The sequence below is a fragment of the Flavobacterium muglaense genome (genome assembly GCF_014305155.1).
Classification (GTDB): Bacteria; Bacteroidota; Bacteroidia; order Flavobacteriales; family Flavobacteriaceae; genus Flavobacterium; species Flavobacterium muglaense.
In genome coordinates this window covers 1-43,614 of sequence record NZ_JACRUK010000033.1, presented here as the reverse complement: position 1 = coordinate 43,614, position 43,614 = coordinate 1, and the positions used below count along the sequence as shown (strand labels likewise).

The window sequence follows — 43,614 nt, the reverse complement described above, 5'->3', positions numbered from 1 at the left end:
AAATCCTATTATAAGCGCTTTTTTAATCTCTAGAAAACGACGTTAATCAAAATATGCGTAGTTTTTCAGTGCCCTCAAGTAGATAGCCCCTTTTTTTTATCCGCGACGGGAGCGTCCGACACTTATTATTGTGACAATATGGTAGGGATTTTTCTTCCCTGCCATATTGTTGCAATAATTGCCTGTGGCGGAACATAAACGAATAGCGGGGGGCTCAGGTGCAACCGCTGGCGACGGGGCTAAGCGGTATATACTTTTAGCCCCGTTGCTAGTGGTTTTTTTGCACCGTGGTAGGGCAGGCCCCCCGCTATACCTATTGTGCCACTAATGGTAAAATCGGATTTTGTTTTTAACAAAAAGTGCAATGGAAAAAGAATGTTGGGGGGTTCGGGGGAGCCACCCCCGACACACGCATATCGACAAAGATTGGTAAGCGGTTCGGGAATTCTGATGCGAAGCGAAGGCGACGGAGCGAAGCGGAGTTTTTAAGGCGTTAGCCGTAAATATTTAAAACTCAATGTTATTGTTTTTGGGTTGCTTTTTCTGCAACTGAAAACAATATTATTGAATCCGAATTCTTTTATTTTTTTATGTGTGTGGCAATTTTTCTTTGCCACACTTATAAAAAACACTAAAAATAAATCCTATCTTTTTTTATTTACTTAATGATTTCGATATAAGTGATTTGTCCTGAATAAGTGATGTTTTGAGATTTACAAGTTTTAATTTTTGCTAATTGATTTTTATATTCTGGAATCATCAAATTAGTTTTTATGTGATAATTTGAAATTTTATTTTCGAGTTCAATTATATTTTTCTTGATTTCGTTTAGTTCGTAATTCGATAGTTTAGATTGTAATTTATTTTTTTGCTGTTGTAATTCATCCAGTGATAAATAATAGTTTTTGTTATCGTTTATTAGTTGGTTTTCTTCGCTTTTAAGCTTTAATTCCAATTCCGCAATCCTTTTTTGTTTGTTTGATAAAATTGTATCTTGAATGTGCGATTTAAAAGCCAAATTGTATTTATTCTCAATCTCAAATTTTTTCTTTAATTCTAAAGGATTATTTATCAATGAAGTTGCAAAGCTGGAGTAAATTGTTGCATTTGCTATAAATTTTCTTTTTATCAAATTATTTAGTTGTTCCTCAGTAAAATCAGTTATTTCAATTTTATTTTCGTGGATTTTATGATTTGTTTTTGTGGTTTTCAGCAATTTTATTTTAAGTCCCGGAGTGTCTTTTTTTAACGCTAAAACTTTATCTTGAGATAAAATATAAATTTCACTTTCAGAAGCTTGTATATAAGTTCCTTTTCCTTTGTATTTGGTTTGGTAAATGTTGTAATCGTAATCTATATTTAGAACGTTTGGAGATTTTTTATATTCTTTTATTTGGTGTTTTACATCATTGAAATTATTGTTTATTGTGGACCAAAAACCATTTGCAAATAAATCCTGCATAAAGAAAGTAAGAAAACAAAAAATAAATAAAATGATTCCTTCTTGACGAATATTTCCGCTTCTTATTCTCATTTCGGGATTGGCTGGTAAAACACAAGGATTTTTATAAAACGGATAAAATAAAGGAATTCCTTGAAGTGTAACCATATCAAAAATCAAATGAGAAAGAACAGAAAAAAATAAAATAATCGAAATGCTGTAATCGGCTCTAAAATTCTTTTCTATAAAAACACTCAAAAGACAAATTCCGATTAAAAAAAACACTGAATGTGTAATAGTTCTATGACCATAATTTACAGATAACCATTTAGCAATAGGATAAAAAGCTTTTCCAATCCAACTCTTAGTATGATCTATATCGGGCAATAAAGAACCAAATAACGTAGCTGTAATAAATATAGGATTCGCAAAAATATTCACTGAAAAAAAACTACAAAATAAACCTGTAAATACTATTCCTCCAGTTAAATGATTTGGTGCAGTCATAAGATTATGTATTGAATTTCTATGTTTTTAAATATTATTTTTTTGGTATTATTCTTAAGTTTTATAACTTTTTTATTGTCTAAATCTTCAATTAATTCTACAGTTCCAAAAGCGATTGTTTTACCATTTCTAGTATTTATCAATTTTACGTTTTCATTTATTAAAGATTCTAAATTCATTAGTGATTTTCTTCATATAATTCGTCAAATGCTTCTTGTCTTTTATCATTTTCAGATTCTTGATGTTTATTATTTACAGTTGATTTTTGACTATTACAACTATTTACAATCATTGCTATTATTACGACTATTATATATTTACTTCTCATTATTTATGTACTATTATTATTTGATTATTCTTTGTTAAGTCTTACTATTACTCACTTTGTATTATTTATTGACTATTATTTACTATTTATTTATGAGATACTATTATTTGATTATTATTTATTGAGTTTTATTATTATTTATTCTTACAATTATTTATTATTATTCTTACTTATTTACTTACTATTTACTATGTAATATACTTATATACGGAAAGGCGCGCACCCGACAAAATAAAGATAATGACGGGTTTGGAAATGTGCCAAAACCCGACAAAGTTTTACAAAAACTTCCTTTTGAAGTTCGCCATCAGCGGGCGCACCAAAAAAAGCAAAATCATAGCCATTGAACCGATGAACCGCAGGGCAGGTTCGTCCATTTCCCGCGAGAGGAAACGGAGCGAAGTAAGCAAGCCCAAAGACACCAAAATTATCCAAGTCATATCGATTTCGGGCAATGCGCCAGAATGGCGAATTTCCCTAATTGTTTGAGTATCCAAAAAAGGTTCTTTTTTGTATCGATTGATTAATTCAGAGATTGCCCGTGGGTTTCCCACGGTTTGATCATAAATATGATTCCAAAACAATTCCTTGTTTTGGACATCCAAATTATTAGCCAATTGATTTATCAATAAAAACGATTCGCGACGGTTCAAATTTTTCAATTCGACTTTCTCGAAATTCCAAATAAATGAAGTATTCACGGCTTTTACTTCACGTGCGCCCGCCACGATTATAAAAGTATCTTTTAATCGTTCGATTACTTTTTTAGCCGTAGGCGTGATGTTTGTAATATCATCGATAATCAAACAATATTCCAGCGGTTTAACCGCTGAAATAATGGTTTCACAAAGATTGATTGTATTTTCTCTTTGTATTTTTTTATTGATTTCATCGGTTGTAAAATCTTTCCACAACATAGCTAGAACGGTTTCTTTTTCCTTGAAAAGGAAAAGCAATATTTGCGCTAATGATTTCTTGATATTTTCGGTGTCATCCAAGCGAAGTATTTTTTTATCCGTGGTAATGTTTTTAAGCAAATGCGATTTGCCAACGCCAATATTTCCAATCAAAAGCGTATTTATGTTTTTATTGATATTGGTGTTTAAGTTCATCAATTCGGGATTCCTCCCGATTGTAAAATACGATTCCGTAAAATCAATATTTATGATTTTATCTAGTGGTTTTGGCACAAGAAAATTATATAATTTTTGATACCATTTAAGAGGCGAAGCCGTAACCGCATTAACCCGATTTCTTAATTCTTCCGTGGGAATTTCGGCATAAATCAAAGTAGTATTATAGTTCGTGTGTCCTAACATTTCTTTGATTTCTGCAAGCGAAGTGCCAGCAGATAAATGATGAGTTGCAAACGAATGCCGTAAGGCGTGCGGATGCAAATTTGGAATATTTGTTTTTTTTGCTGATTAGGTTAATCGCTTCCCACATTGTTTTTCTGGACAAATGTTTTCCTGCAAGCGATGGAGAAGGAAATAAATAAGAATCTGATTCAATTGAGATTTTGGCATTTGCCAAATAATCCGCAATAGCTTGGTACAAGCGGTTTGAAATTGGAATAGTGCGCAAATGTTTTGCACCTCTTTTTTTTGCTGATTGTATTGTTAGCGTTCGATTTTTGAAATCAAAATTTTTACATTTTATACTGCAAGCTTCGGAAATTCTCAAACCCGCATCCAGCATTAACAGTACGATAACACGATGTTTGATATATTTTATTGACTCTAGCATTTGCAAAGATTCTTCTTTGCTGATGTAATTAAATTGTTTGACTAACATAGGCGTGTAAATTTGATTATCTACGGTTTTTTATGGAGCGAGCGGTGTGCCAGCGGGTGCCAGCCACCAACCCCGATAGGGGCGCTTGCGTTTGGCTGGTTCCCGATGGTACACCCGAGTGGAATTTTTATTTTTTTTCCGAAATGAAATTAACGTTTTTGTACGGAATATCAGTAGGATTTGTTTTTTTGAGATACAAATAATGTTTGATTGTAGATTTCAAAAGTGGCTCTAATTCATCCATAGTTTTATTCATATCAAAATCACGAAATTCAAATTCATTTGAACTCAAAAAGAAATTAATGATTAAAGAATTGATTGCATTTTTCATAGTTTTCTATTTTTAAATTTCTCAAAAGTGCTAAAACATCTTACCATCTTACCCAGCCCAGTGATAGCTGGGCGGGTAAGATAAAAAAGCATCTTTTTTCATCTTACCCATCTTACCCAAATGTTAAAATTTTAACATTTGTCTTTTGGGTAACTTCGGGTAACTTATGGGTAACTTTTATTTTAAGTATCTTACCCAGTCTAAACCCTTATAAAATATAGTATTTATATAGATTGGGTAAGATGGGTAACTTATTTCACTATATTTCATATTTATTTTTTTACTGGAAATTGATTTAAACCAAAAAAACGCCATTTGCGATGCAAGTTTGACCTTTTGGCCATTGGATTTCTAACGATTCAATTTTGAATGATGGTTTATGATTTCCAAAAACTATAACGCTTCCAATTGGTGGATATGCTTTGATTTCTAAATGACAATCATTTTCCGAATTTGGATTTTGAGTATCAAAACAAAAAAGATTGATAATTTGATTTTCGTGTATTTCTTCGAATTTATCTAAGAAAAAATTCTTTGTTTTTTTCTTCATAATTAGTTTTGTTTTAATTCGATTTCAGTTTGCAAAACTGGTTCTACAGCTGGTTTAATATTTGGAATATGTGGGCTATCGGGTTTGTGAAAACTTCCTTCACGTAATGTATTATAATTACTTTCTTCATAAAGCGGTTTTGGGTGTAACCAATACCCGTAAACGCCTGTTTCTTTTGCCTTTTCATAACCCAAAGAATGCATTGCACGCCCAACGGCTACAGCATTGACATTAACGCCCAAAGGGCGCAAATAAACTAGTATATCAGTACTGGTAAAGTGTTTTCCTTGACCAAATTGGGCTTTTTCAAAATAACGCCCGATTAATTCCTGTTCGATTGAAAGTTGTTTGAATTTGGCGTTGCGTTTTTCGTTGTTTTCAATTTCTTCTTTTGACAAATCCCATTGATTGCGGTTTGTGGTAGATTTCCATAAGGCGTAAGCCTGAGCCCAAACAAAATCAACATTGCAATGTTTTGAGTAATCCCAATTAATGCCTTTAATATTAAAACACAACCAACGAACTGAGCCAGTTTCGTCAGCTAAAAAGCTTTGTTCGTTCGTAGAACCAACGAAAGAACAACGGCGCAATAAATTAGCTTCATTACGACCAAAAGGCACACGAATATTAATATTTTTCATAGAAAACAACGCTTTTAATTGCTTTGTATCTTGTTTATTTAAACTCGCTAATTCGTCAATATTTATCATAAAATTTCGTGCAAGCGAAATAATACCGTCTTTATCGGTTGTAATTCTATCGGTATAATATGCAGAAAGAGGGGCGGGGCTTAACCAGTTCCAAAACGAGGTTTTACCGTCGTTTTGATTAGAAACTAAAACCAAAGCTTGTTTATTAAAAAAGTGGTCATCCATTGCACAAAACACGGAACGAACGAGCCATTTTTTAAAATGGTATTCAAAAGCTGTAGCATCAAAAGCCAAAACATATTTTGCGAGGTTTGCAATGTGATCCGTTTGACCGTCCCATTTTGGGAGATTTTCAAAGTAATTATTTCATATTTATTTTTTTACTGGAAATTGATTTAAACCAAAAAAACGCCATTTGCGATGCAAGTTTGACCTTTTGGCCATTGGATTTCTAACGATTCAATTTTGAATGATGGTTTATGATTTCCAAAAACTATAACGCTTCCAATTGGTGGATATGCTTTGATTTCTAAATGACAATCATTTTCCGAATTTGGATTTTGAGTATCAAAACAAAAAAGATTGATAATTTGATTTTCGTGTATTTCTTCGAATTTATCTAAGAAAAAATTCTTTGTTTTTTTCTTCATAATTAGTTTTGTTTTAATTCGATTTCAGTTTGCAAAACTGGTTCTACAGCTGGTTTAATATTTGGAATATGTGGGCTATCGGGTTTGTGAAAACTTCCTTCACGTAATGTATTATAATTACTTTCTTCATAAAGCGGTTTTGGGTGTAACCAATACCCGTAAACGCCTGTTTCTTTTGCCTTTTCATAACCCAAAGAATGCATTGCACGCCCAACGGCTACAGCATTGACATTAACGCCCAAAGGGCGCAAATAAACTAGTATATCAGTACTGGTAAAGTGTTTTCCTTGACCAAATTGGGCTTTTTCAAAATAACGCCCGATTAATTCCTGTTCGATTGAAAGTTGTTTGAATTTGGCGTTGCGTTTTTCGTTGTTTTCAATTTCTTCTTTTGACAAATCCCATTGATTGCGGTTTGTGGTAGATTTCCATAAGGCGTAAGCCTGAGCCCAAACAAAATCAACATTGCAATGTTTTGAGTAATCCCAATTAATGCCTTTAATATTAAAACACAACCAACGAACTGAGCCAGTTTCGTCAGCTAAAAAGCTTTGTTCGTTCGTAGAACCAACGAAAGAACAACGGCGCAATAAATTAGCTTCATTACGACCAAAAGGCACACGAATATTAATATTTTTCATAGAAAACAACGCTTTTAATTGCTTTGTATCTTGTTTATTTAAACTCGCTAATTCGTCAATATTTATCATAAAATTTCGTGCAAGCGAAATAATACCGTCTTTATCGGTTGTAATTCTATCGGTATAATATGCAGAAAGAGGGGCGGGGCTTAACCAGTTCCAAAACGAGGTTTTACCGTCGTTTTGATTAGAAACTAAAACCAAAGCTTGTTTATTAAAAAAGTGGTCATCCATTGCACAAAACACGGAACGAACGAGCCATTTTTTAAAATGGTATTCAAAAGCTGTAGCATCAAAAGCCAAAACATATTTTGCGAGGTTTGCAATGTGATCCGTTTGACCGTCCCATTTTGGGAGATTTTCAAAGTAATTTTGAATAGGATTGAAGTCTTTGCAAAAGTCAGATTTCAAAATAGCGGAAAGATTTCCAATTGAAATTTTAATCCCGTGTTTTTGCAAATCCAAGTATAAATTATTCTCGTTTAATTCTTTCCAAACATCGGAATTAAGCGGAGCGATTTCGACAAACATTTTAATTTGATTGTAACGGAACTTGTATTTATTACTTATAAAATCTTCGGTTTGATGGAATATAGAATATATTTCCTTTGATTTATCAACGCTGGAAGCGGTGACATTATCAATCAATTTTTGAAAATCAGCTTTGTTATTTGTCTTAAAAAAATCGGCAACATCATTTATATCATCTGGTAAAACAATTTCTTTAACGTCATATTTCGCACCAATTTTTTTACGTGCATTTATGCCAGCTTCGTCATTATCGTAGCAAATAAAAATATTTTTATTGCCCAAAGATTTCATTTGTTCGGGCGTAATATTGTGATTTTCGGAACGAAAAGAAACGGCGTTAAAGCCGTTTGCATTAAGGATTTAACAATCCTTTTTGCCCGCACAAATAATAATAAATTCCGCTTTAGGATTTAATTGCTCAAAGCCGAAAATATCGCCAGAGCGAAATTTATTGAGAAAGAATTTAGTTGCTTTTTCCTGTTGTGGAATATAGATTTCGGCTACAGAATCGTTTAATTTATAGGCGAAGCCTAGAACTCCAGTAAACAATTTAAGCTTTGAAATTTCCTCTTTTTTGGAGTTGTAAAACTCAAATTTATCCAGTGCAAAAACATTGTATTTTTTAAGTATTTCCTGTGATACATTCCAGTTACTTTGCGAAAAATAATCTAAATGAGCCGTTTCAAATTTCTTTGTAGCAAAAGAAAAATGAGTGTCATTTATTTCAGTATTTGGGGCGGGATTTAATTCGGGACCAGGATCCGCAATATTTTTTCTTTTTTGATGTTCCGGAATAGGTTTTGTAAAATCGAAAGCGGGGAATTCCTTTGTGATTTCGCTTAAAACATCGTGAAAATTGCTTTTGCAATCAATGTTTTTGAGATCAGCTACAAACTGGAAGCAATCGCCTTGTTTTCCTGTAGAATTGCATTTAAAAGTATTATTTGCATATAATTTAAAGCTTGCTTTTTTATCCTTTGAAAAAGGCGAGGAAATGTTTCCTTTGGGAACATACGAGAGCTTTAAGAATGCTAAAAATATTTGTTGTTCGGATATTACTGATAATATTGTATTTTTGTCCATATAAAATAAATTTATTGATTAGTCAGATTAATTGATAAATACTCAAGTTCCTGTCGAAAGCAGGAACTTTTTATTTTTACTTCAAATTGTTTCATTTTGGTTATTAAATTTTTGCGCTTCGCAAAAAGCAAAAGATTAATTTTTTGATAATCATTTTGCACATTTAACCACATTTCTAGGGTTATTTTGTTGTTTTCATACTGGCTTTTTTTAAGGTTAAAAATTTCCTTTGCTAGTGTGGTATTTTCTAGCTCTAGACGTAAAATCTCGAATGTATTTAGGATTAATTCGTATTCATTAGAAAGGTTTTCCAAAGTTTTATTTTTCGCATCAAGAAGCTGAAATTTTAGCTTTTCGGCTTCAATTTCATTGCGTTTTTTGGTTTGAAAATAATTTGAAAAATTAGAGAAATTTATGCCGACACCGAAAGAATTATCAATTTGAAATTAATAACGCTGTCAATTTTCTGAATCTCAATTTTCGTGTAGTTTTTGAAAATTGTATCGGAAGTTTGCGCAAAAGAGTGATAATTTAAAATAGCAAATGTGAATGTAAAATATAAAGTAGGAAATCCGCCAACCTTTGAATTACAAATGGATTGCTGTATTTTTGAACTATAATTTATATTATGTAAAATAGAAATAATAAGAAGAACACTATCTATAATCTGTTAGCGATCATTACACTACAACACTGCATTATCTATCCTCACATAAAGATTGTATAACATCTTTAAATCTTAATAGGAATACAGACCAACTTACATTTAAAATTATTAATTTTGCTTCAGTAAAATTTATAACGCTATGAACACAATTGCCAATCATATTGCTGATTTTTTAAGAGAATATGTACCATTCAACAACTTGACTTTTGAGGAGTTGTCTACAATTGCTACGAACATTAGAGTTATAAATTTAGAAATTAATAAAACACTGTTTCAAATTGACGATTCATTGCATGATAGCTTTTATGTTGTCGCTTCTGGTTTGATTAATTTAACTGTTATTACAGATGCCGAAGAACGAATTTTAAATAAATGTCACAAAGGTTCCATATTTGGCTTGCGACCTTTTTTTGAAAAAAACAACTATATAATGACGGCTCGTGCACGTGAAGAAAGCGTTATTTACGCCATTCCTATCGCTGTTTTTCGTCCTTTTGTTGCAAATAATACTGAGGTTCTCAATTTTTTATTGGACAATTTTGCAGTAAATACTCGTAATTCAAAGTCGAATAAAAATGTGCATAGCAACCTTATTTCTGATACTGTTGCTTATTCCGGTCAACAATCTGAAATGCAATATTTTCAAAGTTTATCATACAACAATAGTCCTGTAATTGTAACTACAGCAACAATAGTGAAAGATGTTGCCCAACTAATGGCCGAAGCCCGAACGACTAGTGCAATTATTAGTGCAAACAATTTGCCTATCGGAATTGTAACTGATAAAGACATGTCTTCAAAGATTGCAACAGGTCAATTCGCAATTACTGTTCCAGTTAAGAGCGTTATGGTGTCACCCGTTATCACTGTTTTAGAAAATGTTTCATTAGCTGAAGCGCAACTATTAATGCTGAAAAATAATGTTACGCACCTCTGCGTTACAACGGATGGATCTGATAATTCGGAGGTTAAAGGCGTGATTTCAGAACATGATTTGGTTGTTGCTCAAGCTAATAACCCAGGCGTTTTATTAAAAGAAATTAAACATTCACATACTGCTTTAGATTTAAAACTTATTCGAACAAGACTTGCTGATTTGATTCAAATGTCTATTCAAAAAAATATTCCTCTTACACATGTTTCAAATATTGCTAGTGAAATCAATTTTGCTATCATTAAACGTGCTGTCGAAATTACTCTTTTGAAAATTGGCTCCGCTCCTGCTCGATTTGCTTGGTTAAGCATTGGTAGTCAAGGACGTAAAGAGCAATTACTACCTACGGATCAAGATAGTATTCTCATTTTTGAAGATGTTGAACCTGAAAAATACCGTGAAGTCAAAGACTATTTCCTTAATCTAGGTGAAAAAACAACTTTGATATTACAAGAGGTAGGTTATGAACTTTGCCCAAATGGACATATGGCTAGCAACAGACTTTGGTGTAAGTCACTGACAGATTGGACCAAACAATATAATAATTGGATCAATACTCCTGGTGAAAACAACAATGATTTGAGTAGCATCTTTTTTGATTATGAAATCGTTTATGGTGAACAAAAAATTGAAGACACCATTAATGAAATTATATTCAAAAATGTCACTAACAACACACTGTTTTTTGATTTCTTGGGTAACGATGCGCTGCGTAAAAATGCTCCATTAACTTTTTTCAAAAAATTTAATGTTGAAGAAGAAGGCCCGTATAAAGATAAGTTCGATATAAAAACCCGTGCCTTGATGCCATTAATAGATGGTGCTCGACTATTTACATTAAGTCATAATATTAAAGGAATTAATAATACCTACATTCGTTTCAAGCAACTGGCCATAACATTACCAAAATATGCTGAAATATTCTTAGAATGTGCTGAAGCTTTTTTAGTACTTTCAAAATTCAGAGCTTTGGAAGGCTTAAAAAATGATAATTCAGGTCAATATATCAATTTAGATGAATTGTCAAAAACAGATAAAGAAAAATTAAAAAATGCACTTGCTCCAATGAAAGAATTGGAAGACTTAATTAAAGACACTTTTCAACTGACTCAATTTTCATAAATATGCTGGACTGGCTTAAAAACATAAATAAAGATTATCCTGAATTTTGGAAAACCTATTTGTCTAAATTTGATAAAAAATCAAAAAGATATGTGGTTCTATCTACTGAAACCTCTGGATTAAACCTTCATCTAGATGTCATTTTTTCAATTAGTGCATTTGCAGTTGTTGATGACAATATCCTGATAGGAGACAATTTTGAAACGATCTTATTGCAGTACAAGTACTTTCACGAAAATAAAATTTTTAATGAATTCATTTTGGAAAGTAAAATGCCTAAACAAGGCGAAACAGAAGCTATTACTAACTTTATAGAATACCTTGGTAATGCAGTAATCGTTGGTCATCACGTAGATTTTGATGTCGAAATGATCAACATTGCTTTGGAAAAAATGGGATGTGGCCGTTTGAAAAATGAAGCACTAGATATTGATATTATGTATCGAAAGTTAAACGACATCACCGATAAGGATTTTTCATTGGATGAATTATCGGATGCTTTTAAAATTCCGGTAAGTGATAGAAACTCCTCTGCTCATGAGGCATATCGTATCGCATTACTTTTTCTTAAATTAAAATCGAGATTAGGTCTAAAATAAAACCAACGCAATACAGGCACTAAACCTGCCGTGATGACTTTTAGACACGATGTTTTCATCGGTAGTTGTACTGTTTTGTACATAAGGAAAACCATCTCTTTTATATATTAAATAGTCGTCTTTTATAAAATTAATTTTATCAAAATACAATGCCTCAACGGTTGCTATGGTATGAATTTTATCATTATCAATAGTTGTTTTTGTATAGTAGATTTCGTTCTTATACTGTACTTGTCCACAATTTTCATTGGTATAAATGCATTCAAACTGTGTAGGATTGAAAGCTCTAATTCGTGTCTGTCTATTGAATATCTTGTAAGCAGCTTCCTTCCTACTCCATAAATTCCAGATTATAACATCTTGATTTTCTGCTAAATGAATTAAATTTTGTTCGTGAATTGTAAAAAGTTTACCTAAATAACGAGCCCGTTTCCAATTGCTTTCTTTTTTGGCTAAAGCCAAATCCACAATATCATTCCCTATCATTTCTCTGCTAATTTAGCTTCGATAATATCTAATGTTGCTTTAACGGTTAGCATTTTTTCCATTGATTCATTATCAATATGAATTTCAAAAGCATCTTCGACATCTAAAATTATATCCACAAGATTGGCTGAATTGATGTTTAAATCTACTATAAAATCAGTGTTTTCATTCAATGATTCAAACGCTTCTTGATTATTGACAAATGGTTTAATGATGCTTTTTAGCTTTGTAATCGTTTCTTCTTTATTCATTATAATTATTTTATGTGGTATATTTTTTAAAAATTATACAGCCATTAACATCTCCAAAACCAAAGCTTGCTTTGGCAATTATGTTAATATCCGTTGAAATTAATTTTTGAGGTATTCTTGATGCATCAATTAAGGCTGTAATCTCAGGATGCAAGTCCGTACAGTTTATATTTGGAAAAATAAATCCCTGTTGCAATTGCAATATGGTAGCTACAGCTTCAATACTTCCCGCAGCTGACAAACAATGCCCTACCATTGATTTTAAGGAATTGATATACGGAAAATCCGTACCTGTTCGGCCTAATGCCGCTGTCCAATTTTGGATTTCTAAACTGTCTTTTGAAGTTGCTGTTAAGTGCCCGTTAATTGCATCTATATCATGTGCATCAATTCTTGCATTTTGAATGGCATTAGTAATACATTTTTTAACTGCTACTGGGTTTGGAGCGGTCATTGTTCCTTCACCACGTTGTCCTCCAGAGTTGATATTTCCACCGAGAATTTCTGCATAAATTTTAGCTCCACGATTCAAAGCTGTTTCTAGATCTTCAATCACCAATGCCCCTGCTCCACTTCCTGGTACAAAACCTGAGGCCGTTGCACTCATGGGGCGTGAACCTGACTCTGGATCATTATTGTGCTTAAAAGTACAAACACGCATCGCATCAAATCCTCCCCAAATATAGGGTCCAGAATCACTCGTACTTCCTGCTAAAATTCTTTTGGCCTGCCCTGACTTTATTCGATCAAAAGCCATCATGATACTTTCGGTACCTGTTGTACAAGCAGAAGAATTAGTAGTTACCTGATTTCCTAATCCCAATTTCCCGCCTAAGTAAGCACTTATTCCGCTGTTCATGGTTTGTGCAACTGCTGTACTTCCTAATCTTCGAGTTTGTAGATCATCAATTTTATAGATGCTTTCGCGAAATTTTTCAATTCCAGATGTTCCTGTTCCAAAAATAGTTCCGCTATCCCAATCTGGGTATTCCTTTGTTTCAATTGTTAATCCAGCATCTTGCCAAGCATCTAAACCTGCTATCACACCATATAAAATTCCGGTCGAATTAAAATTTCGCAACTCCAATTCCGTGAAATAATTCAACGATAATTCGGTGGAAATCTCAGGCTTACCGGAAATCTGACAAGAAAATTGCAAGCGTTCTAAGTCGGGATCTTTTTTGATTCCCGAGACACCATTTTTTATAGCATGTGTAAACGCCTCAAGTCCTACTCCATTTGGAGCAACGACGCCTAAACCTGTAATAACAACTCTCCTACTCATTTTCTTCCGTTTTTATTTTCTATCAAAAGCTAAATTACTTGCTTTCTAGTAGTAATCATACCAGCTATTTCACCTTGACAAACTAATTCGTTTAAGCTATTTTTCATACTAACTTTGCATTTCAATTTTCCAAAGCGGAAGTATATTTTTTCTGAAAAAACACGAACCTTTTCATTTGGAAAAACTGGTTTTATAAAATCAATATCAGTTGATGTTAAAGCAATTGAAATATCATAATTAAAGCTATTGTTTAACAAATAGATTCCCAAGCATACCACTCCAATTTGAGCCATTGTTTCGGTTAAAATAACTCCAGGTGTTACAGGATAATCCTTAAAATGACCTTTATAAAATTCTAGATTTTCATCAAAAGTAAAACTACCCTCCACTCTATTTTCATCGATGTTTAAGAGTTCATCAACGAATAAAAAAGGCTTCGAATATGGAAGATGCGCTATTATTTCTTGATGTGTCATTTATATACTTTTAAAATTGTAATAAAATACGCTGTGCTGAAAACCCCGGTCCAAAACTCAACATCAAGCCTTTTTCACCTTTGACAGGTTTCTTATCCATGAACCTTTCTAAAACATACAAAACGGTAACACTAGACATATTGCCATACAAGCGTAAAACTTCTTTTGTGTCATCGATATTTTTACCTAAAGTAGAAAATAATGCTTCTACAGTTTGCACAATTTTCTTACCACCAGGATGAAAAATTAAATGATCAATATCTGTAATATTTAAATTATTTTTCTCTAAAAAAGGATGAATAATTGCTGGGAAATGGGATGCAATAGTATTGGGAACTTCGATATCTAAGACCATTTGCAAACCTGAATTTGTTAGTTTAAACCCCATCATATGTTCATTATCATAAAAATGATACATTTCTTCGGCGAGTATTTCGGGACCTTCGTCCTCCTCATGGGAAGAAAGCAAAACACAAGCAGCACCATCACCAAAAATAGCCGCACTTACAATATTAGCCATAGAAAAGTCATCCAATTGAAAAGTAGCCGTTGGACTCTCTACAGCAATAACAGCAGCTCGTTTTCCTGGATTTGCTTTTAGAAAATTTTTAGCGTAAATAATTCCCGAAACTCCTGCCGCACACCCCATTTCAGTTACAGGCAGACGTACAATATCCTGACGCAATTGTAATTTATTAATTAAATAGGCATCCAGAGAAGGAATCATAATTCCAGTACAGCTCACAGTAATAATGTAATCCAAATCAGTTGGTTTCCAACTTGATTTTAATAAAGCTTTTTCAAGCACTTTCTCACCTAAATCGATTACTTCACGCACATAGATGTCGTTGCGTTCTTCAAATGAAGTCTTGGTAAAAACTTCGATAGGATCCATGATGGAATACCTTTTATCCACTGCAGCTCCTTCAAATATTTTTTTTACTTTTCGAATAAAACGATCCTCTTGCCCAGATAACCAACTATCTAGAAAAGGCATTATTTCCTCGGTAGTTCTTGAATATTTGGGTAATTGTTTTGAAACACTACTTATTTTAGCACTCATATTTTTGAAATTATCCATTCGTATCGAAAAGCCCAACGCCAATGAATGGTGAAATTTTTAAATTTTAGCTCATTCGAAAATCGCATTAGATCGGCTCTTTTAAAACCTCTTAATATTGACGTTAATCCATCTTCTCTTGACATATCATTCAACCTAAAAACCATGCAAACCAACTGAAACAAACGATAAGCAAGGCTACTTCTATGTAAATCATTTATTACTACACCTAGTTTTGCATTAGTATAAAAGGTATTCATTATATTCAATATTTCCTCTTCTTTAAAATGATGTAATGTCAATGTGCACAGGACTATATCATACTTTAGCTCACTAAATTTTTTATCAAAAATATCTTCTGAACGATAACTAATATTGGGATATTTTATTGATAAGTCCATCGCATGATTAATGGTAAATTGATTGGCATCAATTCCAATTAGCTTAAGCTTTAAATTATTTTTCATACCATATTCTGCAAGCGTACGTAGCATATCTCCATTACCACAACCAACATCAACTATTGTTATTTCCTCATGAATTTGTTTTTGTACTAACAAACGCTTGACTCCTTGTAAAGTTAGCTTGTTTCCTCCTAACTGCTGATTAATATTAGAAATTTGTCCCAAAGTTGTTATTAAAACATGTCCTTCGATGGTAAAATCATCCATAACCTCTTCCTTATCTGTTCTATATTTGGTACTTATAAACATTTAGTTCTTTTATATAATGAGCTTGCCATGTGTTTTTTTTATTATAATTGGTAACAAAAAGGGAAATAAGACTAAGGTACGTAAAATAAAAGAAGACAGTTTTTGCTTTCGCAAAATGGCTGATAAAAACCGTCCCGCTTGGAGTCTTGACCTAAAGTTTGTATTCCATTCAATCTTATATATTTTTTCTAATTCGCCTCTAGTTTTGATAGTTCCATTTTGATATTGACACACTAAGTCTGATGCAATTTTTGCACTGTGTATTGCCATCGCCATTCCATTACCACATAAGGGATGTATTAATCCAGCACTATCTCCAATCATAAGAACATGATTTTCGATAGTTTTCTTTTTTCGAAAAGAAATCTGACCTATCGTTAATGGCTTATCAAAAATAGCAGTACTTGATTCAAAAATAGATTTTAAAAACGGATTTTTATATAGAATATCCACCTGATAATCGGCTATGTTTTTATATTTTTTAAACGAATCATAATCACATAAATAACAAATGTTAATTTGATCATTTTCAACTTTTGAAACACCACAATAACCACCTTCAAAATTATGCAATCCTACTACATCATCTGTAAAATCACCATAATAATGTCCTTTTACCGCGAGCCAAGATGACTTCTTTTTGAAAAAACTTCTGTCCATCCTTTGATCCATTGAGGATCGCTTCCCAAAAGCTCCTAATACAATCTTCGATTTAAAATACCCACTGTTTTCCGTACTAACAGTAAATTGTTCATTTTTAAAAATAATATCGGTAACAGTATCTTTAATAACTATGGTTCCGTTAGCAATGGTTTTTTTATAAAGTAATTCATCTAAGGCGTACCTGCTAAGACCAAAACCACCTAAAGGCAATTTACAAGTAATTAGCCTCCCTGTCGATGTAGAAAATTCTAAATTTTTAATAGCCGTTGGATTCAAATCTGAAAGACTTATATCCAGCCATTTATAATATCCCAAAACTTCATTTGATATATATTCTCCGCAAACTTTATGCTTCGGGAAATCATTTTTTTCGATTACAACAACACTAAACCCTAGTTTTGACAAATGAATAGCTGCAGTTAATCCCGCTAGTCCACCTCCCACAATTATAACAGCTGAATCTATTTTCATATAGTATAAAATTAGGTTATTTCTTCGAATGAAGCTGTTTTTTAGTCTAAAAAAAAAAAGCTGCTTCAAGTTTTGAAGCAGCTTTTAACAATCTGTATTAAATAATTATTATTTACTTTCCTTTACAATCTCATCAATAATTTCAGGGTTTAGTAAAGTCGACATATCTCCGAAATTGGCATAATCACCAGCAGCAATTTTTCTTAAAATTCTACGCATGATTTTTCCCGAACGGGTCTTTGGTAAACCGGAAACAAACTGTATTTTATCTAGTTTTGCAATTGGCCCTACGTGATCAGAAATATGTTGATTGATTTCTTTGAATAAATTTTCTTTATTTCTAATTTCACCTGATTCTTTTAAAATCACATATCCATACAATGCATTTCCTTTTACATCGTGTGGGAAGCCAACAATAGCACTCTCTGCAACCGCTGGATGTTCATTTATCGCATCTTCGATCGGAGCAGTTCCTAAGTTATGACCTGAAACAATCACGACATCATCAACACGACCTGTAATTCTATAATACCCCACTTCATCACGTAAAGCGCCGTCACCTGTAAAAAACTTACCTGGATAAGCTGCGAAATAAGTGTCTTTGTACCGTTGATGATCACCCCAAATAGTTCGCGCAATTCCTGGCCATGGAAACTTTATACAGAGACTACCTACCACTTGATTACCTTCGATTTCTATTCGTTTTTCATCCATCAGTACCGGTTGAATCCCGGGTAAAGGCAAGGTTGCATAAGTTGGTTTTGTAGGAGTAACAAATGCAATAGGAGCAATCATAATGCCACCTGTTTCAGTTTGCCACCAAGTATCAACAACAGGACATTTTTTAGCACCAACATGATCGTTGAACCAATGCCAAGCTTCTTCGTTTATAGGCTCTCCTACAGATCCTACTACTTTTAAACTTTTTAACTCGTATTTACTTACGTATTCTAAGTTTTCTTTTGCCAAGGCTCTAATTGCTGTAGGAGCCGTGTAAAACTGTGTAATTTTATGCTTTTCTATGGTTTGCCAAAAACGACTAAAATCAGGATAAGACGGAACACCTTCGAAAATAACAGTAGTAGCTCCATTTAATAAGGGACCATATAAAATATAAGAATGACCTGTTATCCAACCAATATCGGCAGTACACCAGAAAACATCATTCTCTTCGTAGTTAAAAACATTTTTAAAAGTATACGCCGTGTGCACCATATAACCAGCAGTAGTATGAACCATCCCTTTTGGTTTTCCTGTAGAACCAGAAGTGTATAATATAAATAAAGGATCTTCAGCATCCATTATTTCAGCTACACAATTATCCGAGGCTTCATCAAGCAACGGCTGTAACCAGATATCTCTGTCTTCTTTCATTTCGACAGTATTATTTGTTCTTTTAACCACTAAGACCGTTTCGACTGAAGGACATTTCTCTAAAGACTCGTCTATAATCGATTTTAACTCAATTGTTTTATTACCGCGATAACCACCATCAGATGTGATAACCATTTTACATTCGCTATCAATTATTCTATTAGCAACAGCAGAAGCCGAAAATCCAGCAAAAATTACAGAATGTATCGCTCCAATCCTTGCACAAGCAAGTACTGAAATTGCTAATTCAGGAATCATAGGTAAATAAATACAAACGCGATCCCCTTTTTTAATGCCTTGCTCACGCAAAACATTGGCCATCTTACATACTTTTTGATGCAATTGATTATATGAAATATGCAAAGCGCTTTCATCGGGATTATTAGGCTCAAAAATAATAGCCGTTTTCTCTCCTCTTTTATTTAAATGTCTATCGATACAGTTTTTAGTGATATTTAGCTTTGCTTCAGTAAACCATTTAATATCTGCTTCTGCCATATTAAACTCAACCACTTTATCCCACTGTTGGTACCAAGTAAAGTTCTCTTCAGCAATTTTACCCCAAAATTTACGGGGTTCGCGTACTGATTTATTGTAATGTTTGAAGTATTGCTCTAAATTTTCAATCTTATAGTAACTCATGCGATATATATTTTTTATAAATGTATTAAATCTACCTCTATTCTTAAACTTATTTGTTTTATTAATTAACGAAAAAAAATAGTAAATCTATATAAATTTAATGCCTTTTATAAAAATATAACAAAAATGACCTATTTATCAAGTTTTCTTAAAAGCAAAAAAGGCAAACTAACAGAGTTAGCTTGCCTTTTTTACTTAACATTTCTCAACAATTAACATTATACTCCACACACATAAGCATCAAAAAACACCTATAAACATGCTACTTTCTTTCATTTTATTTGAAAAAAGTACAAACTTTATTTTGAATATATAAAAGGAATTACTTCACCTAATTTTAAAAACTAGGTGAATGTAAAAGCTACCTTTTATCATTATATCTTAATAAGTTGTTTACTAATCCAAAATACATGAAAAGAAACAAATGATATGGAGCCTTATCTCAACACACCCTCATGTGCGGTAATTCCTAAATTATACTTTATCCTATCTTTTTCATGGCAGTCATTGACTCTCTTAACCATGCACCTACTTCTTCGATTGGATGTTGTCTAATACTTTTATTAACAGCAATTAAAACGGCATTATCTACTCCTGTTGCAGTTGAAAATGGTTTTCCAATGATATTTGTTTCAACCGTTTTCATAAACTCAGTCAATAATGGTTTACAAGCATGATCAAATAAATAACAACCGTATTCAGCTGTATCCGAAATAATTCTATTCATTTCATACAATTTTTTTCTAGCTACAGTGTTAGCAATCAAAGGCAATTCGTGTAATGACTCGTAATAAGCAGACTCTTCAATAATTCCAGATTCTGTCATAGTTTCAAAAGCTAGCTCTACACCCGCTTTAACCATTGCAATCATCAAAACTCCATTGTCAAAATATTCTTGTTCTGAAATCGTTGCTTCTGTTGGAGCTGTTTTTTCAAAATTTGTTTCAGCAGTTGCTGCTCTCCAAGTCAATAAGTTCACATCATCATTGTTCCAGTCAATCATCATATTTCTTGAGAACTCACCAGAGATGATATCATCCATATGTTTTTGAAACAACGGACGCATAATATCTTTCAACTCATCCGCTAGACGGTATGCTTCGATTTTTGAAGGATTAGAAAGACGATCCATCATATTGGTGATACCACCATGTTTCAAAGCTTCAGTTACCGTTTCCCAACCATATTGAATCAATTTTGAAGCATAACCTGGCTCGATACCTTTTTCCACCATTTTGTCAAAACACAAAATAGAACCTGTTTGCAACATCCCACAAAGGATTGTTTGCTCTCCCATTAAATCCGATTTTACTTCGGCAACAAAAGAAGAGTTCAATACTCCTGCTTTATGACCACCAGTAGCAACAGCATACGCTTTTGCTTGCTCGAAACCTTCATTATTTGGGTCGTTTTCTGGATGTACAGCAATTAATGTTGGTACACCAAAACCTCTTTTATATTCTTCACGTACTTCAGATCCTGGGCATTTAGGCGCACACATAATAACAGTGATGTCCTTACGGATTTGCATTCCTTCTTCAACGATATTAAAACCATGAGAATAAGCAAGAGTCGAACCTTGTTTCATCAACGGCATAATCGCAGTAACAACAGCAGTGTGTTGCTTATCTGGAGTAAGATTACAAACTAAATCAGCAGTTGGAATTAATTCTTCATAAGTTCCCACATTGAAACCATTATCAGCAGCATTCATGAAAGAAGCTCTTTTTTGAGCGATTGCTTCTGCACGTAATGCGTAAGAAATATCTAATCCTGAATCTCTCATGTTCAAACCTTGATTTAAACCTTGAGCTCCACAACCTACTATAACTACTTTTTTTCCTTTTAAAGCTGCTATCCCATTTGCAAATTCTGCTTGATCCATGAATTCGCAAACTCCTAATTGTTCTAATTGTAATCTAAGTGGTAATGAATTGAAATAATTTGCCATTTTTTAATTTTTATTTTTGTTTTAATTCTTCTAATAATGCTGAGATTTCCATTTTTTCTTTAGAAATCGATATTCTTCCTGAACGCACAAACTGCATGATTCCGAAAGGTTTTAATTTTTGATATAACTCTTCAATTTCTGAACGTTGTCCAGATTTTGAAATCACAAAAAAGTCTCTTGATACAGTAACTATTTCCGAGTTACTTTCTTTGATTATATTTTGAATTTGTCTTTCGTCAAATAATAAGCTGGACTCAATTTTAAACAAAGCATTTTCTAAGAAAATAGTTTCATCATCAACGTGATAAAATGCTTTGATCACTTCGATTTGCTTTTCAATTTGACCTACAATATTTTGAACCCATTTTTCAGTAGTATTAACTACGATAATAAAACGAGAAACCGTTTCAATCTCTGATTCCGAAACGTTTAAACTCAATATATTAATGTGACGCTTTAAGAATATACCTGATATTCTATTTAGTAGTCCAACGTTATTTTCTGAATAAACAGAAATTGTGAATGTTTGATTTTCCATACTATTAACTTAATCTGATATCCGAAACCGAAGCTCCAGTAGGTATCATTGGGAATACATTATTTTCTTTTTCTACCATAACTTCAAGGAAGTACGATTCTTTTGACGCTATCATTTCAGCAACAGCAGCATCAAGATCTTCTCTTTTTGTTACTTTCTTTGCTTTGATATAATACCCTTCAGCAATAGCAACAAAATTTGGATTTGTCATCTCTGTTGAAGCATATCTTTTATCAAAAAACAATTGTTGCCATTGGCGTACCATTCCTAGAAATTCATTATTCAAGATCACAATTTTAACAGGAACCTTTGTTTGAAATATGGTTCCTAGTTCTTGAATGGTCATCTGGAAACCTCCGTCACCAATAATAGCAACTACTTCACGTTCTGGCATTCCCATTTTGGCACCAATCGCTGCTGGTAAAGCAAATCCCATGGTTCCTAATCCTCCAGAATTGATAATGCTTTTCGATTTATTGAATTTGGCATAACGACAAGCAAACATTTGATGTTGTCCTACGTCTGGAACAATAATCGCATCTCCCTTAGAATGCTTGTTAATCATTTCGATAGTTTCACCCATAGAAATTCCTTCTTTCGTAGGTGCTAATTCTTCATTGATTACTGTATCTAATTCTATTTCGTATAATTTCTTGAATTCATTGTGCCATGAATCATGTGATTTTTCTTCGATTAAAGGTAACAAAGCAGCTAAAGCTTCCTTAACATCTGCCAAAACAGCAACATCTGCTTTTACATTTTTATTAATCTCAGCTGGATCAATATCAAAGTGAATTACTTTTGCTTGCTTAGCATAAGTTGCTAAATTCCCTGTTACACGATCATCAAAACGCATTCCTAATGCAATTAAAACATCACATTCGTTTGTCAATACATTAGGCGCATAATTACCGTGCATTCCTAGCATTCCTACATTTAAAGGATGATCTGTAGGTAAAGCCGAAAGACCTAGAATAGTCCAAGCAGCAGGAATTCCTGATTTTTCAACAAATGCTTTTAACAACTCCTCGGCTTGACCAAGAATTATTCCTTGACCAAAAACGATGAACGGCTTTTTGGCATTATTAATTAACTCAGCAGCTTCTACTACTTTCTTTTGTTTTAATTTAGGCAAAGCTACATAACTTCTGATTCCAGTACATTTTTCATAGCTGAACTCCATTTCGTCAAATTGCGCATTTTTAGTAATATCTACTAAAACTGGCCCTGGACGACCTGATCTCGCGATGTAAAAAGCCTTTGCCATGATTTCTGGAATCTCCGAAGCCTCAGTAATTTGATAATTCCACTTTGTAACTGGAGTCGAAATTCCGATAATATCTGTTTCCTGAAAAGCATCCGAACCTAATAAATGTTTCCCTACTTGACCTGTAATACAAACCATTGGAGTTGAATCAATCTGAGCATCAGCAATACCTGTAACCAAGTTTGTTGCTCCAGGACCAGAGGTAGCAATAGCGACACCCACTTTTCCAGTTGCTCTTGCAAATCCTTGAGCAGCATGCGTTGCTCCTTGCTCATGACGTACTAATACATGATGCAATTGATCTTTAAACTTATATAATTCGTCGTAAACTGGCATAATTGCACCACCTGGGTAGCCGTAAACCAAATCTACTCCTTCTTCTAATAGACATCTAATAACGGCTTCTGCGCCTGATATTTTATTTGTTTTCATTTTGTTTCTATCTTATGATCCTCCCCCCAACCCCCTCCAAATGAGGGGGAGAGAAAACGCAATGGGAGTGTTTTTTATAACTTCTAACTTTTTTATTCTGACTTCAAACTTCAAAACCTCGTCTGCCCTCCTTCCGAGGGGCTGGGGGAATATTATTTATCAGTTACACATCCTGTTGAGGCACTTGAAACTGATCGTATGTACTTTAATAAAACTCCTTTTTTGATACTTGATTCGGGTTGCACCCAATTAGCTTTTCTTGCTGCAAACTCTTCATCCGAAATCTTTAGATTAATAGTATTATTGACCGCATCAATAGTAATAATATCACCATTTTTAACTAGCGCAATTCCACCACCATCATAAGCTTCAGGCGTAACATGTCCTACAACAAAACCATGTGAACCACCAGAAAATCTACCATCAGTAATTAAAGCTACACTTTTACCTAAACCGGCACCCATAATAGCTGATGTAGGTTTAAGCATTTCAGGCATTCCTGGCCCTCCTTTGGGTCCACAATACCTAATGACGACTACATTACCTGGTTTAACTTCTCCACCACGAACTCCAGTGATAACATCGTGTTCGTTTTCATAAACAATGGCATCTCCTTCAAAATACTCTCCTTCATTACCACTAATCTTAGCCACACAACCTTCTTCGGCAAGATTTCCGTACAAAATTTGGATGTTTCCTGTTGCTTTTAGTGCTTTTTGGATTTCATGAATTACTTCTTGACCGTCATTTAAATCCGGAACTGAAGCTAAATTCTCCGCTAAAGTTTTCCCTGTTACAGTTAAACAATCACCATGTAGCAATCCTTCTTTCAATAAATACTTCATTACTGCAGGAACTCCTCCAGCTTCGTGTAAATCTTCCATTAAGTATTTACCACTTGGTTTCAAGTCGGCAAGTAATGGTGTCTTATCACTAATATCTTGAAAATCTTTCAAAGTAATTTCAATATCAACAGAATGTGCCATTGCAATTAAGTGCATTACCGCATTTGTCGAACCTCCTAGTACAGCCACCATTGTAATTGCATTTTCAAATGCTTTACGAGTCATGATGTCTCTAGGTTTAATATCTTTTTCTAACAAGATTCTGATTGCTTTTCCGGCATCAATACATTCTTGTTTTTTCTCTTCGCTTAAAGCTGGATTTGAAGAACTGTATGGCAAACTCATTCCAAGCGCCTCAATTGCTGATGACATGGTGTTAGCGGTATACATACCACCACAAGCACCTGCACCAGGACAAGCATTTTGAATTACTCCTTTGAAATCATCAGGTGAAATCGTGTTGCTGAATTTTTTTCCTAAAGCTTCAAAAGCAGAAACTATATTCAACGACTCTCCCTTCCATTTTCCAGAATGAATTGAACCTCCGTACACCATAATTGCTGGACGATTTACTCTTCCCATTGCAATTACAGATCCTGGCATGTTTTTATCACAACCTGGAATAGCAATTAAACTATCGTACCATTGTGCTCCCATTACTGTTTCGATAGAATCAGCAATAACATCCCTAGAAACTAATGAAAAACGCATTCCGTCAGTACCATTTGAAATACCATCACTAACTCCGATTGTATTAAAAATTAAACCCACTAAATCTTCTTTCCAAACACCTTCTTTTACTTGCTTTGCTAATCCATTAAGATGCATGTTACAAGTATTCCCCTCATAACCCATACTCACAATCCCTACCTGTGCTTTCTTTAAATCTTGTTCAGTTAAACCAATTCCGTACAACATAGCTTGCGCTGCTGGTTGTGTTTCGTCTTGAGTTATGGTTTTGCTGTATTTATTTAATTCCATTATTTGTTATTTTTGTCGTATTTTAATTTTTAATTTTTTTTCGAAAACTATACAATTGTGGATTGCCCTAGGTTTACGTTGTCTAATTTAAAATATAAATCTCCTTTATTTAATATATAATTTGCAATATAATCACCCACTTCGTTTGTTCCTATTTTCGAATCAACTTTTAAATCGATCGTTACAATTTGATTGATAATTGCTTTTTCTACCGCTTCAATAATAGCTTTTGATTCTATTGAAAGTCCAAAATGCTCTAATAACATTGCTGCTGATAAAATGGAAGCAATTGGATTTGCACAGTTTTTACCTTTTACTTCACTGTAACTTCCGTGTATTGGTTCAAAGAGCGAATATTTTTCACCCACAGAGGCTGATGACATTAAGCCCTTTGATCCTGCAATTACACTAGCTTCATCTGATAAAATATCTCCAAACAAATTATCTGTTAGTAAAACATCAAATTGTCTTGGATTTAAAATAAGCTGCATGGCTGCATTGTCCACATATAAAAATTCTAATGTTACATCTGGATAATCTTTAGCGATTATCTGAACCACTTTTCTCCATAAACGAGAAGTTTCTAATACGTTTGCCTTATCAACTAGTGTAACTTTCTTGCGTCTTTCTTGAGCAGCTTTAAAAGCTAGGTGAGTGATTTTGGCAATTTCATCTTCATTATATTCACACAAATCTGAAGCATACGTTCCAGCTTCATTTAAGTGTTTTTCTCCAAAGTACATTCCGCCATTTAATTCTCTGTAAATAACAAAATCTGTTCCTTGCAGAATCTCCTTTTTAATAGGAGAAGCGTCCATTAATTTAGGATACGCTTTTATAGGTCTAATATTAGCATACAAACCCAATTCTTTTCGAAGCTTTAATAAACCTTGCTCTGGACGAATCTTTGATTCTGGATTATTATCATATATAGGATCTCCAATCGCTCCAAACAAAATAGAATCGGTGTTTTTACACAAATTTAAAGTTTGATCCGGAAGCGGTTTCCCAGTTCGTTCTATTGCTACTGCACCGATTAAGGCGTCTTCAAAAGTAAATTCATGACCAAATACTAAGGCAACAGCAGCTAGTGCTTTTTGCGCTTGTAATATTACCTCTGGTCCTATACCATCACCGGCTAAAACCGCTATTTTTAATTTCTTCATGGAATATGGTATAAAAAATTAACTTCTAACTAAATCACTTTGAATTTTACAAGCTTCAATAATTTGATGAATGTCATCATCTACAACTTCTTTTTTAATATCTGCAAATTTCAAAAATTCAACATAAATAATATCCAGTTGTACTTTTGTCAATTCGTATCCCACTTTTTTAGCTCTATACGCTAATGCTGCTCTACCACTTCTAGCGGTTAAAACAATTGACGACTCATTAACTCCTACGTCCAAAGGATCCATAATTTCGTACGTCGCTCTGTTTTTAATCACACCATCTTGGTGAATTCCTGAACTATGTGCAAATGCATTTGCACCTACAATAGCTTTGTTTGGTTGCACGATCATACCCATGCTTTCTGACACTAAACGACTCATTTCGTTCAATTGCTTAGTATCAATATCTGTATATAAATTTAAGTAAGGATGTTGTTTGAAGATCATCACTACCTCTTCAAGCGCTGTATTTCCAGCTCTTTCCCCTATTCCATTTATAGTACATTCAATTTGCCTAGCTCCGTTAATCGCTCCCGAAATTGAATTGGCTGTAGCCATCCCTAAATCATTATGACAATGACAAGACAGAATCACATTTTCAATCCCTTTTACATTTTCTCTCAGGTACTTTATTTTAGCACCGTATTCTTCTGGTAAACAATACCCTGTAGTATCAGGAATATTAAGAACGGTAGCTCCTGATCTAATTACCTCTTCACAGACTCGCGCCAAGAAATCATTATCCGTTCTACCTGCATCTTCTGCGTAAAACTCAACATCTTCTACATATGATTTAGCATGTGAAACAGCAAATTTGGCTCTTTCGATAATATCTTCTCTTGTTGTATTTAACTTGTGAATGATATGTGAATTTGAAGTTCCAATTCCAGTATGAATACGAGGTTTTTTTGCATGTTTTAATGCAGCCGCAGCAACATCTATATCGTTTTTAACAGCTCTTGTTAATCCACAAACTGTTGCGTTTTTCACAACTTTACTTATTTCAGAAACAGATAAAAAATCTCCAGGACTTGAAACCGGAAACCCAGCTTCAATGATATCAACACCCATTTCGTCTAATCTATTTGCTATAATTAGTTTCTGTTTAGTATCTAATTTACATCCAGGGACCTGTTCGCCATCTCTTAAAGTGGTATCAAAAATTTGAACTTTCTCTCTATTCATTTTCATTTATTTAATGTAATTTCACATCTCGATAACAAAAATAGATTTCATTAGTTTAAAATAAAACTCAAATTAATGAAATATACTGCTCATAAAGCGTATAAATACTTTTCAATTTACTGATAATCAATTAATTAAGCTTCTATATTTTACAATGGCTAACCATCAAAAAGATTTCTTATTTGTGCTAATAAAATCCCTTTCTAAGTCTGAAAAAAGACAATTTAAGATTTTTGCAAGCCGACTTGAGACAAGTTCTAACACAAAGTTTATAGAATTGTTCAATATTTTGGACAAATCTGATGGGTATGATGAAAAACTAATTTTGAAAAATGGTATTATTAAAAAAGTACAATTATCCAATCTGAAGTCCTATTTATACAAGCAAATCTTAGTAAGTATACGTCTAAATATTCCCAGTCAAAATATCCGATACCAATTGCGCGAGCAAATTGATTTTGCTGCCATTCTATACAATAAAGGGCTTTACAAACAAAGTTTAAAAATTTTAGATAAAACAAAAATCATCGCACTAGAAAACGATGAAAAATATATGGCGTTTGAAATTGTGGAATTCGAAAAATTAATCGAATCACAATACATCACTCGAAGTATTCAAGGCCGAGCGGATGAACTTGTCATTCAAGCCAAAGAACTCAATTACAAAAATACAATCTCCAGTAAATTATCCAATTTATCTTTGCAATTGTATGGTATCATGCTTAAGACAGGTTATGTAAAAAGTGATGAGGAATACAAATACATCGATGATTATTTCACAAAACACATTTCCAAATTCGACAAAAGTAAATTTGGTTTCCGTGAAAAATACTGGTTTTACAACGCTAATTTGTGGCGTAGCTTTTTAGTACAAGATTTTGTCGCTAGTTATAAATATGCCTATAAATGGGTTACTTTATTTTATGATAATCCCAATATGATTTTTTTAAATCCTGTTTTTTTCTTAAAAGGAAATCATTATTTATTAGAGTCATTTTTCATGCTAAAATACAAGTCAAAATTCAAAAAATACCTTGACTTACTTGAATCAACTATTGAAGACCCTCGTTTTCCTGTAAATGACAATATTGCATCACTTTCATTTTTATACCTATATAATAACAAATTAAATTACCACATTTTAGAAGGTACTTTCGTTGAAAGTGAGTATTTGATTCCGGAAATTCTAGACAAAATAAAGTTACATAATGAGCATCTAGACGAACACCACGAAATGATGTTTTACTACAAAATTGCTTGTATCTATTTTGGTACTGAAAAACATGCCGAAGCTATTTATTATCTTGAAAAAATTATAAATAATAAAAATCTTGTAATGCGCGAAGATTTGATGTGTTTTGCACGATTGCTGTACTTAATTGTTCATTATGAAATGGGGAAAGACTTTAATTTAGAAACACAATTAAAATCGACTTATAAATTTTTATTAAAAATGAATGATTTACATGAAGTTCAAAAAGAAATCATCCGTTTTATGAAAAACTTAAATTCCTTCTATCCTGGAGATATAAAAAAAGAATTTATAAAAATGAGAGCGCGTTTTATAGAATTAGAAAAAAATACCTATGAAAAAAGAGCGTTCTTGTACTTGGATATTATTTCTTGGCTCGAAAGCAAAATTGAAAATAGAAAAATAGCCGATATCATGAAAGAGAAAGCTAAATTAATTAATAGATAACTTTACTTAAAAAAAAGGTCCGTTTTGAGTTTAATTCAAAACGGACTTCTCTTTTCTATCTAATAAATCCTTATTTTTATAAAAACTCTAAATTCAAAAAATATGAACGGCTTTTTTAAAACAATAATTGCGGGTTACGGTGCTAAAAAATTAGGTGGCGGGTGCTTTGGAACCATATTGATCTTCATTATTCTGTATTGGATATTAGGTAAGTTTTAGTCTTATAAAATTTACCTAATATCATAAATAAAATTACTTTTTAAGATCTTTCATCATTAGTTCTTTGATGTACTTTACAGGAGCACTACCATAACTTAGGAACTTTTCATGGAATTTTTTTAGATTAAAATTCGCACCTTGCTCTTTTTTTAGCATTTCTCTAAATTCATAGATTTCAGTATAACCCGTAAAATAGGAACACAATTGAACCTGTGACAAACTTACTCGATTCCATTTACCATCAGCTTCTGCTTGCTGCTGAAATGCTTCTACAACAAGTAAATGCATGGCCTCTTCTTGAGTCATGTTTTTTACATGAACACTATAATCCAAGATCATATTGCAAGTAGTTCTCAAATTCCATTTGTAATACATCAACCACATTTCATCGGAGTTTTTATAACCGTTTTCTAGCATCATCAGTTCAGTATACACCGCCCAGCCTTCAATCATCGCACCATTTCCAAGAATAGACTTAATCAAACTTGGAGATTGATTGCTATATACTAATTGTGTGTAATGCCCTGGAATAGCTTCGTGAATATTCAAAATTTGCAACACATAGTCATTGTATTCGCGCAAATAACTTTCTGATTTTTGAGCGCTCCAGCCGGATAAACTACCTACATTATAATACGTATTAGCATTTTTATCATAAGGTCCTGGGGCTGATATTGACGCTCCTGCTACTCCTGCCATATAATCAGGTTCTTTGCGAACTACCAATGGCTTTGATGGATCAATATAAAGCAGATCTTTTTCTTTAACAAAAGTGACCAATTCTGGGATTTGTTTTTCAATAGCTAGCTGAAACTTGGTAAGAGTTGTATGCTGCAAAGAGATTTTATCAATTACCGTTTTTATTAAACTAAGACTATCAATAGGTTTTATATCTCCTTTATTATACTTGTCCCATAATTTATCTGCAAGAATAAACATTTTGGCATGTAATTCTTTCTTGTGTGCTACCGCTTTTTTAAAAATTGTATCTGCTTTATAATTAGACTGAATTTCTAATTCAAACTTTTCTTTGTACAATGCCGCACCTAATCTAAAAGAACGTGGGGTTTTATTATCTAATTTCTTCAACCAATCGGTATACGCGACAATCGTACTTACAGCAATTTTCGCTTTTGTTTGTATTTCTTTTTTTTCGGTTGGAGCTAATTTACTTTTGCTTAAAGCGTAATTTAAATCTTTTTGGAATACTGAAACGCCGCCTAAATTTTGACTAATTGCTAAGGCGGTGTGCTCTAGTGTAGGGTTTTGGATATTCTTTTTAGCAGCCTCATAATAAGCTGTAATTCCATTCATTTTTAAATTAAAATTATGCAATCGCGCTTCTGCTGTATCGTATTTTCCGTTTAATATTTCGGCAAATGAACCACAAACATTGTATTCTGAAGGGTTCCATTGGTATGATTTCAATTCATCAACATTAAATACAATACCTTTCAATTGATTTTTTATGATATAATAATCAATGATATTCGCATCTGATAAATTATCTAAAGGATATTTTTGAATGGAATCTAACTGCGAATGAGCAAAATCCAATTGTCGTTTCAAATACATTGAATCCGTAACCACCAATACACTATCTCGTTTATGATATCCTTGATTTGAAGCCCATTCTGGGTAAACTTCCCATAAATGGCTAACAAATTCTTTTTTATAATTATCAAATTTTGCGTCGAAGTTAGTTGCTTCGGCGGCTTTTTCTTTTTTATTGCAAGCAGCTAAAAAAAATAGGATTAATGCCGAGAGTAGTACTTTTTTCATATTAATTCATTTCAAAAAATAAAGATATAAAAAATGCCGTTCATGGAACGGCATTTTCAATTGTAATATTAATAAGCTATTAGCTCGAGTAGTTCTTTTTCGAATCGGCCTTTCGGCAAATATTGATCTTCTAGGGCTTTCGTAAACGGAATAGGCGTATCTAAGCTTGCCACACGTTTTACAGGAGCGTCTAAATATTTGAAGCATTCTTCCATGATAATTGCTGAAATGTCACTGGCAACACCGCCAAATAGAGAATCTTCTTGATAAATAATGACTCTTCCCGTTTTCTTAACCGATTTAAAAATAGCTTCGGTATCTAAGGGTTGTAAAGTTCTTAAATCCAGTACATCTGCGGAGATAGTTGCGTTTTTATCTAAAGTTTCTAATGCCCAATGTACCGCTGCTCCAAACGAAATTACAGTAACATCAGTACCTTCTCGCAATAAAGCTGCTTTCCCAATAGGTAAGGTGTAATAATCCGAAGGAACTTCTTGATAAACTGAACGATACAATTGCTTATGTTCAAAAAATAGCACAGGATTGGGATCGTTGATTGATGCATTCAACAACCCTTTGGCATCGTAAGGAAATGCTGGATATACGACCTTTAGTCCTGGAGTTTTAGTAAACCAAGCTTCATTTGTTTGTGAATGAAAAGGCCCTGCTTGAGTGCCTCCACCGCAAGGCATACGCACCACAACATCGGCTTTTTCTAACCAGCGATAGTGCGATTTAGCCAGTAAATTTACAATTGGATTAAATCCTGTTGAAACAAAATCAGCAAACTGCATCTCAACAATGGCTTTGTAACCGTTGATCGATAATCCCATTCCAGCCGAAACTACAGCACTTTCACAAATGGGCGTATTAATAACGCGTTCTTTGCCAAATTGTGCCACAAATCCATCTGTAATTTTAAACGCACCACCATATTCAGCAATGTCTTGTCCCATAATAACCAAGTTATCATGACGCTCCATTGATTGTTTTAAACTACTTGAAATAGCATCTATAAAACGTATTTTTTCTTTTTCTTTAGTAGATTTAACTTCTTCAAATACATATGGTTTATACACATCATATAATTCTTCACTTAATGAAGGTTCTATCTCTGGCTCAGCATTGGCAATAGCCAAACTTTCATCTATATCTTTCTTGATTTCGGAGCGCAAACTTTCGTCAAATTCGTCTGTTAATATTTTATTTTCTTTTAGAAACTTTCTATAATTTTCAACAGGATCTTTAATTGCCCACTGGTCCATTAATTCTTGTGGGACATATTTAGTTCCGCTCGCCTCTTCATGCCCACGCATTCGAAAGGTTTTAAATTCTAATAAAATAGGACGCGGATTAATCTTCATGGAAGCTTTCAAATCAGATAACAAATTATAAACCTCCAATATGTTGTTTCCATCGACTATGTGACTTTCCATTCCGTATCCTTTTCCTTTATCGGCAAGGTTTTCACAACGGTATTGTTCATTTGTAGGAGTCGAAAGCCCGTAACCATTGTTTTCGATAACAAATAGCACTGGCAATTCCCAAACCGAAGCAATATTCAAAGCTTCATGAAAATCGCCTTCGGATGTAGCGCCTTCACCTGTAAATACAGCGGTTACTTTTCCGTTTTTCTTTAATTTATTGGCTAAGGCTATCCCATCAGCAACACCTAATTGTGGTCCTAGATGCGAAATCATACCAATAATCTTATATTGTTGTGTGCCAAAGTGAAAACTTCGATCTCTACCTTTAGTAAAGCCGTTTGCTTTTCCTTGCCATTGCGAGAATAAGCGGTACAACGGAATATCTCTCCCTGTAAATACCCCTAGGTTACGATGCATTGGTAAAATGTATTCGTCAGTATCTAATACTGCGGTAACTCCAACTGATATCGCTTCTTGACCTATACCGGAAAACCATTTAGACACTTTTCCTTGACGGATAAGAATTAGCATTTTCTCCTCTATAAGCCTTGGTTTTAAGATTCTTTTGTATAAATCTAATAGTGTTTCGTTCGAAAGATTTTGTTTATCAAAATTCATTTTTATAGCTGTGTTAGTCATATCAAAGATATAAAAATATAACACTTTACGGTAAAATTGTTATATTTTTTTAAACTGTTTAAAACTTTTAAAAAATTAATCTAAAAATAATCAATATCTTTGTGTTTGCAGCTGTTTTATAGCCTGCAAATTATTAAAAAATATTTTAAAGTATGCAAAACATTCCTAGTGTTGACTTGCGTGATTTCCTGTCGGATGACCCGGCACGTAAACAAAAATTTGTAAATGAAATCGGAAGTGCATTTGAAGATATTGGCTTCGTAGCACTAAAAGGTCATTTTTTAAATGATCAATTGGTAGAAGAATTGTATGGTGAAATTAGAAATTTTTTCGCTTTACCCCTAGAAACAAAACGCAGTTATGAGATTCCTGGTATTGGAGGTCAACGTGGTTACGTTTCTTTTGGTACTGAACATGCAAAAGGAAGAAAAGAAGGAGATTTGAAAGAATTTTGGCATTTTGGTCAGTATGTGAGCGAAAATTCAAAATACGCTTCAGAATATCCTGAAAATGTAACTGTAAATGAGTTACCTAAATTCAACGCAGTTGGTAAAGAAGCCTACCAAATGTTAGAAAAAACCGGAGTTTATGTTTTAAGAGCTTTGGCATTGCGTTTAGGTCTAGACGAATTCTATTTTGACAATTATGCCAAAGACGGAAATTCAATTCTACGCCCTATTCACTACCCTCCTATTACATCTGAACCTGCTAATGCTATTCGTGCTGCTGCTCATGGTGACATCAACCTGATCACACTATTAATGGGAGCGCAAGGAAAAGGATTACAAGTTCAAAATCACAATGGCGAATGGATTGATGCCATCGCTGAGCCAGATGAATTAGTGATTAATGTAGGAGATATGTTGTCTCGACACACTAACAACAAATTGAAATCGACAATTCACCAAGTGGTAAACCCACCAAGAGAATTATGGGGAACTTCAAGATATTCGGTGCCGTTTTTCATGCACCCAGTGAGTGACATGCCTTTAAACTGTTTAGAAAACTGTATTGATGCAGAAAACCCTAAACAATTTGACGACATTACTGCTGGTGATTATTTGTACGAACGTTTGGTAGATTTAGGATTAATCAAAAAATAATTCCTAATTTTACTTCTAGAAATAAAAGACATTGAGTTTACTTAATGTCTTTTTTCTTTTTTTTAAAATAACACAAAACTAAAGATAAAGGATAATTTTCACCACATAGCAACATAGAAAAAAGAGGGTAACGGAGTCCATAATGTGGATTCTTATAACTATGTTTTACTTAAAAAAAGTAAAACACCTTTTAAACTAAAGAAGAGCTATGCTTCTATGTGGTAAAAAAATAATTTAACGATTTAAAACAATTATGGACTTAGCAGACCAATTAAAAAACCTTTTCCCGGATCACGAACCACTTCCCGAAGAAAAAGCCGAAGAAGTACCACATGAATTATACGTTCAAAAAGAACCTATGATTTGTAAATTCGAAAAAAGAAAAGGCAAAGCAACTACTATTATTGAAGGTTATGAAGGAAGCGACGAAGATTTTAAAATCTTAGCCAAAGAAATCAAAACCAAACTAAGTGTTGGAGGTACTTTTAAAGATGATTCTATTATCATTCAAGGCGATTACCGCGACAAAATAATGGAAATATTGAAACTAAAAGGATTCAAAGTAAAACGTGTAGGAGGATAAAAAAACGCCCTTCAACCAACTTGAAACCTTAAACTTTAAACAAAAAAAACAAATGATACAATCATCAGAATTAATATTAAATCCAGACGGAAGTGTGTATCACTTGAACCTGAAACCAGAAAATATAGCACACGACATCATCTTTGTAGGGGATCAAAACCGTGTCGAGAAAATCACACAATTCTTTGATAGTGTAGAATTTTCGACTCAAAAAAGAGAATTCAAAACGCAAACCGGAATGTTCAAAGGTAAAAGAATCACTGTTATGTCAACCGGAATAGGCCCTGACAACATTGATATCGTAATTAATGAATTAGATGCTTTGGTGAATATCGACTTAGAAACACGTCAACCAAAAGAAAATTTAACAAGCTTAAACATCATCCGTATAGGAACTTCGGGTTCTTTGCATGCAGATATTCCTGTAGATAGTTTTGTGATGTCAAAATTTGGCCTCGGTCTTGACAACATGCTGCGTTCGTATTTAATTGACGAAGTTTCCAATGACAAAATCGAAGACGCTTTTGTGAGTCATACCAATTGGGATATCCGCAAAGGGAAGCCTTATGTGATTGCCTGCTCTGAAAAATTAGAAAAAGTAATCGAAAGCGATAAAATGCATAAAGGAATCACCGCTACGGCTGGAGGTTTTTACGGTCCACAAGGGCGTGTATTGCGCTTGAATATTCAGGATGAAAAACTGAATTCAAAAATGGATAATTTCACTTTCGAAAATAATAGAATCACCAATCTCGAAATGGAAACGGCTGCAATATATGGTCTTTCGGCACTTTTGGGACATCATGCTTTATCGCTAAACGCTATTATTGCTAACCGTGCTACAGGAACTTTTAGCGCTGATCCCTACAAAGCCGTAGACGAATTAATTGCCTACACCTTAGATAAGTTGGCTACAAATTAATTTTAGGAGCCAATTCCTGCTGTCCGCTGTATCTCTTGTGTACGCTATCGCTACCACAAGAGGATGCCGCTCCTATCAGGGCTAAAAAAAACACATTCACTTATGAAACTTAGAGTTGCCAGACATACCAATGATTTAGAGAAAATAAAAGTTTTTTATCTTTCTATTCTACAATTTGAACTGCTCGGCAGCTTTAATAATCATGATTCTTATGATGGGATTTTTATCGGAATACCTAATTTAGATTGGCATTTTGAGTTTACACAATCTTTAGACCATACATTACATCATTTTAGTGAAGATGATATTATTGTTCTTTATCCAGAAACAATTAAAAATTATAATTCTCTAATTGATAATGTTTTAAAAAGCGGTGTTTCAATCATTACTTCTAAGAATCCATATTGGAATACGAACGGAAAAATGTTTATGGACCCGGATGGATATCGCATTGTTATATCACATTTAAAAACTGAGTGAATGGAAAATGAAATTAAAAGATTACAACTATATGTTAAAGAGCTAGAACAATTATTTTCGACTAATTCTATTGCGAATTTTGAAGAGAAATTAGATGTTTTAATTTGGTCCAAAAAAGAAATATTGGGACATTTAATTGACTCTGCCATTAACAATTTACAACGGTTTACTGAAATCCAATTTTATGATAAGCCTTATCCTGTCAGAACTTATAATCAAGAAGCCTTAGTTTTAGCTAATAATTATCAAAACAAAGATAAGAATGACTTGGTTCAGTTTTGGCTTCAGATAAATAATCAAATCCTATTTATTCTTCAAAACTTCCCAGTTGAATTTTTAGACTTTCAATTGTTATTGCCCAATAAGGAGCTAAGAGATTTAAAATTTCTAATCTCAGATTACATTGATCATTTAGCCCATCACTTAACTCAACTTAAATATTCATGAGCATCATCATTGAAACCGAAAGATTACTTTTAAGAGAAATTCTCGATACTGATCTAGAAGGAATGTTTGCATTAGATAATAATCCTAATGTGCATCACTATTTGGGTAAAAACCCTATCCTTACTATTGATAAAAGTCAAGATTACATTAACAACATCCGGAAACAGTACTTAGAAAACGGTATTGGCAGGTATGCCGTTATTCTTAAAGAAACCAATCAGTTTATAGGATGGTGTGGGATAAAATACATCACAGAACCCGAGAATGGCCATGTGAATTTTTACGAAATTGGCTATCGCTTTATTGAAGCGTTTTGGGGAAAAGGATTTGGATACGAATCAGCCAAAGCATGGCTAGATTATGGCTTCAACACCATGAATATTAAAACAATCTATGCTTCGGCACATGTTGATAATAAAGGTTCTCGCCATATTCTGGAAAAACTAGGGATGCAAACAAAAAATGAGTTTGAGTGGAATAAAATTCCGTGCATTTGGTTTGAATTAGAAAATAAGCAACACACAATGACAACAATAAAAATAGCCGGAGTACCTGAGCACTTCAATTTACCTTGGCATTTAGCCTTAGAAAACAACGAATTTAAGCAGCAAAACATCGACTTACAATGGACTGATGTTCCCGAAGGGACTGGTAAAATGTGCCAAATGCTACGCTCTGGAGAAACGGATATCGCTGTCATTCTAACCGAAGGAATTGTCAAAGATATCGTCGCAGGAAATCCTTCAAGGATAGTTCAGGTATATGTTGATTCGCCTTTAATTTGGGGGATTCACGTAGCGGCAAATTCGAGTTACCAGACCATTCCCGACTTAGAATATAAAAAAGCCGCTATTTCAAGACTTGGTTCGGGCTCACAATTAATGGCTTATGTCAATGCTGGAAATGAAAATTGGGACACCGCTAATTTAGAATTTGAAATAGTAAACACCATCGATGGCGCGGTTGAAGCTTTAACAGCTGGAACTGCTGATTATTTTATGTGGGAACGTTTCATGACCAAGCCATTGGTAGACAAAGGTATTTTTAGACGTGTTGGCGACTGCCCTACTCCATGGCCTTGTTTTGTTATTGCTGTACGTGAGGAAGTTTTAGAAAAGCAACCCGAAATTATCAAAACCATTCTAAAAATTATCAATAAGAAAACAGCAAATTTCAAGGAAATCGCTAATATCGACACTATTTTGGCTGAAAAATACCACCAAAAAACCGCTGATATTCAAGAATGGCTTTCCTTAACGCACTGGTCACAAAAACCATTGTCTAAAAATTTGTTAAACAATGTCCAAAATCAGTTATTTGATCTCAAAATCATTGATAAAAAAGGTACTTTTGAGGAAATTGTAAAAGCAATTTAGTTTTTACATTTTTCAGTTAGCGTGATGAACATTAAAAATATTTCTTTTCAGGATATAAAACAGAAACTCCAGGTCAAAAAACCATGGGACGATGTCATCATATTTGTATTGAATATTTTAATTGCCATTCCGCTATTTTTAATCGCTCATCAAAATTTAATAGAACTCCCTTGGGCCTACAACATTGATAGAATATTACTGTTTGTAGGTTTAGTAGTAGTGATACAGTTCATTTTAAGGTTGCTTCGAACCATTATTATAATTTGCATTCTTGTGTATGTCTGCATTTTAATCTACGGAACAGTGTTTGGGAATTACGGGTTCAACAGCGTTTATGAGGACTATGATTCCATGATTTACACCATGTCTGATAATCCTTTTCCGCAAGACATTATCATTTCTAAGCTATTACCATTCCCTAATAAATCCAAAATTTTGAACGCCATAGAGTACAAAAACCCTAAGGTTCGCAATTTTGCTATTATGGCAACCACTAAAAACTTCAAGGACATAAAAGGATATTCTGACTACCGAACTATCGTTCAATGTTTTGCTGTTTTTAAGGAAATCAATAACCGCTGGAACTATGTCAACGACCCTAAAGATGGCGATTATATAGCGACAGCCAGTGAATCGTTAGATTATTTTTCGGGAGATTGTGATGATCATTCCATATTAATGGCTGCATCAGTACGAGCCATTGGCGGTACACCGCGCTTAATTCATACCAAAGGCCACATTTATCCCGAAATATTAATTGGCACAATGAACGACCTAGAAACAGTCAATTATTTGATAAAAAATGTATTATTTGTCAAAGAAAGTTATGGCAAGCAACTGCACTACCACATTGATGAGCGCGATCAAGTATGGCTTAATCTTGACTACACAGCCCATTATCCTGGTGGCCCTTTTTTGTCTGAGGAAATTCTAGGAGCACTAACCTTAAATTAATTTTTTACAAAGCATTTTTTCAGGAGCTATTTCCAGCTATTCGCTATATCTTTTCATTTTTTAAAGAAAAAAATAAAAAGGATATCGCTGCTATCTGGGCTAAGTTTCCTGTATTAAATCACAATTTAGATTTAATTATAGACTATAGATTGCAAGCTATTTGTAATAAAAAAATGATATTGCGTTTACTTTTTATTAATATATTTTAACTACTTTTACTACAAATAAGTTAAAATGAAAACACGGTTTTTATTAGTTTTATTATTTACATCAATCTCTTTTAACGCACAAGAACTCGACGGCCTTAAAAACCCTATTCTAAACCTAAAAAATGAGCTTAGAATTGATTTTGGAAAAATAATACTAAATTCTAGATTACAACTCACCTATGAATATTTTATAAAAAATAGACTGTCGGTTGGGGTAAGTGCTATGTTTATAAACGGCCAAGAAAAAACGTATAATAGTTTTCAAGGTGAAAGAAAATATCAAATTGATCCATTTGTTCGTTATTCCTTTTCAAATAATCGCAGGAGTCTATTTTACGCCGAATTTTTCAGCTCAATTAATGGAGGATCTAATGACAAAATAGCACGACTAAATAACGAAAAATATGGCTATTATGATAAGATAGAGTACCATTATACTGATGTTGCTATAGGTAGTTCAATAGGTTATAAAGTTTATATTGCGCACCGCTTTCCTATTAATTTAAATTTAGGATTAGGTTTCAATTTATTTAATAATTCAAGCCCTGCTCTTTTATCAAGAGTAGGCATTAGTACAGGATATCGATTTTAACAACTATTTATAATGAAAAAAATTTTAAACTACGTTACCGCTTTTTTGTCCTTAATAGTTTTATCTAGCTGTGGAGAGCCAGATGAAATTGTAATGGGATCAAAAACTATTACAATTGATAATGCAATTCAAATTGAGGCTAAAAGTAGTTATCAATTAAACGATGTGTTGTATGTTAACGCTACATTTTCTAGATATTTACAAGAAAAAGGCTTTGATACTCTTTTAGATATTTATAAATCTACAAGTTCAGACGAATATTATTTTAATTTTTATTTAGAGAAAAAATCGGCTTATGGTACTTGGAGCGCTATTGATTTAGGAGAAAAATTAATTATACAAAAAGGAAAATCTAGCAATTATTACGGTAATACAGCGATATGTTTACTTGACCAAGTTACTAATTTATATGAATTTAGGGCCGGTATTCCATTACTTGAGAAAGGGACTTATCGATTAAATATCTCTAAAACAATATTTCCATCATATTCTAACAATTCATATATAGCAGTATATATAGAAACAACTATAAATGGTGTTGATGAAAATGGTAGATTTAATTTTTCAGTTGATTAAAACTCTCTTTGTGCTTACATAGAAATGCTGCCTTATTTTACACTTGTAATCTTGAATACCGAATTAAAATACTCCTGTAACTTTATCCAAAGGTCTATAATAATATACCGTACTATTTATATAATAGATTTCTATATAAAAACCTTTTCTAGCGTCATTCTTTGAATTATTCAAACAAATCGATAGCAAAATAAATTAAACGAAATATTGTATTTAAATTTACCAAGTGAAAATATGGGTAACAATTTTATCGTTTATTGTACTGTCGCTCTCAACAGTTCCTTGTTTGGCTTTTGCCAAGCGATCGAATTGCGCTATAGAGAAAAACTGTGATAAAGATCCTCATGAATGCGGTAACGATTGCAATGGAAAATGTTCTCCTTTTTACTCGTGCGGCACCTGCATTGGTTTTATTGTGTCTACAACCTACAGCAGCTTCAGCAATAAGACCTGTTTTATTACAAATGAAATCACACAACCATTTACTTATGATTCATTTGTAGGCTCGACGTATATTTCTAAAATTTGGCAACCGCCTAAAAATAGCTCAATCTAGAACAATTTAAACCTGCAGGATTTGAAGATCAGGCAAGTGGTTATTTTTACTAATGTTAAGAAATTTAAAAATGTTAAAATATATTATAGTACTTGCGGCAATAGCAATTATTGGCTCTGCACAAGCACAGAATAAAATCAAAATTAAAATTAGTGATTTGGAAACAAAAACTCCTATAATTGGTGCTTCTGCTCAAATTTCTCAAATTAATATGATTGCTACATCGGATGGATCGGGTTCATTAATGTTTGATAATCTACCAAATGGTACTTACTTCATTTCGTTTTCTACTCCTGGTTACGAGAACCACAAAACGTCATTCGCTATTCCATTTACTAAAGATTTTTTAGAAATTTATCTAAAAAAGGAAGCTGAAGAAATGGAAGAAATTGTTATCAATTCTACTCGAGGAAATAGAACAATTAATAACATTCCCACTAGAGTAGAATATATTGCAGGCGAAGAACTAGAAGAAAAAACGAACATGAAGCCAGGAGACATTAGAATGATGCTGAATGAAAGTACTGGTATTCAAACACAACAAACCTCTGCAACATCAGGAAATTCTTCGATTCGAATTCAAGGATTAGACGGTCGCTACACACAAATATTAAAGGACGGTTTTCCCGTTTTTTCGGGAGCTTCCAGTGGATTAGGACTGCTACAAACACCTCCCTTAGACTTGAAGCAAGTAGAAATAATCAAAGGCGCTGCTTCTACGCTGTACGGTGGTGGTGCTATCGCTGGTTTAGTCAATCTTATTTCTAAAACTCCAACTACAGAAAGAGACTTGCGGTTCATTCTCAATGGTACTTCTGCTCTCGGACTAGATATTAATGGTTTTTATTCACAACGCGTAAATAAAGTTGGATGGACCGTTTTTGCCTCGCATGATAGAAACGCCCCATACGACCCTACAGCTATCAAACTCACAGCCATACCAAAATTTGAAAGATTTAATTTTAATCCCAAATTATTTATCTATTTCAACGAAAACACAAAACTTGATTTTGGCGTAAATACAGCATTCGAAAATAGAATAGGCGGGAATATTGATTTCATCAAGGACCCACTTGACAACCCTAATAGTTATTTCGAAAAGAATAAAACACAGCGTATCAGTACGCAATTCACCTTTACACATCAACTAAACGAAAGAGAATCACTTACTTTAAAAAATAGTTTTAATAACTTTAGCCGTGTAATAACTATTCCTAATTATATTTTTGATGGCTTACAAAACAGTAGTTTTTCTGAAATTACTTATTCCTTTAATGGCTTTACATCTGAATGGGTTACTGGTGCTAATTTATATACAGATAGTTTCACCGAAAACAGCAACACTAGTTTTCCATTGCGGAACTACAATCAAATCACCTATGGAGCATTTGCTCAAAGCACAGTAAAAGCAAATCATTGGCTCGATATAGAAACAGGACTTAGAGGTGATTATGTTGTAGATTATGGTTTTTCTCTTTTGCCTAGAATTTCTGCTTTGTTTAAAATCAACCAGAAACTGACTTCTAGAGTTGGTGGTGGAATGGGGTACAAAACACCCACTTTATTTACTGAAGAAAGCGAGCGCCTTCAATACAAAAATGTACTTCCAATAAATAAAACAATCAATACTCTTGAAAAAAGTTACGGCTTTAATTTTGATATCAATTACAAAACGTATATCACGGATGCCATTTCGTTTTCTATTAATCAGTTAATTTTTTACACTAAGGTTAACACCCCACTTGTCCTATCTACTTTATCTAATAACAACTTTCAGTTTGTGAATGTTGATGGTTATTTAAAGACTAAAGGAGCTGAAACAAATGTAAAATTAGGATACAAGGATTTCAAATTATTCCTTGGTTACACCTACACAGATGCAGCAGTAAATAATTCTGGCCTACAGTCTGAAAACCCTTTAACATCCAAACACCGATTAAATAATGTTTTAATGTATGAAGTAGAAGACAAATGGAAAGTAGGTTTAGAAGCGTATTATTATAGTCCACAAAAATTAAATGACGGTAATAAAACCACAGACTATTGGATTTTTGGCTTAATGATTGAAAAGTTATGGGAGAATTTTTCAGTTTATAGCAACTTTGAAAACTTTACTGATACAAGACAAACCAAATTTGGAAACATATATACCGGATCTATTTCGAACCCAGTTTTTAAAGACATATACGCACCGCTTGATGGTTTTGTAGTAAATGCTGGAATTAAACTAAAGTTTTAAATGTAACACGTTTCTAATGATCAATAATTTGGGGTTGATGTATGCACATCAATCCCAAATTATTATATAGTAAATTTAAAACAAAAAAAAACTTCTCAATTTCTTGAGAAGTTTTGTGGGCGATGAGGGATTAGAACTTAATCTCTAATACGCTGATATATAATAAAATATACTAGTCTAAAACATAA

The 43,614-nt window shown here is 33.3% G+C and carries 39 protein-coding genes and 2 pseudogenes; 15 read left to right on the top strand and 26 right to left on the bottom strand.

Going from position 1 to position 43,614, the window contains the following annotated elements:
• Nucleotides 1–658: 658 nt before the first annotated feature.
• The 10 genes and pseudogenes from H8R24_RS12655 to H8R24_RS18430 form a co-directional block, all read right to left on the bottom strand.
• Nucleotides 659–1,948, bottom strand: coding sequence for a metal-dependent hydrolase (locus H8R24_RS12655; RefSeq protein WP_187019499.1), 1,290 nt, complete (start codon nt 1,946–1,948; stop codon nt 659–661).
• A gap of 606 nt (nt 1,949–2,554) precedes the next feature.
• Nucleotides 2,555–3,673, bottom strand: coding sequence for a tyrosine-type recombinase/integrase (locus H8R24_RS12650; protein WP_262891101.1), 1,119 nt, complete (start codon nt 3,671–3,673; stop codon nt 2,555–2,557).
• Nucleotides 3,573–4,070 (bottom strand): tyrosine-type recombinase/integrase, encoded by a 498-nt coding sequence (locus tag H8R24_RS18320; protein ID WP_262891102.1) that lies wholly within the window; start codon nt 4,068–4,070, stop codon nt 3,573–3,575. Before H8R24_RS18320 ends, H8R24_RS12650 begins: the two co-directional genes overlap by 101 nt.
• Before the next feature lie 127 nt (nt 4,071–4,197).
• Nucleotides 4,198–4,401 (bottom strand): hypothetical protein, encoded by a 204-nt coding sequence (locus tag H8R24_RS12645; RefSeq protein ID WP_187019501.1) that lies wholly within the window; start codon nt 4,399–4,401, stop codon nt 4,198–4,200.
• Nucleotides 4,402–4,696: 295 nt separating this feature from the next.
• Nucleotides 4,697–4,951, bottom strand: coding sequence for a hypothetical protein (locus H8R24_RS12640; protein ID WP_187019503.1), 255 nt, complete (start codon nt 4,949–4,951; stop codon nt 4,697–4,699).
• A gap of 2 nt (nt 4,952–4,953) precedes the next feature.
• Nucleotides 4,954–5,937 (bottom strand): annotated as a pseudogene (locus tag H8R24_RS12635) (VapE domain-containing protein); the annotation flags it as partial.
• Between the two features lie 59 nt (nt 5,938–5,996).
• Nucleotides 5,997–6,251 carry a hypothetical protein gene (locus H8R24_RS12630; protein WP_187019503.1) on the bottom strand — a complete coding sequence of 85 codons (255 nt, stop codon included), beginning with the start codon at nt 6,249–6,251 and terminating at the stop codon, nt 5,997–5,999.
• A 2-nt stretch (nt 6,252–6,253) separates the two neighbouring features.
• Complete coding sequence (locus H8R24_RS18205) at nt 6,254–7,783, bottom strand: VapE domain-containing protein (RefSeq protein WP_317173680.1); 1,530 nt, start codon at nt 7,781–7,783, stop codon at nt 6,254–6,256.
• The gene (locus H8R24_RS18200) at nt 7,784–8,506 is read right to left on the bottom strand and encodes a hypothetical protein (RefSeq protein WP_225876819.1); all 723 of its coding nucleotides are present in this window, start codon (nt 8,504–8,506) and stop codon (nt 7,784–7,786) included.
• Between the two features lie 11 nt (nt 8,507–8,517).
• Nucleotides 8,518–8,946: a TolC family protein gene (locus H8R24_RS18430; RefSeq protein ID WP_187019559.1), complete on the bottom strand. Its 429-nt coding sequence runs from the start codon at nt 8,944–8,946 to the stop codon at nt 8,518–8,520.
• A gap of 366 nt (nt 8,947–9,312) precedes the next feature.
• Between H8R24_RS18430 and H8R24_RS12615 the strand changes: the two genes are divergently transcribed.
• Together H8R24_RS12615 and H8R24_RS12610 are read left to right on the top strand one after the other, a co-directional pair.
• Nucleotides 9,313–11,229 (top strand): DUF294 nucleotidyltransferase-like domain-containing protein, encoded by a 1,917-nt coding sequence (locus H8R24_RS12615; protein WP_187019505.1) that lies wholly within the window; start codon nt 9,313–9,315, stop codon nt 11,227–11,229.
• A 2-nt stretch (nt 11,230–11,231) separates the two neighbouring features.
• Nucleotides 11,232–11,828 carry a 3'-5' exonuclease gene (locus H8R24_RS12610; protein WP_187019507.1) on the top strand — a complete coding sequence of 199 codons (597 nt, stop codon included), beginning with the start codon at nt 11,232–11,234 and terminating at the stop codon, nt 11,826–11,828.
• Here H8R24_RS12610 and H8R24_RS12605 read toward each other — a convergent pair.
• The 14 genes from H8R24_RS12605 to H8R24_RS12540 all read right to left on the bottom strand — a co-directional run bounded on the left by H8R24_RS12605 (nt 11,820) and on the right by H8R24_RS12540 (nt 27,623).
• Nucleotides 11,820–12,314, bottom strand: a complete 495-nt coding sequence (locus H8R24_RS12605; protein WP_187019509.1) for a 4'-phosphopantetheinyl transferase family protein — start codon at nt 12,312–12,314, stop codon at nt 11,820–11,822. The two genes, H8R24_RS12610 and H8R24_RS12605, sit on opposite strands and share 9 nt — an antisense overlap.
• A complete protein-coding gene (locus H8R24_RS12600; RefSeq protein ID WP_187019511.1) occupies nt 12,311–12,565 on the bottom strand; it encodes an acyl carrier protein in 255 nt (84 codons plus the stop codon). The genes H8R24_RS12605 and H8R24_RS12600 overlap by 4 nt, the downstream gene beginning before the upstream one ends.
• A 10-nt stretch (nt 12,566–12,575) precedes the next feature.
• Nucleotides 12,576–13,850 (bottom strand): beta-ketoacyl-[acyl-carrier-protein] synthase family protein, encoded by a 1,275-nt coding sequence (locus tag H8R24_RS12595; protein ID WP_187019512.1) that lies wholly within the window; start codon nt 13,848–13,850, stop codon nt 12,576–12,578.
• Between the two features lie 29 nt (nt 13,851–13,879).
• Nucleotides 13,880–14,326: a 3-hydroxyacyl-ACP dehydratase FabZ family protein gene (locus H8R24_RS12590; protein ID WP_187019514.1), complete on the bottom strand. Its 447-nt coding sequence runs from the start codon at nt 14,324–14,326 to the stop codon at nt 13,880–13,882.
• A 10-nt stretch (nt 14,327–14,336) separates the two neighbouring features.
• On the bottom strand, nt 14,337–15,389 hold the full coding sequence (locus H8R24_RS12585) for a type III polyketide synthase (protein WP_187019516.1): 1,053 nt from the start codon (nt 15,387–15,389) through the stop codon (nt 14,337–14,339).
• On the bottom strand, nt 15,386–16,099 hold the full coding sequence (locus tag H8R24_RS12580; protein ID WP_187019518.1) for a methyltransferase domain-containing protein: 714 nt from the start codon (nt 16,097–16,099) through the stop codon (nt 15,386–15,388). Before H8R24_RS12580 ends, H8R24_RS12585 begins: the two co-directional genes overlap by 4 nt.
• A 9-nt stretch (nt 16,100–16,108) precedes the next feature.
• Nucleotides 16,109–17,233, bottom strand: a complete 1,125-nt coding sequence (locus H8R24_RS12575) for an NAD(P)/FAD-dependent oxidoreductase (RefSeq protein WP_187019520.1) — start codon at nt 17,231–17,233, stop codon at nt 16,109–16,111.
• Between the two features lie 108 nt (nt 17,234–17,341).
• Nucleotides 17,342–19,249, bottom strand: coding sequence for an acetate--CoA ligase (gene acs / locus H8R24_RS12570; protein ID WP_187019521.1), 1,908 nt, complete (start codon nt 19,247–19,249; stop codon nt 17,342–17,344).
• Between the two features lie 481 nt (nt 19,250–19,730).
• Nucleotides 19,731–21,200, bottom strand: coding sequence for a ketol-acid reductoisomerase (ilvC, locus tag H8R24_RS12565; RefSeq protein WP_187019523.1), 1,470 nt, complete (start codon nt 21,198–21,200; stop codon nt 19,731–19,733).
• 10 nt (nt 21,201–21,210) lie between these two features.
• On the bottom strand, nt 21,211–21,738 hold the full coding sequence (ilvN, locus tag H8R24_RS12560; RefSeq protein ID WP_187019525.1) for an acetolactate synthase small subunit: 528 nt from the start codon (nt 21,736–21,738) through the stop codon (nt 21,211–21,213).
• Nucleotides 21,739–21,742: 4 nt separating this feature from the next.
• Complete coding sequence (gene ilvB / locus H8R24_RS12555; protein ID WP_187019527.1) at nt 21,743–23,437, bottom strand: biosynthetic-type acetolactate synthase large subunit; 1,695 nt, start codon at nt 23,435–23,437, stop codon at nt 21,743–21,745.
• 152 nt (nt 23,438–23,589) lie between these two features.
• Complete coding sequence (gene ilvD, locus H8R24_RS12550; RefSeq protein WP_187019529.1) at nt 23,590–25,263, bottom strand: dihydroxy-acid dehydratase; 1,674 nt, start codon at nt 25,261–25,263, stop codon at nt 23,590–23,592.
• 47 nt (nt 25,264–25,310) lie between these two features.
• Entirely contained in the window at nt 25,311–26,429 is a 1,119-nt protein-coding gene (gene leuB / locus H8R24_RS12545; RefSeq protein ID WP_187019531.1) for a 3-isopropylmalate dehydrogenase, read from the bottom strand.
• An 18-nt stretch (nt 26,430–26,447) separates the two neighbouring features.
• Entirely contained in the window at nt 26,448–27,623 is a 1,176-nt protein-coding gene (locus H8R24_RS12540; protein ID WP_187019533.1) for a 2-isopropylmalate synthase, read from the bottom strand.
• 154 nt (nt 27,624–27,777) lie between these two features.
• On the opposite strand from H8R24_RS12540, the gene H8R24_RS12535 reads away from it, so the two are divergent.
• On the top strand, nt 27,778–29,322 hold the full coding sequence (locus tag H8R24_RS12535) for a hypothetical protein (protein WP_187019535.1): 1,545 nt from the start codon (nt 27,778–27,780) through the stop codon (nt 29,320–29,322).
• Between the two features lie 252 nt (nt 29,323–29,574).
• On the opposite strand, the gene H8R24_RS12530 is transcribed toward H8R24_RS12535, so the two are convergent.
• Together H8R24_RS12530 and H8R24_RS12525 are read right to left on the bottom strand one after the other, a co-directional pair.
• Nucleotides 29,575–31,323, bottom strand: a complete 1,749-nt coding sequence (locus tag H8R24_RS12530) for a DUF885 domain-containing protein (protein ID WP_187019536.1) — start codon at nt 31,321–31,323, stop codon at nt 29,575–29,577.
• A gap of 68 nt (nt 31,324–31,391) precedes the next feature.
• Nucleotides 31,392–33,368 (bottom strand): alpha-ketoacid dehydrogenase subunit alpha/beta, encoded by a 1,977-nt coding sequence (locus H8R24_RS12525; protein WP_187019538.1) that lies wholly within the window; start codon nt 33,366–33,368, stop codon nt 31,392–31,394.
• A 173-nt stretch (nt 33,369–33,541) separates the two neighbouring features.
• On the opposite strand from H8R24_RS12525, the gene H8R24_RS12520 reads away from it, so the two are divergent.
• From H8R24_RS12520 to H8R24_RS12465, 12 genes and pseudogenes are all read left to right on the top strand, one after another.
• Entirely contained in the window at nt 33,542–34,492 is a 951-nt protein-coding gene (locus H8R24_RS12520) for an isopenicillin N synthase family dioxygenase (RefSeq protein WP_187019540.1), read from the top strand.
• A 253-nt stretch (nt 34,493–34,745) separates the two neighbouring features.
• Nucleotides 34,746–35,075, top strand: coding sequence for a translation initiation factor (locus H8R24_RS12515; protein WP_026709167.1), 330 nt, complete (start codon nt 34,746–34,748; stop codon nt 35,073–35,075).
• Between the two features lie 52 nt (nt 35,076–35,127).
• Nucleotides 35,128–35,997, top strand: coding sequence for a nucleoside phosphorylase (locus H8R24_RS12510; protein WP_187019542.1), 870 nt, complete (start codon nt 35,128–35,130; stop codon nt 35,995–35,997).
• A gap of 102 nt (nt 35,998–36,099) precedes the next feature.
• A complete protein-coding gene (locus H8R24_RS12505) occupies nt 36,100–36,477 on the top strand; it encodes a VOC family protein (protein WP_187019544.1) in 378 nt (125 codons plus the stop codon).
• Entirely contained in the window at nt 36,478–36,924 is a 447-nt protein-coding gene (locus tag H8R24_RS12500; RefSeq protein ID WP_187019546.1) for a DinB family protein, read from the top strand.
• Nucleotides 36,921–37,367, top strand: a pseudogene (locus tag H8R24_RS12495) (GNAT family N-acetyltransferase); the annotation flags it as partial. The gene H8R24_RS12500 and the pseudogene H8R24_RS12495, both read left to right, overlap by 4 nt.
• An 81-nt stretch (nt 37,368–37,448) precedes the next feature.
• Nucleotides 37,449–38,300 (top strand): substrate-binding domain-containing protein, encoded by an 852-nt coding sequence (locus H8R24_RS12490; protein WP_187019561.1) that lies wholly within the window; start codon nt 37,449–37,451, stop codon nt 38,298–38,300.
• Nucleotides 38,301–38,324: 24 nt separating this feature from the next.
• Nucleotides 38,325–39,254 (top strand): transglutaminase, encoded by a 930-nt coding sequence (locus H8R24_RS12485; protein WP_187019548.1) that lies wholly within the window; start codon nt 38,325–38,327, stop codon nt 39,252–39,254.
• A gap of 234 nt (nt 39,255–39,488) precedes the next feature.
• The gene (locus H8R24_RS12480) at nt 39,489–40,055 is read left to right on the top strand and encodes a DUF3575 domain-containing protein (RefSeq protein WP_187019550.1); all 567 of its coding nucleotides are present in this window, start codon (nt 39,489–39,491) and stop codon (nt 40,053–40,055) included.
• A gap of 12 nt (nt 40,056–40,067) precedes the next feature.
• Nucleotides 40,068–40,631 (top strand): hypothetical protein, encoded by a 564-nt coding sequence (locus H8R24_RS12475; RefSeq protein WP_187019551.1) that lies wholly within the window; start codon nt 40,068–40,070, stop codon nt 40,629–40,631.
• A gap of 226 nt (nt 40,632–40,857) precedes the next feature.
• A complete protein-coding gene (locus H8R24_RS18380) occupies nt 40,858–41,187 on the top strand; it encodes a DUF6660 family protein (RefSeq protein WP_317172583.1) in 330 nt (109 codons plus the stop codon).
• A 70-nt stretch (nt 41,188–41,257) separates the two neighbouring features.
• Complete coding sequence (locus H8R24_RS12465; RefSeq protein WP_187019555.1) at nt 41,258–43,426, top strand: TonB-dependent receptor; 2,169 nt, start codon at nt 41,258–41,260, stop codon at nt 43,424–43,426.
• The last annotated feature ends 188 nt before the right edge of the window (nt 43,427–43,614 follow it).

Bases quoted from the DNA above. Each gene is read 5' to 3' on its own strand.
- H8R24_RS12475 (WP_187019551.1), top strand. From the start codon at position 40,068: ATGAAAAAAATTTTAAACTACGTTACCGCTTTTTTGTCCTTAATAGTT.
- H8R24_RS12585 (WP_187019516.1), bottom strand. From the start codon at position 15,389: ATGAGTGCTAAAATAAGTAGTGTTTCAAAACAATTACCCAAATATTCA.
- H8R24_RS12530 (WP_187019536.1), bottom strand. From the start codon at position 31,323: ATGAAAAAAGTACTACTCTCGGCATTAATCCTATTTTTTTTAGCTGCT.
- H8R24_RS12525 (WP_187019538.1), bottom strand. From the start codon at position 33,368: ATGAATTTTGATAAACAAAATCTTTCGAACGAAACACTATTAGATTTA.
- H8R24_RS12540 (WP_187019533.1), bottom strand. From the start codon at position 27,623: ATGAATAGAGAGAAAGTTCAAATTTTTGATACCACTTTAAGAGATGGC.
- leuB (WP_187019531.1), bottom strand. From the start codon at position 26,429: ATGAAGAAATTAAAAATAGCGGTTTTAGCCGGTGATGGTATAGGACCA.
- H8R24_RS12535 (WP_187019535.1), top strand. From the start codon at position 27,778: ATGGCTAACCATCAAAAAGATTTCTTATTTGTGCTAATAAAATCCCTT.
- H8R24_RS12645 (WP_187019501.1), bottom strand. From the start codon at position 4,401: ATGAAAAATGCAATCAATTCTTTAATCATTAATTTCTTTTTGAGTTCA.
- H8R24_RS12575 (WP_187019520.1), bottom strand. From the start codon at position 17,233: ATGAAAATAGATTCAGCTGTTATAATTGTGGGAGGTGGACTAGCGGGA.
- H8R24_RS12600 (WP_187019511.1), bottom strand. From the start codon at position 12,565: ATGAATAAAGAAGAAACGATTACAAAGCTAAAAAGCATCATTAAACCA.
- ilvB (WP_187019527.1), bottom strand. From the start codon at position 23,437: ATGAAAACAAATAAAATATCAGGCGCAGAAGCCGTTATTAGATGTCTA.
- H8R24_RS18320 (WP_262891102.1), bottom strand. From the start codon at position 4,070: ATGTTAGTCAAACAATTTAATTACATCAGCAAAGAAGAATCTTTGCAA.
- ilvN (WP_187019525.1), bottom strand. From the start codon at position 21,738: ATGGAAAATCAAACATTCACAATTTCTGTTTATTCAGAAAATAACGTT.
- H8R24_RS12580 (WP_187019518.1), bottom strand. From the start codon at position 16,099: ATGTTTATAAGTACCAAATATAGAACAGATAAGGAAGAGGTTATGGAT.
- H8R24_RS12465 (WP_187019555.1), top strand. From the start codon at position 41,258: ATGTTAAAATATATTATAGTACTTGCGGCAATAGCAATTATTGGCTCT.
- ilvC (WP_187019523.1), bottom strand. From the start codon at position 21,200: ATGGCAAATTATTTCAATTCATTACCACTTAGATTACAATTAGAACAA.
- acs (WP_187019521.1), bottom strand. From the start codon at position 19,249: ATGAGTTACTATAAGATTGAAAATTTAGAGCAATACTTCAAACATTAC.
- H8R24_RS12610 (WP_187019507.1), top strand. From the start codon at position 11,232: ATGCTGGACTGGCTTAAAAACATAAATAAAGATTATCCTGAATTTTGG.
- H8R24_RS12505 (WP_187019544.1), top strand. From the start codon at position 36,100: ATGAAACTTAGAGTTGCCAGACATACCAATGATTTAGAGAAAATAAAA.
- H8R24_RS12520 (WP_187019540.1), top strand. From the start codon at position 33,542: ATGCAAAACATTCCTAGTGTTGACTTGCGTGATTTCCTGTCGGATGAC.
- H8R24_RS12595 (WP_187019512.1), bottom strand. From the start codon at position 13,850: ATGAGTAGGAGAGTTGTTATTACAGGTTTAGGCGTCGTTGCTCCAAAT.
- H8R24_RS12640 (WP_187019503.1), bottom strand. From the start codon at position 4,951: ATGAAGAAAAAAACAAAGAATTTTTTCTTAGATAAATTCGAAGAAATA.
- H8R24_RS12485 (WP_187019548.1), top strand. From the start codon at position 38,325: ATGAACATTAAAAATATTTCTTTTCAGGATATAAAACAGAAACTCCAG.
- H8R24_RS12605 (WP_187019509.1), bottom strand. From the start codon at position 12,314: ATGATAGGGAATGATATTGTGGATTTGGCTTTAGCCAAAAAAGAAAGC.
- ilvD (WP_187019529.1), bottom strand. From the start codon at position 25,263: ATGGAATTAAATAAATACAGCAAAACCATAACTCAAGACGAAACACAA.
- H8R24_RS12515 (WP_026709167.1), top strand. From the start codon at position 34,746: ATGGACTTAGCAGACCAATTAAAAAACCTTTTCCCGGATCACGAACCA.
- H8R24_RS12590 (WP_187019514.1), bottom strand. From the start codon at position 14,326: ATGACACATCAAGAAATAATAGCGCATCTTCCATATTCGAAGCCTTTT.
- H8R24_RS12490 (WP_187019561.1), top strand. From the start codon at position 37,449: ATGACAACAATAAAAATAGCCGGAGTACCTGAGCACTTCAATTTACCT.
- H8R24_RS12510 (WP_187019542.1), top strand. From the start codon at position 35,128: ATGATACAATCATCAGAATTAATATTAAATCCAGACGGAAGTGTGTAT.
- H8R24_RS12500 (WP_187019546.1), top strand. From the start codon at position 36,478: ATGGAAAATGAAATTAAAAGATTACAACTATATGTTAAAGAGCTAGAA.
- H8R24_RS12615 (WP_187019505.1), top strand. From the start codon at position 9,313: ATGAACACAATTGCCAATCATATTGCTGATTTTTTAAGAGAATATGTA.
- H8R24_RS12630 (WP_187019503.1), bottom strand. From the start codon at position 6,251: ATGAAGAAAAAAACAAAGAATTTTTTCTTAGATAAATTCGAAGAAATA.
- H8R24_RS12480 (WP_187019550.1), top strand. From the start codon at position 39,489: ATGAAAACACGGTTTTTATTAGTTTTATTATTTACATCAATCTCTTTT.
- H8R24_RS18200 (WP_225876819.1), bottom strand. From the start codon at position 8,506: ATGGACAAAAATACAATATTATCAGTAATATCCGAACAACAAATATTT.
- H8R24_RS12655 (WP_187019499.1), bottom strand. From the start codon at position 1,948: ATGACTGCACCAAATCATTTAACTGGAGGAATAGTATTTACAGGTTTA.